A 57,671-nucleotide genomic window follows, 5' to 3' on the forward strand; every position below is an offset into this window, starting at 1 on the left:
TGGACTGGGTTTTTATAGATTAGATTGTCTGAGTTTTTCAGCAGACCCTAAGTAGAAAAGAGTGTAGAGAATTCTACCCCAAGCCGTGGTCTTGCTAGGTGGCTATTTATTCCTTTTCGGCTTTCTGGTAGGTTTTTGATAGTTGCTAAAAATATCCGTTACAATAACGATTTCTCTATCAACTTTGTAAATGATTTTGTAATGATATTCCTGCAAATAACGGTGCCCTTTCCCAATATATATCAGGTCGTCTTCTACTCTCCCTCTATTCGGATAGTTTTCAAGCGTTTCTGCTCTGTCAATAATTTTATTTACAATCTCAGTCGCTTTTTCGGAACTGGCTTCCCCTGAATAATGATCGTAAATCTCTTTCAAGCATATTTTCGCCCACTCTGAAAACCTAACCTCCATGGACTACCAATTCTTTAATTCTTCCCTGACCTGTTTTGACGTTTTTACACGGCCTTCTCTAATGTCCTTTTCAGACCTTTCCGCCCTGGATATTAGTTCCTCTTTTGTGATAGCTTTGCCATCGGGTTTATATCCAACAGGTGAAGTTATTTGGTCTGCTTTAATCAGCCCATGAATAAGCTTTAACACACGATCATCTGCATGTTGAATGTATTGGCTTATTTCTTCTCGTATTTTAACTGTGTCCATCGGTTTTTTCTTTTCGTTCCCTAAAGTTAACGATTCCGTATTACAATTTGATTTGTTCCAATGGATGATATTTAGGTATATGGCTTTTCCTGGGTGGTAATCATCAAAGTTCCACCCGATGTATTTAGTGATGTCTTCAGCTGTCATCAGAATAATATATCGCTTAGATTCGGTAGCATGGTTTTCATGTGTCCAAAATTGCATCCCCCCAGTTCTTTTATTAAATTTCGCATGATAGGCAAAAATTATCCTCAACCATTCCTTTCTGCTTTCCTGTGGGTTTTCAATTATCATTTTGAGCAATTTCTTGCTTGTAAATTTCTTGAAATAACGAACCTATCCTGATAATTTCGAATCATTTTGTTAAACAACTAAAGGGAGGTGGTTGATCTTGACGACATAACCAAAAAGATAAAGTCTCTTTTCCTTTCTACAATGAGCCAGATTTTCCAAGATAAAATATCTATAGATTTTTCTTGAAAATACATCTGCCCATCCCACCACTTGGAATGTGAAAAAATAGGGCATTTCATCTGTTTATATTTGTTTTCCAAAGGTCAAATGGAATCTCGCTACAATAATCATTTTTTGGTCTGACGATTTTGTCATGCTCGATTTCCTGATCTCTTATTTGATAAGCCTCTCCCATAACTAAAAATAGCCTATCCTTGAATGCATTACAAATAAATGCTGCCCGGGTAGCTGAATAAAGTGTCGTTGATTTGGATTGGGTCTCAAAATTTTGTCCATTTGATTACATAAAGGGGGTCTTCAGAAGCCATTGCAAATGGCATATAAAAGATTTCGACTTCAAAGTAAGTTAGGAATAAAAGTGTGTAGAGGATTCTACACCCAGCCCGGGGTATAAATCCCTGAATTTACTTGTGATACCTCCATTGACTGAATTGATAGCAACATTATCCACAACTGTGATCACAGTTATAGCAGCATTATCTCCATATTTAAACTTTTCGAAAGTTGGTAGCTGGAACTCGGCCCCATCTAAGTCAATTAACATAAACGGGTTATTGCCTGCAAACTGGTAAGGTGAGAAGTAGGGATAGTTATTTGCCAATGGATCGACACTCTAGAACCTCTTTAGGATTTTTTACCCCTACCACACTATTCCCTACATTGCCTACCAGTCAAAGAACGATTCATAAATGCCGTTGCATTAATGAATCAATTTATTGCTCAGATTTATTACCAAGATAATATTTGATAATATCATCAGGACTCGGAATATCATTTCTGAGATACCTACTATTAAAAACTATAACACTGGTTGGTTTAGATTTCTTCCCTAGACTTTTGCAATAGACTCCAAATCCAAATTTGGGGGAAGTAAATCCTTCATTATCTACTATTAATTCTTTATCCTCATTCGAAATTATTTCTTTTAATTCCAGGCAAGTTGAATTCAGAATATTCAATTCGTTAAAAAAAATTTCTCCTTTAAATATTTCAATACTTTCTATCTCATTACCACCAATATCTGAAAAGACAATATGAATATCATAAGTAGGCAAATATAAAGTTTTATTTTTTTTACCGAGAACATTTATACTTCCTTCTTTGGAATTAGGATACCTAGATAAAATTGATTGAATATTATCTTTTAGATTAAAATCACCAACAGAAAAATATGGAATTATCTTCATTGTTTATTTTTTTTTGGATTGTTCTCCCTCTAGGTGTATGCCATGGTCAGCTGGGTGAATTTGCAAAACACCCTTCTTTTATTATCAATTTGCAATTGGAATTGCATGGAATTACCAATGGTCTCGTCTCATGCTTATTCACAGCCACAGTAATCTAATTCATCAGATCAAATTTATTTTCCCCTTGCCCTCATTCTACATTAAAAAATATGGATTGTAGCCTCCCGGAAATAAAGGCTGATCCGGAAATTTATCCTGATCCCCTCAAATAGCCCCTGACTAAAAAAAACAAAACCCTAACCTATTGTAAATCAATAAGCTAGGGTTTTGTTCAGTAGAGAGTGGGGGATTCGAACCTATGTACTAGAAGAGACAAAATATTATCATAAATACCATATATACATATATATAGCAAAATTCTATCCCAGGTAAAGATAAGTTATGAACACATTTAATCAACTTTTTCGCCCCTGAATTCGCCCCTGAATTTTATTTTCATTAAGTTTAAAAATCATTAATAAACTAGAGCATGGAAGCATCTTTAAGATATGAGCTAAGAAGGGATTTAGAAAACAAAAAAGGGGAGCAACCACTTACGTTATTGATTCATTTGTCAAGTCAGCGGAAAAAAGTTGCCACCGGGATACGTCTTATACCAGAGCTTTGGTCCCTTGAAAAGCAGCAAATTTTAAACCTTACCACCAAACTAAAAACCCTTCTACAGAAAAAATACGGAGACAACCTTCCTAAAAAGCAAACCTTAATCCAATATCAAGATGATCTAATTGATCTAAAGAACAAAGTCAGGAAGATTGAGGAAGGATTTAGATCTAAGGGGATAGCCTATAGTGTTGAAATGCTGATTGAGAAAATCAAGGAAACTAAAGAGATAAAAATCAAAAAAGAAGATCCTACTAATTTGGTTTACGATTTTATCGACCGGTACATTCAAGAGCATGAACTCACACGAGTGAAGGGTAGTCTAGTTGTTTATAAATCGCTCAAACATCATTTGAAAAACTATGAAGTAAAAACCAGAAACAAAATTCGGTTTGAAAATATCGACTATACATTTATGCAATCCTTCCAAAACTTTTTGATCAAATGGGAAAAGGTCCATGAGACCACTGGAACTGTCAATACTTTAAACAACATTACAATTGCTAAGCAATTAAGTACGCTTAAAACCTTTCTGGGATATGCCAAAAGACTGGGTATAAAAGTTAATGATGGGTATAAGGATTTCGCAATAAAAAGAGATAAGCTTGAAGTAATCGCTTTAACCCAAGATGAATTAGACCAACTTTTTACTTTCAACCTGAGCTCAAACAAACGGTTAAGACAAGTACGTGATGTTTTCTGCTTTAGCTGTGTTACCGGCCTTAGGTTTTCAGATCTTCAACAATTAAAAAGAGAACATATCAAAGAAATAGAAATCAGGCTGACCGTTAAAAAAACCAAAGAACCTTTAATTGTCCCACTAAACAGTTACTCCAAAGCTATTTTGCATAAATACAAAGAACTTGTCTCTCCCCTACCCGTGATTTCCAATCAAAAATTCAATAAGTACGTCAAAGAACTCTGCAAATTGGTTGGTATCGATGATTCTATTGAAATAATCCGGTATAAAGGAGCCATTAAGCAATCAACTATTTACAAGAAACACGAAATTATCAGTGCACATACGGGTAGGAAAACCTTTGCAACTCTTTCTCTGGAAAAAGGAATCCCAGCAGAAACCGTGATGAAGATAACCGGACATTCAGATTATAAAAGCTTTCAACGCTATGTGAAAGTAACTGAAGAAAGAAAAAGAAACGAGATGCAGAAAGCCTGGGGTGCTCCTGTATGATATTTAAAAATCGACCTATGAAAAAGTTTGAACCCACTAGACCTTTATGGCAATACAAACTCAGAGAATACTTACTTCTTTTTGATAGTTATTCGGAAGAGGAAAGAATTCTTGCCTATCGTTATGGCTGGTACATTTTTTCCAACAATCGAAATCATTTTGAGGATTTTTCCCATTTTATTCAGCGCAGGAAATGGTTTATATACCTATCTTTGATTTACCCAATCCTGCTTACATTTCTAAGTCTTTTATTAGCCGTTTCAGTCCTGACAATTGACGTTACTTTAAAAGTACCCATTGCTATTATTTTCTCAGGGATAACAGCTGGAATTATCTACAATTTGATTGGCAATACACTTAAAAATATTAGGGAGACAGGGATATTTTTAAAATATGTTGATCCTGCCGAAAAGCTAGCCAATTTCCGTGAGTTTGAAAATCTTGATTATTTGGACAAGGAACGGGCAATCCAATTTTATGAAAATATGAGGGCAAAGCGCGATTATTCTATGATAGCTCCAGGTGAAAACGAGTTAGATAAAACGGAAAAATTACTGGCCCTTGATTTTTTATTGGGTGATCCTGGAAATCTAAACGAACTAATCAATAAACTGTGTCATCATTCAACATGTAAATTGACTAAGGAAGGTGTTTATCGGGTATTAGGGGAAATTCTATTAGCCTCTCCAGACAATATAAAAAAGGACATCACTAAAGGAGTAAAAGAAATCAGATCGGGAAAAAGCTTAGGTCAAAAAAGAATAGACCAGCTAACAAACGTCAAGGCCATCTTTAATCAATCAAAATTGGCATTGAAGGCCAATGAAATTGATAAACTCCTTGACACCGCCCAAACAGCAACACTGGATAAATCACAAGTGGATGCTTATTAATTCCCGATTAAATAATTTTATGCAACAGGTAATAATAAAGTACCATTCTAATTTTTAATCTCCAATAGGCTCTATTAATTCAACTCATTGATATTCTATGAATTGCATTTTACTTTTCAATCAGATTGTTTTTAGTTCAACCAGAATTTGATTAACTTAAAGTATCAAATTGAATTTAATCAGCTATGAAATTCCTCATCAAACTTTTTCTAGTTTCCTTTATTGGCATGGTAGCCATGTTTGGTGCTTTAGGCAGCGACAACAAATGGCCTGGACTGATAGTAGCCTTTGCTGTGTGGGCTTGGTTTATTTATTCCCTCTCCAAACCAAAAGAAACAGCTACTGATAGAAAAATCAGGGCACAAGAGCGAAAGATTGAGGAATTGCTGCGGAAATTGGAACAAAGGGGTTAGTGATCTCCCATTTGATGTTTTTTTTAAATTGGTACTTTAACAAAATTTTTCTCCAAAGATCTAAAGTCCCTACAGAAAATTAAAGTTCAATTTTTAAGCCCTCCATTTCCAACTCCTTAATATGCATGCCGGCTTCAATCAATTTCTCTGATTCTATGGACTGTAGGGCTTTTTGAATCAATTCGATAAGCCTCTTTCCCTTATCCAACCTTTCAAAGGGAAAGGGATCCAGATTTTGATCTATTAATTGATTGATCTTTCGGTCTGTTTGAGTTTGGTTGTTTTTCAATTGCATTACGATCAGGGAAATATCTTCCATTGTTTATTCTATTAATATTCTAGCGTTAATAAATTAAACATTAAAATTCGATTTTTTCATTTTTTTGCCAGCTACCGCTTAATGATAGCAACTGCTGTTTAAACATCACCTCCTACAAATACATCTACCTGCAGCTAGATTCCTTGAAATACAGTTAAAAATACCCATCACATTCCCAGATTTTCGATTTGCAAGATCTGAGGCTGAAAGGGTTGCTCATACAATCGTTTGCCTGTTGCTTTGTAAAGTGAATTTCCCAACGCGGCAAAAACTGGAGGGAATAATGGTTCGCCCAATCCAGTTGGGTCCTCTTTACTTTCCACGAAATGCACCTCAATTTTCTTTGGTGCCTCGCCGTGCCGGATCATGCGGTATTTGTCAAAATTGGTTTTCGTAGGCACGCCGTTTTCGAACGCCATCTCTCCGTAAAATGCGTTCCCTATGCCGTCAACAATGGCTCCCTCGCCCATGTTTGCTGCAGCGTCGGGATTGACTACTATTCCACAATCGACTGCAGCATAGACGCTTTCAACAACCGGTTTTCTGTCCTTGATACTAACATCTACCACCTCTGCAACATAGGAATTATGGCAGAAGTAAGCAGAAACACCCCTTGAAATACCATCGGGTACATTTGACCAGTCGGATTTATCTCTTACCAGTTCCAGTACTCCGGCATATCTCTTCGGATCATAATCGTTGTTTTCCCCCACGGGGTTGGCTTCGGCCCTCTTGAGTAATTCCAATCGGAATGCGATGGGATCTTTTCCCATTTCCTCTGCCAATTCATCTAGGAAGCTCTGCTCGGCCCCGGCGATAAAATTGGATCTGGGTGCCCGGAAAGCACCAATGGTAATGTTTGATTCTATCTGCCAGGTTTCGGCCAGGTAATTGTCTATGGCACCCGCAGGGAATCGGTTTGCGTGCAGCGGAGATTCCGGGATACCCCCGGCCTTTACATGCAATGCCAGCAAGTTATTGTTTTCGTCTAGAGCAGCCCTGTAGGTGGCTGAGTAAGTGGGTCGATAAACCCCAGCCGACATGTCATCCTCCCGGGTATAGACCATTTTTACAGGTGCCTGGATTTTTTGAGAAATCAATGCTGCTTCTACCATATGGTGACTGTAGGCCCGCCGACCAAAGCCTCCCCCCATCCGGGCAAGGTTGATCTGGATATTTTCTTTCGGAAGCTCCAGGCTGCTGGAAAGTGCGTTCATAATAAAATCTGGTGCCTGGGTTGGACCGTAAATGATGGCCCTATCCCCTTTCACCTCTGCGAAACAATTCATCGGCTCCATAGTGTTGTGGGCCAAAAAGGGAGCGGAATACGTTCGTTCAATTACTCTGGCCGCTTTTTTGAAAGCAGCTTCCGGATCTCCGTCTTTTCGCTGAACATTTCCGGGTTTGCGCTGGAATTCCGCCATCTTTTCCTTGTGCGTGGTGGAATTCTCCAATCCTCCGGGAACGCTAATATCTCTGGTTTGACCTCCCCTACCCGCCATGGGAAAAGTGCTTTCCGGAGCTTCTTCCCATTCAGCTTGGAGGCTTTTTTTGGCTTGCAAGACCTCCCAGGTAGAATTTCCCACAATGGCGATGATCTCCGGGAATGTAGTGGTATCAAAGAAGTTTCTACCATAATCATCCTTAAAAATTTTGACTTTAAAGGCATCCTGAATACCCGGCAGGGATGTCACTGAGCTTTTGTCAAAGGATGTGAGCTTCATGCCGAAGGCCGGCGGATGAACAATGGCGGCATATTTCATTCCCTCCACCTTATGATCCAGCGAAAACATCGGCTTTCCTGTTACAATTTTTTGCAAATCCACATTCTTTTTGGAATGGCCAATGATTTTGAAATCAGCATTATCCTTGAGTATGATGGATTCCGGCTCCGGTCCATCCAGCGTCCCTGCCAGGGAAGCCATCTCACCATAGCCAGCCTTTTTGCCACTGGCTTGATGTTCCACAGTACCCATATTCGTTGTTATTTCAGCCACAGGAACATTCCAGGATTGTGCAGCTGCATTTACTATCAACTGTCGGGCAGTGGCCCCGGCGGTGCGCAGGGGTGTCCAGGCTGCACGCACACTTTGCGAACCTCCCGTAAATTGTCTGTCAAAACGCTCCGGATAAAAATCCGCCTGCTCTACAAACACGTTTTTCCAGTCCACATCCAATTCCTCAGCCAGAATCATGGGGAGCGACGTTTTCACGTTTTGACCAAATTCAGGGTTCGGATTGAAAAGGGTGACTGCGCCATTTTCCCCAATTTTAATATAACTGTTGATTTCAAACCACTCATCTGGCATGGTCAATACTTCTTCGGGTGTCGGTTTGCATCCGGCCAGCCAACTAAAGCTCAACATCATTCCACCTCCTGCAAGGCCTGACACCTTTAAAAAGGATCTCCTATCTAATTTTTTATTTAGCAATGTCATATTTCAGTAGGTTATAGTGTTTGGGAAGCCGTTTTAATGGCTGCTTTTATCCGGGTATAGGTGCCGCAGCGACAGATGTTTCCATTCATTGCCGAAGTTATCTCTTCGTCCGTTGGCTTGGGGTTCTTCGCCAAAAGGGAGGCCGCAGACATGATTTGCCCGGACTGACAATACCCGCATTGTGGTACATCATGTTCTAGCCAGGCTTTCTGTACCGGATGATCCCCCTTTTCAGATAGGCCTTCGATGGTCACCACCTTTTTGTCTTCCACGGCACTGATCGGATAAGAGCAGGACCTTACCGCCTCTCCATCTACATCTACGGTGCAAGCGCCACATTGTGCTATGCCGCAGCCGAATTTGGTACCCACCAGGTCTAAGTGGTCCTTCAGTACCCATAACAGTGGGGTGTTGGGATCCACATCTACCTGAATTGATTTGCTATTGATATTTAAACTAAACTGTGCCATATGATTTGTATTTAATTCTAAATTAACAATTTACATTTTAATCTGCTTACAAAATTCAAACAATGCGCATTATTATAATAAATTTATGATTGATCAAAAGGACTTTTTTGCTCTGCTAGCTGTTCAATTGCCTGGAAAAAGGCTGATCGTAAAACCTGTTTCCTGTAGCTTTATAAAGCGCATTTGCCAATGCTGCGAAAACCGGCGGGTAGGCTGGTTCGCCAAGACCCGAGGGATCCTCTCCGTTTTCTACAAAATAGGTTTCGATCGATTTTGGTGCCTCTTTCATCCGGATTTGCCTGTATTGGTCGAAGTTGGATTTGCTGACTACCCCATTTTCAAAGGTCAGTTCTCCATACATGGCCGTACCGATGCCATCTATCACCGCTCCTTCGCAGAGGTTTTTGGCCGCATCAGGGTTTACTACAAGCCCGCAATCAATGGCATTGGTGACTTTATCGATTTGAACCTGCCCATCGACTATTTTCATCTCCAAGACCTGAGCAGCGTAGCTGTTATGGCAGAAATAGGCCGATACTCCTCTGGAAACTCCTGGTGTTGAATTTGCCCAGTTTGCTTTTTCCCTGACCAATTCTAAAACTTTTGCATACCGGTCCGGATCGTAATCATTTCCTTCACCTACCGGGTTTGCTTTTGCTTTTGCCAGCAGTTCTAATCGGAAATCAATGGGGTCTTTGCCCGCTTCCTCCGCAACTTCATCCAGAAACGATTGCTCTACGCAGGCCATGAAATTGGATCTTGGTGCACGGAAGGAACCTGTAGTGATATTGGAGGGCACTTCCCAGCCTTCGGCCAAATAATTATCCACAGCTCCTGCCGGAAACCTGTTTGCGTACAATGGGTTTTCTGGTAGACCACCTGCGTTGACATGAAAGGCAATCAATTGATTGTTTTCATTGAGGGCTGCCCGGTAAGTGGCCTGATAACGGGATCGATAAACGCCCCCGGTCATGTCGTCTTCCCTGGTGTAAACCAGCTTGACAGGAGCATTCATTTTCTGGGAAATCACCGCTGCTTCTATCAGCCAATGGGCATAGGACCTACGGCCATAACCTCCACCCAGTCGGGTCATTTCTATCTCAATATTTTCTACCGGAATGCCCAATCGGCTTGAAAGGGCATGCTCCGTCAATTCGGGTTTTTGCAATGGCCCGGCACAGGTCACTTTATCCCCTTCCACATGGGCGAAAAAATTCATAGGCTCCATGCAGTTGTGCGCCAAAAAAGGACCGGTATAGGTTCTCTCTATGACTTTAGCAGCAGTGGAGAAAACCGCTTCGGGATTCCCATCTTTCCGTTGGGTTTGGGGTTTTTGAGCGGCTTGCTTCATCGCCATTTCCTGGGCATCCGTATTTTCCAGGCCTTTTGGCACTACTCTGACAGCTTCACGACCAAACATGTCCCGCTGTTCCTCATAGCCTTCCTGAATTTCCCAGTCCGCTTTTATAGATTTCTTTGCCTGAAGTACCTGCCAGGTGCTGTCTCCGACGATTGCGATTAAGTCGGTGAACTGCACGGTGTCGAAGAAGGTCCTTTTGTAATCGTCCCGAAGGGATTTGAACTGAAAAATATCCCTAATGCCGGGCATGGACCGGGCCTGCGAATCGTCAAATGATTTGAGTCTATTACCAAAAGCCGGAGGATGAATAATCATCGCATACAGCATTCCCTCCTTTTTATAATCCATTCCGAAAAGGGGTTTTCCGGTGACGATTTTATTCAGGTCAACATTCTTTTTGGAGGTGCCGATGATCTTAAAATCCTGGCTTGCTTTTAAATCAACCTCTTCGGGAACCGGCAATGTAGCCGCCAGGCTGGCCATTTCTCCAAAATGTGCCTTTTTGTTACTTGATTGATGAAGGATAAATCCCGGTTCCGTGGTGATTTCTGAAACCGGAACGTTCCAGGTTTGCGCCGCAGCACGCATCAGCATTTGCCGGGCTGTAGCTCCTGCTGTGCGCAAGGGGGTCCAACCGGTTCGGATAGCCTGACTTCCTCCGATAAATTGCCTGGTGAAATTATCTGTATCCAAAGGGGCCTGTTCCACGATGACCTTGGTCCAATCGGCGTCCAACTCCTCAGCCAGAATCATCGGCATGGAAGTTTTAACATTTTGACCGCCTTCCGGATTGGGAGACATCAAAGTGATCAATCCATTATCACCTATACGGATATAGCCATTCATTCTAAACCAGTCCTCTGGCATTCCCAACGCCTCCTCTGATTTGGGTTTACATCCTGCCAGCCAATTAAAGCTCAGCATCATCCCTCCCCCGGCAAGTGCTGAGACTTTTAAAAATGACCTTCGATCGAGTTTGGTTGATTGGTTACTCATGGAAAATTAGATTTTATGCTAAATGAATGGTAAATATTCAGATACTCAATTTAATACATTTTTTTAAAGAGTCGTACGCAAATCAAATGGTTGAACTGGTAAAACGCTTCGACAAGAAGACCATCACTTTTGTTCTTATCTCTTCTACCTCAAACATGGGGCCGAAATCAGGTGCCTCTCTGGCGATAATCAATTCGCTCAGGATACCGGGTTAGAAGTTATTGATCCACTAAGGCAGATTCCTTCGAACGGACACCCAGCAATTCGAATTTTTCTATTTCGGATCGTATTTCGGTTAACTCACTGGTCGAAAAGGTTACTTTTAAAGCCCCAAGGTTTTCTTCCAGATGTTGAGGGCTAATGGTGCCAGGTATGGGGACAATATAGGATTTTTGAGCAAGTAGCCATGCCAAAGAAAACTGGGCCATGGTAATCCCCTTTTTCTGTGACCAATCCTGCACAATTCGCAAAAACGGCATGTTTTGTTCCAATCCTTCAGGTGAGAAGAAAGGCAACTGAGAACGTCTGTCCAGATTGTCAAATCGGCTATACGCATTGAATCTTCCCGTCAGAAAAGATCTCAATGTCGGTCCCCAAGGCACAAAACCCACTCCGAGCTCCTCGCAGGTGTCCAGAATCTGGTTTTCAGGAAATCGCTCTCCCAGCGAATACTGTGTTTGCAAGGCAGAAACAGGTAATTCTGCATGCGCTTTTCTCAAAGTATCCGGGGCTACTTCCGAAAGTCCCCAGTGTTTCGCTTTACCAGCAGCAATGATGTCCTTAAAAGCACCAGCGATTTCCTCGATTGGAACCTGTGGATCCCATCGGTGCAGGTAAAGCAGATCAATGGTTTCCACACGAAGTCTTTTCAAGCAACCATCGACCACCCCTTTGAGTGATTCAGGGCTGCTATTTCGCCCCATGCGCTGGCTGTTTTGAATCTCAAAACCGATTTTAGTTGCGATTTTGATTTGGCCTTTAAAAGGTTCTAAACCTTCTCCCACTACCTCCTCGCTTCCATATGGTCCATATACTTCCGCTGTATCAAAAAACGTAACACCGCGCTCCACTGCCTTGCGGAGATGGGCGATCATATCCTGTTTTGGAGGAGTAGGATTATAAGTGCCTGCCACCATACTCATGCAGCCTAATCCTATTCCAGAGACTTCTAATGCTCCAAGCTTTCGGGTTGGGAGTGTGGAGGCTGAGTCTAGTTGAACTTTGTCACCTGAGCCCATTGCCAAAGCAGGGGTCATTACGATTCCGGCTCCCGCCAATGCTGCACTTTTAAAAAACTCCCGTCGGTTGGATTTCAATTCTTTAGTCATGTTTTTCGATTTACTTTATATCTTTATTCTCCTGCTTTCAACAAGGAGATCTAAATCACGATTTTCTAATTTTTACGGCTTGTCGATTCTATATAATCTACCTGCATCAGTAATTGCATAAAGGGCATTGTCAAATCCTTGGGTGATATCTCTGAAGCGTTGGTTTTCTTCAACCAACAATCTTTCTTCTCCCACCACTTTATTGTCACTGTCGATTACCAGTCTAGCTATATGCATTCCGCTCAATCCTCCTGAGGTGGTAGCAATTCGCATCTGCCCAGCCTTTTGGGTGATTAACAACCTTCCATCGGGTAGATTTGTGATGCCCCAGGGAGCTGTCAAATCAGTTGAAATAACAATAGCTTCAATCGGCGTATCAGTAGTTACGCTTCCAATTCTTGTTTGTCCTTTAAAAGAGGGCTGAAAGATTGAATTCGGTGAATTCGTTTCCACCGGTGTTCCTACTTCTTGCTCCAAACCAGTATCTTGATCATCGAACAGGTCAGCAGCAGAACAACTCACATGGAGCCCCATACTCATGATGGAAAAGAGAAGAATAAATTTTGATGTTTGCATGTGGTTGTTGTTTAAGTTGTAATCCAGATTATAGAGATTTAAGCGACTTAAAAACAAACTCAATATTTCAGTTGAACTTGACTCTTAAATGCTTCAAATCACTTTTTTAAGGCGGGCTGAATCTTCCCTCCTTCAACTATTTAATGCTTCCAAATTTTCGAATCATACCATCTCCTTTAGTGATAACGTACAATTCTCCTTCGCTGTCCTGTGCCAATCGAATGTCCAAGCGACCTGCCCCTGCGATTGCACCCCGACCCGGAAGTCCCTCAGAACCACCGCCTCGCTTTCGGTAGGTTTCTTCTGATAGTTCTCTAAGATTAGTTTTTAGTTCAATTATCGGCGCAAAAGTTTGTGGGTCACCGTCCTCAGCGGCCAGCACGTCTTTTATTTTAGCATACCAAATATGCCCGGTAGTGATGTCTCCAAATACAATGGTTCCTTGCAAGGCTTTGTGGCGTGTGCCTGTATAAACAAAGCCATTCGCAATCGCATCACCTCCCCCTGGTGCATGAGGATATTTAATTACCGTATAGGTAGGTTTTACAATTCCTATAGTATCTGTATCAGAGAGTAGAATTGGTATTGTATCATCAGCGGGTATAGGACTCATCCCATTACCTTCGGACATAGCAAGGTTACCCTCCCGGAGGGGATATCCATAATTTGCTCCCTTCTTGATGATTGCCACGGTTTCCCAGCTAACCAAACCAATATTGAAGGCAAGTAATACAGGATCACTAGGCTGGTCAGGGTCAATATACCAGGTTAGGCGGTGTGGGTTTCTTAGGCCGTAGGCCCAGATCTCTTTTCGTGCACCTTCTACAGAAACAAACGGATTGTCGTTTGGAATTCTGTATTGACCGTTTTCGCTTATTGTACTAGTTGTTGTATGTTCATTCAGCATCGGGATAATACGAAGAACCTTCCCTTGATAAGTATCTAACCGTTGGGCATGCATCCGCATTGGGCCTGGTCGCTCTCCGGTACCAGCATCCCCAATTCCCAGGTACATGACACGCCAGTCGGCGTCGCCTGCTTTGGCCACAGGATTAAATGTGATTTCATTAAATGGATGAAATAACCCTGGCACAAAAAGTCTGAATACCTCACGTGCCGATCCCTCGAAAGTCGTGTTTCCAATCTCCTCATCCTTCCACTCCACAATGACCAACTCTCTGGCGAATCGTGTATCCTGGACTGTTTCAGGTTTCGCAATCGGCTCTGTAAGCTCATAACCTTCTAAATTAAGTCCGGATACTACGCCTGCCTTCGGCGTTGCACTTCCTTCTGTGTCAGCAACATTCTCCATATGGAGCGTATAAAATATTCCGTTCTGCTCATACTCCGGATCAAAGACAAAATTCAGCATACCTGCCGCATATCCAAACCCAGCTGTGAAATTTGGAAACAGACCAGCGAAATTTAGGTAGGTCGTCAACTCTTTTGTCTGCTTGTCCAGAATATATAGTGGGCCTGTTAAATCGTTTAGGAAAAAACGTTGTTTGTCTCCCGGTTCATCTATCATGATACTGCCTCTCGCCAATACCCCGGAAACACGATCAGTTGACATGTCTCCAGTGATAGGCATTTCGAAATAATCTTCAAGTTCAAGCGTGATCTCTGAAGTGTCCGTCGCAGTTGAAACTGGCGAATTAACGTCATTCGGAGATGAAGCCAGTGAACGGAGATAAGCGACGACATTTTCAATTTGGCTGTCGGAGAGTCTACCATTTAGCGAAGGCATCATCCCGGCAGGAATTCCTTCTTTGACCACCTTGAATATCTCTGCATCAGTCGAACCGTGATCCCAATCAGAATCAGTTAAGTCGGGAGGTTGTATCCCCCCACGTTCGGCGATAATGGAAATCTCAAAGCCTGCCTTTTTTGCCCCTTCACCAGCATCTCCATGACAGTTCGCACAATTGACATCGTAGAGACTTTTCCCCTCTGCCAATGATTCAGGCGACGTTTGCGGTTGAACAGGGAGGATAACTGTGGCGAATAGCGCTAGAGATGTTAATAATGATTTGTATACACTCATATCTAATTGACTTTATAGTTGGAAAAGTTTATGTAGTTATAGATTATGGATATTATGGCTTAAAAACCGAGTCTAGTTTGCAATCGGGTTCGGTTCTTAAATGCTTTTTCCAACACATCGAATCGTGCTTTTCTTGGATCGGGGGTGCTGGTCACGTTTCCGTCGAGCGTTATATTCAAAATCTCTGCTTGTTGAATGTCGTACTGCGGCCATTCTGGAAGGTTGTTGCCGTTAGGATTTCCGGTTTTGGCAAAATTGGCCCAATAGGTATTCATGATCCTTGCTAACTCCTTTTCCTCTTTTGTTGGTTCACCCTGGGCTCCCCATCTTGCATTGAGTGTATTAAAGACAAAAGAAGTTTCCGAACCATGCCCCGCTCCATAAGGAGATCCTTCTCTATTTGATGGCGGCACGTAACCAAATTGCCATACCTAAACAGGTTGGTTCTTTTCGACGAATGCTCTTCCTGACATCCGAGCTGGTTCGCCCCAACCCCAATCGGTCGTAAACTTGGTCAGGACTTCGTTGAATTCTTTGTTACCATCTGGATCGTAAGCAGCTTTGGCTTCTGCTTCCAATTCACCGAATTGTGAAAATAGCTCTTCCTTGGTTTGGCTTGCATTGATAAATCCCCCTCCGATTTCTGCACTTGAGCTTCCGATCATCAACGGAACTTTTGCCTGTCTTCCGGCTTGATAGGAGGTTTCGGCAGTTTCCACAACGAGTTCTCAATCCAGAATAGGTCCTGAATAAGTTCTGGCTCCCGTGCTGTCATTTTCCTGACCACCATCTAAAATTTCATCGACGCTCAATGCCCGAAGCTGATCCAATGCAACTTTACTAGTTCCTTGAATGCCGTATCTTTTTGCAAAGTTGATCCCGATGGTTTCTGCCGAAACTGGGTACAATTCATCAGCATTATTCTGATCGATTGGTCTACCTGTAAGGACACCATCACGGCCACCACCAGACTGACTTATTGCTTTGTGGAATAGGTTCTTTGCTGAAGGAATGCTTAAAAGAGAATGTACAGCAACTCCACCGGCAGAAAAACCAAAAATAGTTATATTATCAGGATCGCCACCAAATTCGGAAATGTTGTCCTGAATCCATTGTAATGCGGCTATCTGGTCCATGTAAGCATAACTCCCCTTCATTTCCTCAGGATGCTCTTCGCTCAAAGCTGGAAAAGCAAAATGACCCAACCGACCCAGCCTGTAATTGATGGTTGTTAAAATAACCCCTTGATTCGCAAAGGCATCACCCGTTGAACCAGGACCAGCTCCACTTCCTCCTGTAAATCCACCTCCGTGAAGCCACACCATCACCAGGAGTTTCGCTCCCTTTACTGCATCAGCTGGTTTCCAGATATTCAGGAAAAGACAATCTTCTGATGTTTTGGCTGTAGATCCCGGCCAGGTTCGTTGCGGACAATCGGCACAATATTCCGTGGCATTTCTCACCCCTTCCCAAGGTTTGACAGCCTGGGGAGGTCTCCAACGGAATTCACCGACTGGAGGCGCTGCAAAAGGAATTCCTTTGAAAGAGGTGACATCTCCCTCCGTCGATCCCCGGAGTGAACCAGAGCTTATTTTCAAGATGGGTTCCTGTGCATGTCCAGTAAAAACTATCAGGAAGAAGAAACTGATTAAAATAGACTTTTTCATAGTTAGTGGTACTTGGGTTTTTTTGGTTGTTGCTATTCTTCTAATTTTCTACTGGTCAGCCATTTGACCATATTGGGATCACGGTGATCAAAGAAGGAGCTCTCCTTTTGATCCAGCGTTTCGATCAGCTTCAGGTCTTCAACATTAAGCTCAAAATCGAAAACGTTGAAATTCTCTGCTATCCGTTCTTTTCTAACGGACTTTGGAATCGCTATCACTCCCCGTTGGGTCAGCCATCTGATGACAACTTGTGCAATGGTTTTCTGGTATTTTTGACCGATAGCGGCCAAAAGTTCATTGCTGAATAGTCCATTTTTCCCTTCTGCGAAAGGCCCCCAGGATTCGATTTGGATGTTGTTTTCAGTTAAAAATTGCTGGGTTTCCACTTGTTGGTGGAATGGATGCGTTTCGATCTGATTGATGGCCGGAACGATTTCATGGAATGCCATCAAATCTACCACACGGTCAGGCTGAAAATTACTGATGCCTATTGCCCGGATTTTTCCCTCCTTGTACAATTCTTCCATTGCTCGCCAGGATTCATGGACAGGTCCATACGGCTGATGGATCAGATAAAGATCCAGGTAATCCAATTGGAGCCTTTTCAGCGATTTCTCCACAGCAGCTTTGGTTTTGTCATATCCAGTGTCCTCAATCCAAAGCTTGGTGGTGATGAACAAATCCTCTCGGGCAACACCACATTCTTTGACCGCTCTCCCGACGGCCTCTTCATTTTTATATGAAGCAGCGGTATCGATCAATCTGTAGCCCACCTCGATCGCATCGATGACGCTCTTTTTGCATTCTTCCAGATTGGCGATTTGAAAAACCCCAAATCCTAGAATGGGCATTTTCACACCGTTGTTTAATGTTATTGTATCCATAATTTTCCTTTATTCATGTTTAAGAAGTTAAAAAATCCAAGCCCACATGGACCTGGAATTTTTTACTATTTAACCTATTCAATGCATATGTTTTTAGTTTTTGTTGAGCAATTTTCGGTATAGTGAAGGGTTCATGTTCAAGACTCTTTTGAAAAAGTTATTGAAATGGGGTACTTCAGTAAAACCCAAACAATAAGCTATTTCAGATACGCTCCAGTCAGTTTGTCCTAATAGGCGTTTAGCTTCAGCTACCTTTCTGTCTCTATTGATTATTGAAGTTGATTTATTTAATATTGCTTTAAGTGATCGATTGAGATGATTTACATGGATATTCAGCTTCTGGGCAAAATCTGATGCTGATCTCAACTTTAATGTATAATTCTGATCAGCAACTGGAAATTGATTTTCCAGTAATTCCATAAAATCTGTACTTATCCGATTTGCGGCAGAATTCGGTTCCTTTTCAATTTGTCTTTTTGGTCGTATCTCTACTGCTGTCTGAATCAAAGACTTGTTTTATTCCCTATTGCATTTAAAGCAATGTTAACTGAGAAGCTTAGAAGCCCAAACGACCCAGCCAAGCATCTACTTCTGTTTTTACTTCCTCTTCTTTTTCTCCCTCCATCACAAACAAAACTCCGTCTCGCTCGATCCCGCCTCTGGTGGAGTAACCTTCCAGAATAGTACTTTCAGGACAGAGCTCTTCAACCTTGTCAAAGCTACTTCCGATTCCATACCCCGCATTTGTATTGAAGGGAATTACCATTTTGCCACTGAGGTCATTTTCACTTAGAAATGTCTTCATCGGCGGCGGTAGTTGCATGCCCCAGGTAGGAAATCCGACAAACACTGTCCGATACTGAGATACGTCCACCTCGGTTTCTAACGGAGGAAGAATACCGGTCTCATTTTCTTTGGCTACCTGGGCAACGATGGCATCATAATCTTCCGGGTAAGGGGTTTCCAACTCCAGGCTTACAAGCGCTCCCCCCACTTTTTCCTGAATCATCTCTGCCACCGCTTTGGTGTTTTTGGTGCGTGAGAGATAGACAATGAGGATTTCGCCCAAGGATATTTCACCCGGATTATATAAGGCTTCCGATTGGGTTTGGCTGGAGCAACTTAAAGCACTGGTCAGGTAAATGAAAAGGAGAAATAATCTCATGGCTGTATCGTTTTTACCGGTCTGCGGGTTCCATTAATTTGGTGAAGGACAGGGAGCCCAATTTCCAGCCCTCTGCTTTTTTAATATATACTTCCGTGACTTCAAATGGATTAGTTACTTCATTGCCGCCCACTTCAGCGATCAAGGTGATGCGGTTCAGCAAAATGGCCGTGTTATCGATGATTTCCACAGAAACTTCGTGAATGTCTGCGTCTTTATACCAAATACCACCGCTACGGATGATGTCTACTTCACGCTCCTTCCCCCAGGAACCACCCATATGGACAAAAACCGCTTTATCGTCAAAGAGGTCCGCAAGCTTATCAGCGTCTTTCTCTGCCATCCACTGCCATTTGGTTTTAGAAATTTCGATGATTTCCTGTTGGGCGTTATCCTCTTGGGCAAAGAGAAATGGTGTAATCAGGAAGAGGAGAAGAAATCCTAGAAATGTTTTTTTCATGGTCATACTATTTTAGAATTAATGTTCGATCTCGTGGGTATCTCTAACGCTGCTGAAAGTGAAAACCAGCATTTTCCAGTCTTTTCCCTGCTTTTGGTAGACTTCAGTTACAGTAAATTCATTTTCCACATCACTGCCTCTTACGTGGGCTGTCAAGGTGATTCGATTCCAGACTACCGCTGTATTTCCAGAAATCTCAACGGCTGTATCATGTACTTCCGCATTTTTGTACCAGATACTTCCCGTTTCGATAATTTCCAGTTCACGGTCTGTTTTCCAGCTGCCACTCATGTGGACAAATTTCGCTTTGTCGTCGAAGAGTTCTTCCAGTTTCGATACGTCCTTATCGGCCATCCATTGCCATTTGTCCATGGAGAGCTTCTTGATTTCCTGCTCCGTAGACGTTTGTGAAAAAGAATAAGAAGCACTTAGTAGAATAAAGGTTAAAAGGAAAAGGTGCTTTTTCATGGTTCGTTATTATTAGTTGAGTTTTTACTTAATCTTTATTTGTCAAGGCCTTTTTGCTTGAGCCATTCGGACATCAAGTCGGCTATTTGTTTATTGTTTAGATCTGAGAACGGAAAGTGGGTATTTCCATTAATCCCTATTTCCGGAAGATGTACCAAGGTGACATCGCCTCCATTATTATTTACAGTCTCAGTCCAGCGTTTCGCCATTTGCAAGGCAGCTCTCCATTGTTCCTGACCCGGGTTTTCTACGGGTTCGGTAGGAATATAATCTCCATAATACATCACAATGGGGATTTGTGTCAGTTTTTTGAATTCATCAATCGGCACCCCTTTTGCTCCCAAGGTTCCACCTACATAATGGATTGGTTCCGGAACAATCCCTTCCGGAAAGACGAAATTGCTTCCCGGCTCATAGGAGATAATTCCTTTGATATGATCTGTTTTTAAAGCAGTAAGCCAACCTTGACCGCCACTATGGGAATGGGTAACCAAAATTCCATCTCCAACTTCATCAAAAAGGGCAGAAACAGCATCGGTATTTGCATTTAAATCAATAGGGCCTGTATCAGGCGTAATCTGTCGGAAAAACTGGTCCAAAGTCTCAGGTTTTTTGTCAAATTGAACTCCCGGATAAAATTCTGTTCCTATACCCAGTCGAAAAATCCCAAACCAAAGTTGATCATCCGGAGCTGCAGAAATGCTACCCGGTACGGTACTTCGTCCAGCTCTTCCCCGTCTTGGTTGGTCGATGAGGTAAATTGAATATTTTTTTCGAAGAAAAATATTTTGAAAACCCTCTCTACCATCGGGGGTTGATTCCCAGGTTTTGGAAAATTGTCCATAGCCATGCCAAAAGATCAAAGGAAGTTTTTTCGCTTTCATTGGAATTTGGTAAAAGACGTAAGCATGGTCTCCATGTAGCGTTTGACCTGAAGCACTTTGATTGCCAGGATTGAATGCTCCATGGGCAATAGGGTCAAATGTACCCGGAGCTGTGATTACTTTACCTCCCACGGCAAAGCTCCCCTGATCTTCAAGGACGATATGATCTTTCTGACATAGTGCAGTTAAGGACGTGCTAAGAAAAAAGGCGGTATATAAAATTTTGATTTTCAGCATCGATAGAGTCCTGTTTGGGTTTTTCTAAGCATTAATAAAATTTAGTAAATTGTTGATGATTTAAATTTTACATATGCTAAGAACCTTCTTATACATTACAAATAGACGAAATATTATCCTATGATTTTATGCAAATCTATAGACAGCAGGATTCTCTCACCCGAACGACAATTTTGATCAACGAATGAAATCAGTCAGTTTCATTTAACGATTTGCATTTACCACTTATTGGATAAAAATTGCCTTCTGTAGATCACAACTGTCTGTTGGATGATCCCTTTATTTTCGTGTTATTTAAAAGGCTAAATTTCCGCCATGAAAAATAATTTTATTTCCCGCCCGGTATTTTATGCATTGCATGTCCTTTTTTGGCTGTGTTACGGGGCGATATTGTATGCTTCCTTAAGCAATTGGATCAATTCCTCCAGTGAAATCTGGGGTGCGGTGATTTCTGATGTCCTGACATCTTCTTCCATTGCCTATTTGAATTATTACCTACTATTACCGAAACTGTATAAAAAAGGAAAGTATACCGGATATATTTTAGCTTCTATTGCCGTGGTAGTTACCATAGTGCTGTTGCGGGTTAACCTCCTCGGTATGACGCACCGTTCTGTTACCTATACCTACTTTATCAGATCGGTTCCGGCTTTTGGCTTTTACCTAATCACTACTGTTATCTGGTTTTTTGCCAATATGATTTCGGCGCAACGAAAAGAAATCGAACTTCGAAACAGTCAATTGGCCTCTGAACTGAAATTTCTGAAGCTTCAACTAAGCCCCCATTTCCTGTTCAATACCCTGAATAATATCTATTCGATGGCCTATTTCAAGGAGGACAACACCGCTCCTGCGATCATGAAGCTCTCTGAAATGATGCGCCATATGCTCTATGAGGATCAGGGGCGTTTTGTTTCCCTTGCCAAAGAAATTAAGTTTATGGAAAATTTCATTGAACTCTGGGGGTTAAAGTTGGATGAAAAACCAACGATTGAATTCAGCCATGAGGGCGTAAAAGACAGGCATAGCATCGCTCATCTTATATTTTTAGTTTTCCTTGAGAATGCCTTTAAACATGGCAATACCATGGACGGGCGGATTGCGATTAAACTTACCCTCGATAAAGAAGATATGCTACACTTTTACATCAGGAATGATGTACTAAAAGCACGTAAAACAGCTGAAGAAGAAAGTGGTGTCGGCCTTTCGAATGTAAAAAAGAGACTCAACCTGATTTATCCGGGAAAACACAAGCTGGTACTGGATCAAAATACCGGCTCCTTTGAAGTGAACTTAAAAATAGACCTGAAATGAACTACCAAATCCTTATCGTGGACGACGAGCCCCCGGCCAGGAAATTGCTATCGGACTACGTTTCCAAGGTTGGCCATTTAGAATTGGCTGGTGTTTGTAGCAATGGGGAAGAAGCGATGGATTTTCTAAAGAAAAATCCTGTAGATATTCTTTTGCTGGACATCCGTATGCCACTGATGACGGGAATAGATTTGCTCAATGAACTCCCGGATAAGCCCCTTACGATTTTTGTAACCGCCTATGAAGAATATGCGGTTAAAGGATATGAGCTGGATGTGATCGATTACCTGATGAAGCCGGTTTCTTTTGAGCGCTTTAAGAAAGCAATCGAAAAGGCAGTGGAATACCTTTCTGTACAAGTGTCTGCTGAAGACCTAATGGAAAAACCCGATTATTTTTTTATCAAAACCGACACCCGGATCGTTAAATTTTTTTACGCGGAAGTGCAGGCAATAGAGGCGCAGAGAGAATATATCAAGATCATCACCCCTACAAGAAAGATCTTGTCGCTACTGTCCCTTACCAGTATAGCCAATGCCTTGCCGGGTGAGTTTGTTCGGATTCACCGCTCCTTTATTATCAACATGCGGCATATTGACGAGGTCCAATCCAATGAAGTGTTGATAGGACAAGACCTGTATCCCATCAGCCGGAATTACAAGGAGGAATTTTTTAAAAAGCTGGGAGATAGAAAATTACTTTAGAGAATTCGAAAGCAAGAAAAAACAAATTCATCTATGTTAAAAAGATGCCGTACGAACAAATCAACTTCAAGAACAAAAAAAGCCCCGAAGGGCTTTTTATCAAGATTTCGATTTCCTAGACGTAACACCTTTCGAAGCAGCTACCTTTTTGCTGATATAGGCCGTGTGGGTTTTGCCGTATTGATCCGGTCCTTTCAGTGAAGCGACCTCAAATACCAGGTATTCTTTGCCGTCGTAGTCAACCATGTGGTCTTTGAGTATTTCATCTAGTGTTTCCTTGGAGATAGATACTCGAATGATATCTAAATCTTTAACTTGTGTTCCTTTTCCGATGTAAGTTTTTTCAAATTGCGACATGACTTTAACTGTTTAAGGTTTTAAATTTGATTATGCCTAAGAGTTCGGGGGCTGCCAGGGACACCCAAGCCAAGGGCCGTGCAAAAAAATTGTGGAAGGCTTCCTCTGGAAAGCCCTATTTTTTTGATCGGGCGAAGCCCACCCTTGGCGGGTGTACCGCTGCCCCCATCTTTGCATTTATCATAATTCACAACCGGGAACAGAATAGGACTTGGCATTGGAAAGGATACGATCAGAAGGAAACAAGGAAGGGTTCTTAGCAATAAAATCGTTTATCCAGTTAAAGAAGCAGTGGGAATTAAAGGAACTGGACGAACGGCTCTAAAGATCCTTAAATTTGAAGTCACCGGTGATGGTAAAATAGGAACACCAAATACAACTTTTTCAGATAAGCTGGGCAAAAAGTGCGAACAGGCCTAATTCATCTATTCCGAAACCCGATCCAGAATTCCAGGGTGATTGTTTCCAGGTTTGTTGACCTCATTGGATATTTCATATGCATCCATGGAATCGGCGGGATAAGCGTTCAATAAATTTAGCAGATCCTTGGGGTTTTGATGGGGATCCAACCACATTTTTTCTTCTTCCCTGGTCAAAATCACTGGCATTCTGTCATGGATTTTAACCAATAGTTTATTCGGTGCAGTAGTGATAATGGAGTAGGAATTATACGTTTCCCCTTCAGGATCTTTCCAACTTGACCAGAGCCCGGCGAAAAAAAAGACCTCCCTTTCGGGAAGGTAAATCCGGAATGGTTGCTTTTCCTTTCCCTCTTTTTTCCATTCAAAAAAACTGTCAGCCAGGACCAGGCATCTTTTGTTGTTTACCACAAGGGGTTTAAAAGAGGGTTTTTCAAGGAGGGTCTCCGACCGGGCATTGATCATTTTATACCCCACTTTTTTGTCTTTTGCCCAGTGTGGCACCAAACCGAAATGAAAGACATCTATTTCATCAGGCTTATCCGAAGTTACCACCGGAGCCAATTGGGAAGGAGCAATGTTGAAGGAAGGCTTCCAGTTTTTGGCCTTTTCGGATAATCCCAATTTCAATTGATCTTCAACTTTTTTAAGGTCTTGTTTTTCAGAGTATCTGCCGCACATGGTTTTCGTTTGTATGGTTAACATTAAATTTACAAATAAAATGGCTGGGGTTTTACCATGCCTTCCGGTATTTGGCTTAGGGATAGCAATGAAAATCCTTCTTTCGGGAGGGAAGTGCGGCGAAGAAAGATTGGAATGGAAACGAAGTGGTAACCCGACCCGTAGGGGAAGCCCCTAATTCGTTCTTTTTTATAATCAGCTAATCTGAAATGTTTATGCAGGCAAAACCATCTATTCCAAGACAGGATCCAAGATTTTCAGGTAGTTGTTTTTAGGCTTGTTAACCTCGGTTGATATTTCGTATGCTCCCATAGCATTGGCCGGATAAGGGTTCAACGATTTGAAAGATTATTGTGGTTTTGATCAAGGTTCAACCCTAATTTCCCTCGTTGCTGGCCAGCATCACCGAAATATCTAGACAGATTGACAGTTAATTTTTCACTATTTTTATGTCTCCGGATAGGGGGTCAGCTTAGTCCGGTATATCCACCCCAAAGGTTCCAGCGGTTTACCCCAGTCCTTTTCAGCTCCTCCAGCACATGGGGAAAAAATCCCTCCATATCAAGAAACCTTGAAGCGGAGGTATGGCCGGGTTCTGCCAGCAGGGCATTTAGCTCCTCGTCTTCCATTTTCAAGAGTTCGGAATGGGAAAACCCCTTAGTCTCGATCAGCTGCAGGTACTTCTTTACCGTATTACGGGCAATACCAAGGGTTTTGGAAATTGTCTGTAGGGCCATCCCGTGGTCACGATGGCGGATAATTTGTTTTAATTTACTCATGGTTATCGTCGTTCCGGCCATACTTTACAGTTAAAATGAACCGCAAAGCAAACGATAACTGAACAAATCCGATGGTCAGTTCTGCCGTTCTGTCTATGTTGACCACCGAGAAGTGGTGGTCAGCATGGCCGGAATGGCAGTGGCAACATCACCGGAAAAGATCCTCGGAAATCTTGAATATCCCCTAAAAAGCGGTGGTCAAGATTATCGGAATCTACACGTATTTTATAATATTTGCCTTTCAAAGAAAACCTTACTTGGATTGCCTTAGTAAATGATAATTATTATTTTACTAACAATGAATAAATTATTCAATCATGATATCGAAAACAAAACTTACTGACCTAGCTGAACTTTTAGAGAAAAACAGTTTTTCGAGTATTTTTTTTCAGGAAAGATCAGGAAATCAATTTGATAAATAGTGAAACAGGCGAATGGATTCCTTTTCCATTGGTATATGATACACTTTACACACAAACCAAGAACAAAATTAATTTTAATGCACTTTTCACGGAATTAATAGATATAAATACTTTACGAGTTTCAACACCAAATCAAATTCCCTTCTGCCAAACTGATGATATCGAGGATGTGAAAAACATTCTAACTGAAGATAAAAAATTTATACATCTAATGGATTTAGCGGACGAGTTTACTGATTTTATGGTTAACGATATTGGGGCAATTTTTACTCCATCAATGGTAAGCTCCTTAAAGGGCGTATTTAAGCCTTTTATTTATTCCCTATCTATAGAAGAACTTCGAAATGATTCATTTGATGAGCCAATTGAGTTTATGTCACCAAGAGGTTACCGAAATATTAAAGAAGCGTCTAAAATTCGAAAAAGTAAAACCTCCAATTTTGATGAAACTGAGGTAAAAATATTGAAAATGGCTGAAATAGAACTCAAATTCGAGGAGGTGAGACGGGAGATATGCAATTGGGCACCAAGCAGATTATCTTCTATTTACCTTATGGATGATACGGAATCTTCAGCTGGAAACTTGGAATACATGTTCAGAAATTCAACAAGGAGGTACCCAAAAGTGATTCTTTTTCGACATGCAGGTCTAGCAAGAGTAATTAAGGTTGATTATCGATGGTTTGAAAAATATGCTGAAGACAAAAACATTGAATACATCAAAAAATACTGGCAATCAAAACCATTTATACCGGGTAGTACAACTTGGGAATATTTATATGAAGGCGGATTATTCCCATTAGACGAAGAATTCGCCCCTTATAAATGATAAACTTGAAAATCTGTAGTCAGAAATAGCCCAGCACCTATCGAAGCTTTGGCTAAATAAACTTGAAAGGTGCTGGCTCTTTCTAAACTGAAATTAATCTTCAATTTTTAGCGCCACTTCTCGAAAACTGTCCAGCGCTGATTCAATATTCTCTATAATTTCCAGAGCCAAAATATCAGGATCTGGTAAATTTTCTAAATCAAGCATGTTTTCATCTCTCAACCAGAAGATATCTAAACTTGTCTTGTCTCTGGCAAGTATTTCATCATAAGTGTATTTACGCCATCTTCCTTCTGGATTTTGCTCGGACCAAGTTTCCTTTCGTTCGTTTCTATTTTTTGGATTGTAGCAGTCTACAAAGTCTTTCAAATTCTCAAATTTGAGTGGACTCTTTTTCAAGGTATGGCTGATGTTAGTTCGGTAATCATAAAACCAAACTTCTTTGGTCATGATGTCTTTTGAAGCAGGTTTTGCATCAAAAAAGAGGACGTTCGCCTTCACTCCATGGGCGTAAAAAATTCCAGTCGGTAAACGTAGGATAGTGTGCAATTCCGCTTTTTCCATCAGTTTCTTTCGTACTGTTTCGCCGACTCCTCCTTCAAATAACACATTGTCTGGTAAGACAACAGCGGCTTTTCCGGTTGTTTTAAGCATGGAAACAATATGCTGTAAGAAGTTCAGCTGCTTGTTAGTAGTAGTAACCCAGAAGTCATTCCGATTTATAAGCAAATCCTCTTTCTCCTCTTTACCTTCTGCATTAGTTATGGTAACACTACTTTTTTTACCAAAAGGAGGATTTGCCAGTACATAATCAAAAAGATCACTTGGCTTCTGCAATAAGGCATCTTCTCGTCTTATTGGAGGCTGTCCATTAATGTCTCCAATATTATGGAGGAATAGATTCATCAAAGCCATTCTAGCTGTTGAAGCTACAATCTCCCAACCTGCAAAAGTCTCTTCTTTTAAAAACCGTTTCTCATCTTTATCTAGCTTATATGCAGAGGTTAGGAAATCATAGGCTGATAAAAAGAAACCTCCTGTACCGCACGCAGGATCCGCAATTGTCTTTTTAGGTTCGGGGCGAACACACTCTACAATAGCTGTGATTAAATCTCTAGGCGTGAAATACTGACCCGCGCCACTTTTTGTGTCTTGGGCGTTTTTCTCCAGCAGTCCCTCGTACATGTCGCCTTTAATATCAGCGTCCATGCTAACCCATGATTCTTTATCAATCATTTTTACCAAGCGATCCAGCTTTGCTGGGTCTTGAATTTTATTCTGTGCTTTAGTAAAAATCTGTCCAAGCATTCCTGGCTCCTTCCCTAACTCGCGTAACAGCTCGACATAATGGGCTTCTAATTTACCGCCACTTCTAGATGAGATTCTATCCCAATTGTATTTTTCAGGAATTCCCGATTTTCTTTTTTGCGGCCCTTTTTCATACTCATCCGCCATTTTTAAGAATAGTAGAAAAGTAAGTTGCTCTAAGTAGTCAGAGTAACTTACCCCATCATCCCTAAGCGTATCGCAAAAAGACCAAATTTTTGCTATTAAATTATTTGTTGTCATATTCTTATATCTCTGTGATTATTTCCTCTTGCTCAAAATCAAAATGGATATAGGAGAAGGGAAGATTTATAAATTTTTTAATGTGGCTGAGGTAGGTCTTAACTTCCTCAGAAGGTGCAACGTGTGAAACTAATACAATGCCTTCGGCTTCATTTACATTCGGATAAAGACAATACTCCAATAATTGACCAATACCTTCTCTGATGGAAGTTCTTAAACTGTTATAGGTTTTGATTTCGTAAAAAATGTAGCCTGTATCGGTTTTTCGAGTCACGTCAATTCTTGATGCCCCATATGCTGTACACTCTCGTTTCACAATTGCCTTACCATACTTCTTTTGAAGGTATTTCAAGAATTTGGTTTGCAGAATATTGTGTTTTAACTCGAGTTCAATCTCTCTCTTTCTCCCGGTTCTTTTACTTTTTGTACCAAGGTCTGCTTCCTCACTTCCTGAGTCTTCAAATGAAAATCCAGTTTTTACTCCAACGTCAATTTTTTCATTAAGACCTGAAGGCAAATCCATCAGAGTATATCGATTGGAGGGGATTTCATTATCATCCAATACAGGAATTAGCTCGGCTGGAATTTCATTGAGTTGAGATGCTTTGAACTTCACATTGAACAACTGTTCCGCTCCTTCCTTAATCCAAGTGTCTAACTGCCCAGAATCAAGGTTCAGATTATATAGATCAGCTTTCATTTCATCATACCAACCTTCTTTCTTGTAGTGAGCTAATATCTTTTCTGATTCTTCTGGTAACAGGATTTCAACATCTTTCAGGTTGGTTACCCAAAAACTTTTGTTTGATTCCGCGTCTCTGGTGTAAAGTGTGAGGTCAAAAACCTGACCTTCATACTTTGAGCGAAATTTATGGATGGGTTCTAAAAAACCATATTTGTACCCGTTAATCACTTTGTCACCATCAAATAACCATTCTTCGTGACCAAACCCATGCTCATTCTCAAAGCTTGCATTGGTTGATTTACCTGTTAAACCAGATGGTTTTACCCACCCGTTGGTGTTCCAGGTGATGCGGGCAATTTTTGACTCCTTTGAAAGTAACTTTTTCAAGTGATTATGATGTGGTAAATATTTCTGAACGTAGGCTTTGCTTTCTGCAATGAGTCTATCCCAATTGTATTCATCCAGTTTGTCAAATGGAATTCTTGGCCATTCCCAACTGATTAGGTTTTTGTATTCTTCAAGCAATTTGATTTTATACTCCGGAAGTGCTTTTGTTGTCTCGAAATAGCCATCCAGCTTATAGCCGATAAATTCGTCAGATCCATTTACCTCCACATTAAAGAAAACATCTTTATCCTCACCGCTGTAAATTCTTGGCCAAAAATATGGTTTGATGCGGGCTACATGACCATTGAGCCAATTCCCATCTTGCCTTAGCCTGAACCCTTCCACCAAAATTTGCTCTGCCCAAAATTTGGCTTTAGCAATAATGGGATAGAGTTTTTGTCCGTAATATTGATGCGCTGTATTGGATTTTCTATAATCGGAATTAACGATGGAGCTATAAAATTCCAATTCTTCTTTTGTAAAGAAGTTATATCCACCTTCATAATACCGAAATTCAAAACCCAATTCATTTTCGACATAACCACGGTACGACTCATTAGATTGAAACTGTAATTGCTCTTGGGTGGCTAGTTCATAGGCTGTTCTTACCAGATGTTTAAAAGGATACTCCTTGCCATTTACGACCACATAGTATTGACTCCAAACAAGATTTTTGGGAATACCTTGTTCATCAATGATGATCGCAGCTTGCTCAATGTGGCTTTTATTTAATGCTTCGAGTTTCATCATTGATTAGATTAAAATTGCTGTTACAAAGCGTTCTAACCAATTAAATCCATCTAGTTTTGAATGCACTCGAATACAAGCCTTAACTGCTGCTGTATAGGGCCGGTCTGGATTTTTCACATAATCAGTTAGTCGTCTAAAACATGATGCAACGGCCATTCTCCTTGCTCTTTCATCTGGTGCTGAATCAATCAATTCTTTGATTTCAAGTAACTCTCTTTCACAATCGTTCCAAGCCATCAACCGCTCTTTGTTGAGTTGATCTAGATCCAAATGGTAGTAAAAAATTGATTGAAGAACTCTGTCATGCTCGTAATCATTTAATCCTGCACTAATTACTTCTCCATTGGAATCAAAGGTCAAAAGACTAACATCTTCCTGACAAAGCGGATCTAGTAAAATGGGAATCTCACAGTTCGTATTCTCTTCGTCATTGGCAATTCTACCAACATCAGAGCAATCCAAAGGAAAATAATCGCCTTTCCCATGTACTTCTTCACAATCACCCAATCTATCTCGTCTTCTTTTGTTGGCTAAACCACCTGAAAGCCTGTAATTACTCCATTCATAGGCTAGCCACCAATAACCATTTGCTTTTAAAACTCTTGATTTGCTTTTTGGGTCTGTGTAATCAATTTTTTCTTTAGCTGAACTTTTAGGTCGGAAATGATCTACTTCAAAATCACCGTTTCCTATTGGTGCTTCAGAATACCAACATTTGTTATTTGAAAGTCCGAGCATTGTGGGCTGAAGCTGATTCCATTCGGGATGATTTCGGATATATTCTTTTTTCTGTGGGATTGTCATCCCATTCATTGCATTAAGCTGGGCTTGCTTTATTGCTTCCCAACCATTAGCCTCAACAGCTTCTCTGAATCTATTTCTATCAATATACCTCATTCGCCCTTTTCCTCTTTTAATATTTCATCAAGGACTTCTTTGGCAATTTTGTCTAGTTCCTCTGCTTCCTCTTTGGTGTATTTCCTATTTGCAAACTCTTTGTAATTGCTGGTTAATTTCAGGTATTGATTGTATCTGCTATCAGCAGTCTCGTCTCCAAAACCAATTCTATCGAAATATTTTTTTAGTCTTTCAAATTGGTTTCTTTCATCCTCTTCCAGTTCACCATGTGAGATTTTTGCTTGAAGGAATCGCTTTTGATTCAGAAGGTCTTCAAGTTTTTTACTCATTAAAGAAGGAATGCCAAACAACTCACTGGTGAGAATCTTTGAAACACTCATTTCTCTTGGGCTCATATAAGGATTGAAAGCCTCCGTTTTCCCATCTTTGTCTTTCTTGAAAATTTGCACCTGATTTTTCTTCAGGTTCCCAATCACCAACGGATCATGCGAACAGAAAATAATTTGAGTATTTTCCTTTCTTTTTACCACTCGGTCTAAATAATCTAAGAACTTCCATTTCCACATGGGATTCAAATGGGTATCTGGCTCGTCTAAGAGGATTAAGGACTCTTCATCTTTAGTGAACTTTAGCAAGCCCAATACGGTGAGCAATTGCTTTTCACCTTCACTCAATTCAGCCATAGATAACTCACCATCCACGCCTTCTTTCTGAACCTTAATTTTTACATCATGCAGCATATCAGAAATGTGAATGCTCTCTAATGCATTGAATAGAACGATTTTGTTCTTGTACTTGTCTTCTACTAAATCTAAAAAGGTGGATTTATCTCTTAGATATAGATATAGCCTGTCTTGGGTTTCGTTCTTCTTGTAAGAAACTTCTACTCGAGCCTTATGCTGAATTGGTGCGTATGAAAAGAGCAATAGATCGTTAACGAATTTTTCAACCAGACCATCTGCACCCCATAAATGTGCGTTTTTGTCCTCTCGATTTTTAGCCCATTCAGGCTCTTTTAGCATAAATAGAGCTGAGCCAAAATCATTGATTTTTAATTCCTCTTTGAGAAACTTAATCGTTTCATCACCTTGGTCTTCCTTAAACAGATAAAAAGCAATTAGAGCAAAGTTTGCATGAATGTTCTGGGCAAGAAATATTCTTCGAATGGTATCAAATTCTTCAATTTTTGCTCCAGCTTTTATTATTTGTTCATAATAAATCTTTTGATGCGGAATATATAGGTCTGAAAGGCGATCGCTTATTCCTGAATAGTAGATGAAAATGTGTTTGGGCAGATAGTGCTCAATGTTTTTAGTAACCGTGGTGGTTTCCGGTTTTCCGTTTACCACAAAGGCATATTTGCCTTTTTCAAAGGTGATTTCAATGGCATTGCTTCGGCACTCATATTTGATGTAATAGTCAAAAGGTTGTTTAACTTTTCTGTTGTGATTATAGATCAAGTCTAAGTCCCTAAAAATAATGACCAATGCTTCTAAGAAATTGGATTTACCTGTGGCATTGAGACCAAGCAAAACGGTTTCCCAAGCATTTTCATCAATATCAATCTGAAAATCCTCCAGGTTCTTGAACCGTGTTTTGATATGTACTTTGTCTATTCTCATTTTGCCAGGCTTAATAATGATTCAGTGCCTTTTTTAACTTCCTTGATTTTAGACTGAATGTCTTTTAGCTCTTTATAAAAGTCCTCGATATTCTCCTTGTGTTTGCTCTTTTGCCAGACATCCTTGGCTAGCATAGGTTTATCAGAAGCTTTGAGTACTTCTTCAATGCTCAGTTCTTTACTCATCTTCTTAGTATTTTTAGGTTTTCTTTTCTTCTGTTGTTTCTGCTCTTCCAGATACTTTTTCTTTTCTGCCTGTATGCGCTTGAGCAGTTCTGAAGCAGGCTCATCATTCGGGTCTTGGGGCACCAATTTCCCTTCAAAGGCTTTCTTTAAGATGGATTGGTGAAGGGCTTCTGATTTTTGAAGACCTGATTCGATTGTTTTTTCAAGATTGTCAACAACTGAAAACTGTGATTCAAGTATCTGAATTATTAAGTTTTGTTCGTCAATAGATGGGATCGCTAAAGGAGTCTGTCGAATAGTTCCCATAGATAGCGAAGGTTGGGCCACAGCTTTTGCGGTAACCATCAGCATGTCTTTTCCCATTGGGGATTGGTAAAAGAACTCAAAATATTTGCTATCAATATTTCCATAAGGCCTTGCCATACCAATGTTTGGCCCTAAGAAAAAATTAGAATTCTTAGGTACGACAGCAACATTTCCTGTGCCTGCGCCTACAAAAACCACAAGTAATTCACCACCGCTTAACTGAGATCTTTTTAAATTTGAGACGGTCTCTGACTTGATACGAGAATAATCGGTTCTTTTAAAACCATTTGGACCAGCATTCTCAGCTTTGATTACTGACAAGTCTCCATCTTCATCATAGTTGACATATTTAGTATACTCAAAACCAGCAAGCTTAGTAATGAAGGTGACTAAACCTAGCTGAGTCCAATCCCATCCTTCAGGTAATTCCCATTTTTTACTTTCATGAACATCATTTGGTTTTTCGGGAACAATTGGTTTGCTCGGCCTTGAAGGTCTTTGTTCCTTCTTTCCGTCCTTTTCCCAAGCCTTTATGGCAGCTTTCCATTCTTTGAGTTCTTGTTCGTAGCGTTTTTGGCGTTCTTCTTTGATGCATTCCAGTAGTTTTTCTGCGGGTTCGGGATTGTTTTCATTGCGCCATTGTTCGGTAAGTTTGCCTTCAAAGGCATGTTTCAACAAAGCCTGCCGATAGACCTTCAATTGGTTCTGTGCCAATTTGAGATTGGCCACCCCATTGTCCAGCTCGCTGAAGAGTTCTTCGATTTTGGAAACGATGCGGTGTTGTTCGTTGAGGGGAGGGATAGGAAACTTTATTGTTGAAAGGTTTCCTCTCGAAATTCTTTTTCTGGTCGTACCAGTTTGGAGCCTTTCAATTTCTTTCCTGATAATTGGAGAGTTTATGAAATTTAAAAGGAGCTTATTACTTACACCATTTAGTTCTGTTCTTATGATCGCAACATCTACAACAGTAACATATTTATTTTCTTCTTTAAATGGGAAGATACATGCTCTACCAAGTGGATCTGGCATTCTTGCGACTAGAATATCTCCATTTTTAAGAAACGTACAATTTATTTCTAATGCCTTTTCTTTAGTCATGAATCTATCAGAACGATTTCTGAAGAATCCATCACCAACATCAGCTAATTGAATTAATCTAACTACACCATTAGGGTTTTGGTCTTTAGTTTCAACCCAGTCACCATCCTTGAAAACGCCATTTCTCCCATCAATAATTTCTTCAATTGTAGCCCAAAACCAGCCAATTGGCATGTCATATTCTTTTATATAATCGCTCATCTATGCTACCAATTCTTTATTCAGTTCATTAATAATTTCATCCATGCCGTCCCCAAATAGATTCCACATTTTCATCATGCCGCCTTTGGCATCAAAGGGGCTGTAGTCCAAATCGTCTTTTTCGATATGGAAAGAAGTGGCAATATGCTCTTTCATCATGCGCAACCAGTTCATTTGTTCTTCTGTGTATTTCAGCGTACCGGCCTGCTTGCGGAATACCCAATCCTGAAAGCGTTTGTCCACCACTTTATTGTAGGGGGTTAATTGCTCATCCAGCCCCATTACCCTGCGTATTAAACTTACCAGGGCAATCATTTCATTGAGTGGTTGACTTCTTTCCAAACCATCTATATGCTCATAAGCCTGCCAAATGCGAAGGGGTGCTAAGGTAGGTTTGTCGGCTTTGAGTTTTTCCAATAGCTCCTTCACCATTTTGTAGGTCAGCTCTTTGCGCTGATAGGGTTGAGAATAAAACCAACTTAAAGCCAGAATCTCGTCTTTGTGGGTTTCAATGTAGCTTTTGAAATCTGTCACCAGTTCAGCCGCTTTCTCTTGTGCTTGTGTATCCCAACCTGCAAACTCCAGTTCATCAATGTTCACTACATCAATAATCTGTTCCAGCGACTTACGCACATTGTCCACGTATTCTATCAACTCACCCGTAATCGCCAAGGTGGCTTGTTTGGCCAGTTCTTCCTGTGCTTCCTCTACCTGAGCAGGGGTTGGATGTCCAAATTTGGCCATGGCAAAATCCTGCACTTTGTCAGGGTCAAATACCCCCAATAAATCTTTGGTCATTTGATTGATGGATTTACCTTTTGCCAGCTCCTGAAACTTGGCTTTTTCGTCAGGGGTAATTTGCTTTTCAATTCGCCCTAATCTGCCTGCAAGCGAAGTAAACAAATCCTCATCCACATTGCCCATCATGGCGGCATACATCAGGTCTTTGAGTGCAACGCCACGTTTACGCTCCAACGGACGGCTGTCGGTTTTGGTGGTTTTCATCACGCCCACGGCATCCACAATCACAAAATGGTCTTTGGTGGCAATAGCCGAAGGCGTTACTTTCTTTAAATCCTCCAGCTTGATGGTTCGTGTACCACGTCCCTTCATCTGTTCAAAGTAGCCCTTGGATTTTACATTTCGCATAAAAATCAAACATTCCAAAGGCTTCACATCTGTACCAGTGGCAATCATGTCCACCGTTACTGCTATTCGTGGGTAATAATCATTTCTAAAAGAAGACAATACCGTTTTTGGGTTGTCATCCGTCTGATAGGTGATTTTCTTGCAAAAGCTATTGCCTTCGCCAAATTCTTCCCTTACAATGTTGATGATGTCATCCGCGTGGCTATCGGTCTTGGCAAAAATCAGCGTTTTGGGCACTTCCTTTCTGCCGGGAAATATTTCAGGCAATTTGTTTTTATAGGCCTTGATGACGTTTCTGATTTGGCTAGGATTGACAATGTCTTTGTCTAGTTGATTGGAAGTGTAAGCCACTTCTTCATCCAACTGTTCCCAGCGTTTGCGCCTGCTCAGCTTTTCCCGTTTATCAACAAACTCTTTGGCTTCAATTTTCGCCCCTTCCTTGGTGATTTTGGTTTCGATCAAATAGGTGTCATAGGTGACATTCACTCCATCAGCAACAGCATCTTCGTGGGTGTATTCACTCACCACATTTTCATTGAAGAAGCCGAAAGTCCGTTTGTCAGGTGTCGCTGTTAATCCAATCAAAAATGAATCAAAGTATTCTAGTACCTGTCGCCACAAATTGTAAATAGAACGGTGACATTCGTCTATCACGATAAAATCAAAAAACTCCACAGGAATTTTCTCATTGTAAACTACTGGAAGAGGCTCTTTAGGGAGCCAGCCTTTTTCATTAGGATTTTCCTCTTCCGCTTTTTCATCCAGGTCTTCGCCCTTTAAAATCGAGTATAACCGCTGAATAGTACTGATACAAACATGTGCATCAGGATTCACGAAAGAAGAAGTCAAACGCTGAACAGAATATAATTCAGTAAATGTCCTGTTCTCATTGGGTGGAATAAAAGCCATGAACTCCTGCTCAGCTTGTTCACCTAAATTTTTGGTATCAACCAGGAACAAAATGCGTTGTGCATTTCCATACTCCAAGAGGCGGTAAATAGATGAAATGGCCGTAAAGGTTTTTCCGGCACCAGTTGCCATTTGAATCAAAGCCCTCGGCCTATTTTCTTCAAATGAAACCTCCAGATTTTTAATAGCTGAGAATTGACAATCCCTGAGTGCCCCTTTGTCTAGCGTAGGAAAATTGAATAATCTTCCCCTGAGTGTTTTTTCATCTTTTAGCTGTTGCTTAATCGTCTCAGGTCGATGAAATGAAAAGATGTTTTTAGCCCTAGGTTTTGGATCTCTGGTATTGGTAAACCTTGTGATTACCCCAGTTGATTCATAAATAAAAGGAAGTGGCTCATTATTGAAGTACTTCAATTTACTTGCCGCATAAGCACCCGACTGATCTTCCACAACTGTAAGGTTTTGTCCTTCTTCCTCTTTCTTTGCTTCAATTACTCCAACAGGTGTTCTGTCAACAAATAGCACATAGTCTGCTGGTCCAGCTTCTGTTTGATATTCTTTTACGGCAATCCCTAGGGCAGCACTAAAATCAAGCTTTTTTTTATCCTGAATGACCCACCCAGCAAGACGCAACTTTTGGTCGATGCGGTCTCGAGCAATTTGTTCTGGGTTTTGGTTATCGTAGGATGTCATTAAAGTGTATATTTATCCAAAAGTATACTTAATAATTGTTTATTTTCACACCTCGAAAAACTAGTGTATTTTATTTGCTTAGAATCTCTCTTTAAATCTTATTTTTAATCCTTCTTCCCCTTCAACCCCAACCCCTCAAACAACTCCTTAAACATCTCCCCCGGATCCGTATTGATGGCCAAGGCAATAAGGTAAAGTTCGTCCGCCCGAAGCTTGGCAGAATCGTTGGAAGTCAGCTGGGTGAGGCGGGATTTGCTGATGCCTGTGCGCCTGGAAACTTCTGCTTTGTTTACTGTCCTTTTGGCCAAATACAAGCCCAATTCTGTCATGAAAGTATCGTTTTATAATACACTAATTTAGACAGTCGATACTTTTGTTGCTAAACTTTAAATAACTGTTTTGAAAATAGGTACTATTTCTATACTTTTGTTTAGAAAGTTGAAACAAATGTTTACAATATCAATATATGTTCCCCTCTAAGTCATTTAATTCGGTACTATTTGAGAGTTATGGAGAAAAAAGAATCATTTACCTGCCCCCATTGTGAACAAAAACTGCCTTTTCGGGTGATCCTAAAAGTAAAAAAGGACCATGTGTTTACATGTCCACTATGTAGGGAAGCCGTTGTACCACAAAAGACCAAATCCTTTACTTGGGGATATATTATCGGTCTTCTGTCATTTGCTCTACCCCAACAAATCGTTTTCTACCTTCATCAGGATAACGTTTTGGCATTCCTGATCGGGTTCTTACATGCAGTTACCGCATTTGGCCTGGTATCTCTTTACTTCTATTTCAACACAAAATTTTCGAAAGCCATTGCCAAAAGCTGTACTCCTATCCTATTGGTGATATTGAGTAAGTGGGTGATAGGTGTTTTTTGATATTTTATTAAGTGACACAATTTTCAAACTTCATTTAAGTATCTGAGAATTGCTTCCTTTGGTTTGGGCAAATTTGGCATCTTTCCATTCCTTTCCTTGTCACTTTTTTGCTGCAGTGCATGTCCCGAGCAGTGAAACGAATCGGGATCAAAAAAGTAACCAAAAAACCCCGCCGCTGTGCATATTTTGGCTAAATTCCTGGTGCCACCCGCACATAGGCAAACTCCTCGGGGTTTTTTAAATTACTTTACAAAAGATTCAAAATTTCATTCTAACCCCTCGTCAAACATGCCTCTGTCCTTCCCATCGCACTACCCGGAATTCTTAACGCCAAAACCTGCAATGCGGAAAATAAAAAATTCAAAGATCATTTTTTACCTTTTATTAAAGGTAGTTTAACTAGGAAGTGAGTGAAAAATTTCAAACAAAGTGAATGGAAATCCTTCTTATTAAACTCCCATTCACAATTTTACGGTAAAGACCTATAACAGGCCTTCATCCGCAAAACTCAGGTAAGTACCATCTGTAAAAATCAAATGATCCAGTATTGGCATTTCCAAACTGTTTCCAGCTTCGGTCAACCTTTTGGTTAATCTCTTGTCTGCTTCGGAAGGCCTAAGGTTTCCAGAAGGGTGGTTGTGTACCAGGATGATTCCTGAGGCCAGGTGGTCAAGTGCTTTTTTGAAAATTAGTTTGGGATCGGCCAGGGTAGCATTGGTACTTCCTGAGCTGATTTTATGGAGTTTGAGTACTTGATTGTTTCGGTTTAACAATACAATGTAAAAGTGTTCCACTACTTCGTCATAAAGGAAAGGTTTCATACAATTGTAAACATCCTGGGAACAATTGATCTTGATTTTTTTATCCGGCTGTTCAAACATCCTTCTTCTACCCAATTCAAATGAAGTTACCATAGCTGTGGCCTTAGCATATCCGATTCCTTCTATTTTCAACCATCTTTCCATGTCCCACTTGGCCAATTCCGATAGTTTATTATTTGCTAGGGCAAGAATCTTCCGAGCTTTGTCTACTTGAATATTCGCTATAGCAGCGATGATATGGAAGTCTGTCATGGCAGATTTCCCTTGGTTGTAAAGCATCTCTGTGGGTTCTGATAATAAATTAAAACGTTTCATAATGTGCTTACCGACTTTAAATCTCCTGGCGCTGGAGGGCTAAATGAATGATAAGCCCATGCCATGGGGAGTTTTTCACTAAGCACAAGGAGGAACGGAATAAAAAAATCTCTGTCGATCACCTCCTATTATGCCGTAGTTCCTTGGAACATTTCAGATAGTCAAACCGGATGCATGTGAAAAAATAGCCCATACCTTTGGTGAGTCATTGGTTTTGCCATTTTTTACCGATTTTCTAAAAAGTACTTTTACAGAAAGCTACTTTGCGTAGGGAATAAGAAAAAGAGCTATTGTAATCCGAATATTATTATTAAAAAATTCAAAATATCATCTTTTATTTTGTTTTCGGAATGTTTTATAGGGAAAAAGGTAAATGGATATTTGAAATTCAATTAGAAATGATATATTTAATCCGAAATTTTAATCGGTTTTTATGGGCGCAAAAGAAGGTTTGAATGGAAAGGATGATTTGGTTAGTGATAATCCTCAGAATTCCAGTGAAATTATTCCTTGGTGGATTTTGTATCTAATTTTAGGTCTTTCGATTTTTTTTCTATTTATATTTTATTTATCAACTTCCTCAATAAACTTAGTCGTCATTGAAGTTATTTTAGGTTTAAGTTCTTTTGTAGTGGGTATGCTATTGGGTTTTATTTTTGGTATACCTAAATCTTCTATATTCAATCAAAATGATCCTCCACCGATCTCTCCATATTCGAATCAAAGTGATGATTTATTAGAAAGTTCAAGCCTAAGATATCAGCCAAGCACAAACCTTGAGCAAATTTCAGATTGGTTAACTAAAATCATCATTGGTATTGGTCTAGTTGAATTTCGCGAAATTGTAGATTTGCTTTTGAGCATTGGTGAAATTGTAGATTCCAATATGAATCAGTCTGTATCCAATGTTGAGATTCTCACTATTAGTGTAATCTTGATTTTCTTAGTTTTAGGATTTATCTCAAGTTATCTATGGACAAGGATATATTATGGTGGAATTCAAATGAATGCCGATAAAGGGATAAATGATTCGCTATTGAGAATGACCAAGTCTATACAAAACCAGGACCAGAAGATTGCGAAACAAAAGAGCGAAGTTGAGGAATACCAAAAAATAACAGATTTATTAACAAAAGGGGATTTCGTTAAATCACGCAATTTTACATCAAAAAATGAAATAACTGTAAGGGGTGCTGTGGAAATTGAAAATGATGAGAAGGAATGGCCTGCTGAACTTCGTGAGAAGGTAGAAAAAATAAGGTTGATGGAATCAAAATGGGAAAGTGACCCAGGTTTTGACCTTTTTCCAGAAGCTACACCGGAAATTAATGGTAGAAGGTTAGTCCTAAAAACCATTTCACGTCCTAAAGACGACTCAAGTTCTGGTTTAATCATTTCCGCACAGGTTATTAATGTTACAGGCGGTAATCCATTAAGTGGGTTAATTACTTTTGTATTTCATCCAACCTATATAGATCGTGTCGTAAAAGTTCCTGTAAAAAACAAAAAGGCTGAATTGGGATTTTATTCAGTAGGTTCCTTTACCCTCGTTGCCATTGCTGACATGGGAAAAACTATACTTTCATTCAATCTGGCTAATTTACCAGATGCGCCTGATTGGTTTAAAAATCAATAATAATCATTTTGGAACAATTTTTTCCAAGACCTACTATGCCTTAAATAAATGCCTTTTGGATAGAAAAGTTAGAAAATAGCTATAATTAATACATTCAAAAATGAATTGACCACTCTACAGGCCAATCTAAGTTTATGAACCTGTTCGTTACTTACCACAAAAAATTTAAGAAAGAACGTGCGGGTCATTTTGATAAAAACTTGGACTCGGAAACGAAATTTGTCTATTTGAACTCTCTCGAATAATATTAGATAAAGGCAGGTCCTTTTCCTTTATTAAAAAAAAGACCTATAACAGGCCTTCATCCGCAAAACTAAGGTAAGAACCATCTGTAAAAATCAAATGATCCAGTACTGGCATTTCCAGATTTTTTCCAACTTCGGTCATCCTATTGGTTAGCCTTTTGTCTGCTTCGGAAGGTTTAAGGTTTCCGGAAGGATGATTGTGTACAAGGATGATTCCTGCGGCCAGATGGTCGAGTGCTTTTTTGAAAATTAGTTTGGGATCGGCCAGGGTAGCGTTGGTACTTCCTGAGCTGATTTTATGAAGTTTGAGTACTTGATTGTTTCGGTTTAGCAATACGATGTAAAAGTGTTCAACCACTTCGTCATAAAGGAAGGGTTTCATACAATTGTAAACATCCTGGGAACAATTGATCTTAATTTTTTTATCTGGTTGTTCATACATCCTTCTTCTACCCAATTCAAATGAAGTTACCATAGCCGTGGCCTTTGCATATCCTATCCCTTCTATTTTCAGCCATCTTTCCATGTCCCATTTGGCCAATTCAGATAGTTTATTGTTTGCCAGGGCAAGGATCTCCCGAGCTTTGTCTACATGAATATTCGCTATAGCAGCGATGATATGGTAGTCTGTCATGGCAGATTTCCCCTGATTATAAAGCATTTCTGTGGGTTCTGATAATAGATTAAAACGTTTCATAATGAGCTTACCGACTTTAAATCTCCTGGCGCTGGAGGGCTAAATGAATGATAAGCCCATTCCATGGGGAGTTTTTCACTATGCACAAGGAGGAACGGAATAATGCATCTCGGTAATACAGCTCCTATTATGCCGTAGTTCCTTGGAACATCTCAGACAGTCAAACCGGATGCATGTGAAAAAATAGCCCATAATTTTGGTGAGTCATTGATTCGCCAAGTTTTATGTATTATATTAATCTAAGGGTAGGATTAGATTTGAGACAAAAGGTACTGGTTGGGATTTAAAACGGACAAAAAACTCCCCTTTCATGAACGAAGGGATTGTGTGTAGTTTATTATTGTTTCTTTAATTAAATTTAGTTTTTCTTTATTCACTCCATATTCTACTTCATAGTCAAATTCTTTTCCACTAGTTATATCATTTTTTAATTCATCCAAATATTCATCGCCTTCAAAATTTATTACCACTTTAAGGGAGGCAATGATATTCTCTTTAGTAAAGTCTGTTGAATTCATATCCATCATTGCAATAAAGTGTTCAAGAGTATCCCCAACTTCGAATGAACTTTCTTCTCGATTTGATTCATTTAAATCAATCTTAAATGTTGGTACTTTTTGTCCAATTAAGTTCAAAATACAATCTAAAACTAACTCGGATTCAGAGGCTTTGGTTGTAATATAGGCATTTTGTTCATCAGAAAAAGGTAATCCAAATTTGCAATTAATATTTTCAAAAACTGCCTTTGCTACCAAAGCATTTTTCTTAATCCCCTTACCATTAAATGATGATGAAAACACCTTTTTTCTCTCAACTATTCTTTCAACATCTGGACAGAATATTATACTAATTGATTTCAATCCATCTTCAATTTGATGAAGTTCAATTTCAATAGAGGTTCTATTTTCACTATCCCACCAGTCCAAAGCATTTGAGGCATATTCATAAACAGCATCCTCAGCGCAGTCTATTCCAAATTTTAATAATAATTCTTTCATATCCATTTTCAAATAATAATTATAAGCGAGTGATTGCTATTCAAATTACACGCAATGCTAGGAAATATACAACTTCCATTTCAGATCTCTAAGGGTAAGGTCATTCGTTTTCTATTATTGTAGCCTCTCCATTTACGATTATGTCTTGTGTAGTATTGGGCTTTTGTTTCTTTTGCAACATCACCCACACAGATCTGACTTATACGAAGTTTCTGTTCCTAGGAACCAATATTTGCCGCCAGCTTCTTTCAGATTCGCAGTCACCCACGAGGTGGTTTCTGATAATAGATTAAAACGTTTCATAATGTACTTACTGTAGGCGTTGGAGGATAAATGAATGATGCGCGGGGGAAGTTTTCACTAAGCACAAGGAGGAACGGAATAAAGCATCCCAGTCACTCAGGTCCTATTATGCCGTAGTTCCTTAGAACATTTCAGATAATCAAACCGGATGCATGTGAAGAAATAGCCCATACCCTTGGTGAGTCATTGATTCGCTACATCTCCTAAAAACAAATTTTCTGTTGTATTTTAAATTATACAGATTGTCAACAACCTTAATAGAAGTAATTAATTTATCTACACTATAAAAATTATACCATTAATATATTTAACAAACATAAAAATGTGGAAAAATATAATTAAATTGTAGTTGGTATAATTTTTTATTTTAACTGTAATTTTTATTAAAACCAATCGGACGTTTTTTAAATTCGTGCCCCAGATTTTGCTCATTGTAGGGCTTCTAGGTATTGGTTGCTGGTGGGTGTTAAACCAGCGAAGGGGAATGAACAGCATTACCATTAAATCTCCTGTGATGGTAAAACAAATTTTTCAATTTTATAATGCCAACGCTCTATATACCCTTCACGATATCCTTACGTTACCCAAAGAGGAATGGAAAGAAGTTTCTGCTATCAACTTCGACAATAACAGCGGTTCTGGATGGGTTTATATAAAGGTAAAAAGTAAAACAACCCAACCCTTACTTATGGAGTTGCAGACTCCATTAATTGATAATTTAAAAATATGGCTAATTGACGATGCCGGTAAGATTCATGAGTTTCCGGCCACTGGATTCTCTCATTTGGCTAAAGTAAATTATAATCCGCTGAAGCACCTCTATTTTCTGACTGCGCTTCCTATAAAGAATAATCAAAACTTTGATGTGATTATCCAAGGGAATAATTTTGCAGGTTATCCTATGGAATATTTTGTAAAATTTTGGAATCAGCCAGAATTTATCCATTATTCAAACGAATCCATTTGGAGGTGGGCGATTTTTACTGGAATGATTTTAACAGTTCTTTTTGTCTCCCTGGCTGCCTATTTTATCCAACAAAAGCGCATCTATTTTTATTTTGCAGCCTATATTACTTGCTTTTCGTTATATGCTTTACTAATAGATGGATGGGGAATATACCTTGCACCATCGTTGTACAAGTATTACAACCCCATACAAAACCCACATCTTCTTAATCTGGGCATTTGTTTTTTCTTATTGTTTAGTCGAAAATTTCTGGTCATTCCCAGCCAATCGATGAAATGGTGGATTCGGATCAGCCCCTGGTGGTTTTTCGCTGGCCTTGGCGGTTGTGTTATGCTAACCAATTACGGCTACAGCAATTCCTATAACATTCTTTACAGTACTGGTTATTGGTTCGGAATACTCTTGATAATAGTTATCAGCGTTCTTTGGGCTAGTTATTTAGGAGACGCATTAAAGCGAAAATTCCAACCTGTCTGGCTTTTGTTGGTTTCTGAGGCATTAGTAATTGCGTTTTTCGTCGCCAATATTAACTCGGTCAATTTAAATGAAGCATATCTCCCTATTCCAGATATCCTACTTATAAGGATAGCACTTACAGCCCAAGTTCTGCTTATTGCGATTGGATGGATCTTTCATCAAAAGGAAATAAGGGACACTCAGGATAAACAAACCTTGCTGTATTTAGAGCAGCAAAAAGCTTTTTGGGATGCCGAGCGTGAATTGCAAGAATTAAAAATTTCCTCGTTACGTATAAGCAACGAACTCCATGGACAACGAGAACATCTTGCTAGAGACCTGCATGATGGCATAGGTTCTCAACTTACCCATATTATTTCAAGGTTAGACATCCTTTCTATAATAGCAGACAATTCACAGCAAAAACAACTTCAACAGTTACGTGATTTCACTAGGGATACCAACCAATATCTTCGGGAAACCATATGGATTTTAAATAAGAAAGAAGTTACTTGTTCCCAATTCGCATTGAGGCTGCATGGTTTTCTACAGAACCTATGGGAAGATGAGAAATATCCCCAGTTAAAATGGCACTGTTCAAATCCATCTGAAAATATCATCCTTTCACCAGAAGTAGCCGTGCACCTGATGCGACTAACTCAGGAAGCAATTGCGAATATAATTAAACATGCTCAGGCCGATGAAATAGTAGTTGAATTGAGAATTAATCCACCTCAACTAAAACTGATGATTAAAGACAATGGCATCGGTTTCGATTCAGAGAAATCCTCATATGGATTCGGACTTGAGAATATGCGCCAGAGGGCTGCAGAAATGGGGGGCGGTATGGATTTAAAATCCGGAAATTCAGGAACAGAAATACAGGTTATCATACCTGTAACCACTTAATAATTACGCCATTTGACGTATTGACAGCTATTATCTTATACTTTATATTTGATAATATCAATTTATCTCTACCCCTTCAAAAAAATGATAAAGATCGGACTCGTTGAAGACAATGCCCAGCTTGGCCAGGATATCCGGGACAAGTTGGCAATGGGAGAAGGTCTGACTTTATTATGGGAAGAGCGCAATGGAATACTAGCCTTGAACGCATTGGATAGAGAACCCTTACCTGATGTGGTGTTAATGGATGTATCGATGCCGGAAATGGATGGGATAGAAGCTACAAGATTAGCCAAACAAAAATATCCTGATTTGAAGATTCTGATGCTGACGGTAATGGATGATGAAAAGAAGCTCTTTGAAGCCCTAAGGGTTGGCGCGTCTGGCTATTTGCTCAAAGAGGTAAAACCGCATCTACTGATTAATGCGATTGACGATGTATTGGAAGGCGGCCTTCCCCTTTCTCCTTCATTGGCAAGCATGGCATTGAATTATTTAAAAGGGAAACCGAAAACCCAAGAAAGTTTATCTCCTGGAATGGAAAAATTAAGTAAAAGGGAGCAGGAGGTGTTGCAATGGCTTAAGAAAGGGATGTCGGTGCGGCAGATTGGAGAACAGTTATTTATTTCTGATAAGACGGTTAGGAAGCATTTAGAACATATATATGAAAAGTTGCAGGTTCATTCGGGGAAGGAGGCGATTGTTAAGGAAATGGGGAGGTAATAAAGTTCCCTTTGGTATTCTATAGTCAAAATAATATTATTGAATTAGGCACTTAGTAAATAAATACTTTATAAGGATATGGCGGCTTTGCCACCATTCTTTGGACTAAATTCTCGAAGATGTCTTCGCCCATTTTGTGGCGGTTGAACCTATAAGTGTACTCGTTAATGTATGGTTGCAAGTTCACAACAGAATGATGTGTGCCCCTTAGCCAGGCTTTGAACATCATGATCACGCGGTGCATCTGCTTAAAGTTCTCCCCTTTCTTCCCGGATTTTTCACGGGTCATTTTTGGGAAATGTGTCTCCATGCCTTTATAACCACTCCAATAGTCGGTTTTGACCTCTGCATTACTGCTGATGTGATCCCTCATAAAACCTCCCAGGTTAACCTTAGAAGCGGTTTCTACTACTCTACCATACCATCGCGCAACTCCTTTCGCACCCCTCTCTATGCCCACAACCATGATTTTCTTTTTGCCCTCGTTCCTTCCCAATGCTTTGTCGTCTTGTCCGCCGACATAGGTCTCGTCCACTTCAACCTTACCAACCATGGGGAAATTTTGACTACTTTCCATTGCCTTCATGACCTTCTGTTTGAAAAGCCAGCAGGTTTTTTGGCGCAGTTCAAGCTTTCGGCTCAATTCGCAGCTGCTGATTCCGTTTTTACTGGTGGAAACATCATAAACAATGTAAAAGGCTTTTAGAATGGGAAACTTTATCTGATGGAAAAGGGTACCCGCTGTGGGGGATTCAAGTCTGCGACATTTTGTGCATTGTCTGTCGAACTCTTTAATGCCTTTACAATAATGGGTATGCCCGCATTTTTTACAAATAAAGCCGTTCTTCCACTTCATCTCTGCCAAATATTTGTAACATTCTCTGTCAGTGGGGTACATCTTTTGAAATTCAAATATGGAGAGACCCTTATACCTTTTTTCCATAATATCCTTGTTTAAAGTAAATATACGGGTATTTTTGATATTTATGAAACGCCTAATTCAATAATATTAATAGAAATACATGAAATTAACTGTTAAGGGATAAATTTAAGAAAAAATTTAAATTAATATAACACAAGAAATATCATAAATTAGTAGATTAACTAAAAATTAAAATGTAGATGGAAGAAGAAAATTTTGAAAAAACTAAATATTGGGTAGAGCTTGCAAAATGGTTTATTGTAAGTGTTGCCTTTGTTTTAGTTTCTATGATTATTGATTGGAAATTTAAAAGCAGAGATAAAAGCTTAGATGAGGTAAAGTTTTATTCAGATAAATATTTAACTGAATTAATTATCTTAAATGATAATGTAGGTCCTCGATATAAGCTAGCACAATTTTTCAAATGTGTAACTGTAGATAATGATCAAAGGGAAGGATGGGTGAGATATTTCGAAGAAGTAAAAATTGATTTTGATAATCTAAATAAAAAAGACTCTCTATATAAAATTGACCAAATAAAAATTCTTGAAAATGATAGTTCACAATGGGATGAGAAACAAAAATTACAGTTTAAGCTTCTTCAAAATAGAATTAACAAAGTTGACATTGCTTTAAATTCCGAATTAAAATTACCCAATCAATCTCCTTCTAAATTTTATATTATAATTAGTGGTGACAATACATTAGAAGAGGCTGAATATGAAAGAATTAAATTTAATAATTATGAAACTAAGATTATTTTAAGAAATGGTGCCTACCGAACTGTAATAGAATTTGATAGTATTGAAAGTGCCAATAAAAGTCTAAATAACATTAAATCAATGAAATCTGACGCATATTTAGTAGATGCTACAAAATGGTGTCCTAACCTGTTACCACAAGAAAACCATTTTGTATGTAATTGAAAAATAACGATCGATTGAATTCAACGGAATTTTAAATTAAATGAATTATTTTTCAACCTGAAGTTAACTAGCGAAGGGAAGGCGCTTATGAAATCTTTCAACCTTCTGTTTTACCCAAATAGCAGTCTGCAAATGCAAAGCGGAGACTCTTTTTACAGTTCCCAACCTTACGGATATAAAATGAGTCTACGGAAAGCGGGAACATTTTGCCAGTGACCTTCAAGATTGCATTGGTTCACAGGTTTCCTTTTTTATTTCCAGGTTGGACATGTTGTCGTTTCCGGAATCGGCTATAAAGAACCAACTTCTCCGGCTAAAGGATTTTACCTGGGAAACCAAACAAAATCTTCGGGGAAAAATCTGGATCTTAGACCAGGAAGAAGTAACCTATTCAGAATTTGCTTTGCGAATACTCAGAGTTTACTTAATCTGGGGGAGGACCAAGGATATCCCAAGCCTAACTTGACCTTTACTAAGGTAACCGACAATCCGATTCTTTCCCCAAAGGATACTATTCACCTCTTTCGAATAACACAGGAGGCAATTGCCAACATCATCAAACATGGCGAAGCCTCCGAGGTAAATACAAATCTGGAATTTAACCCAACAAAAGTTATTCTGACTATTCGGGATAACGGAAAAGGTTTTAATCTGCATCATGCATCGAATGAATTCATGTTGGAAAATATGCGCAAACGTGCCGTTGAAATGGGAGGCGATTTGAATTTGGAGTCAGGTAATTGCGGAACCAACATGGAAGTAAGCATTTCTTTAGTGGCATTAAAATTACGCCATTTGACGTATTGACAGTTGTTATTACACAACCTATCTTTGATTTAAACATTTTATTTCTTCCCAATCAATAATGATAAAAACCGGACTCGTTGAGGATAATCCCCAGCCTGGACAGGATACCCGGGATAAGTTGGAAATGGGGGAAGGAGTGACTGTAATTTGGTACTTAAGCACTGGAGGAATGTGAGTTGCCGGATTTGGTGTTAATAGGTGTTTCCATGCCCGAGAAGGACGGTATTGAGGTAATGATGCTGGCAAAGGAAAAACATCCAGGTCTTAAAATTCTGATGCTAATCGTGATAGATGATGAGAAAAAACCATTTGAAGCTTTAAAGGCAGGAGCATCCGGCTACCTACTTAAAGAAATAAAATCTCATTTCCTGACCAATGCCATTGACGATGTGCTGGAAGGTGGACTGCCGCTTTCACCATTACTGGCAGGCATGGCTTTAAAGTATTTGAAAGGTGAATCAAAAATTCAGGATGTTTTCTCCCGGAACGAAAAAATTAAGCAAAAAGGAACAAGAAGTACTCCAATGGCTAAAAAAGGGAATGTCCGTGCGGCAGATTGTCGATTATTTGTGTATATCTGATAAAGCCGTTAGGAAACATTTAGAGTATATTTATGTGAAGTTGCAGGTGCATTCGGGGAAGGAGGCGATTGTGAAGGGGAATGGAAAGGAGATACTTTGAAAAATCGCCTTTATTTATGAATGTTTTAACCTATAAATACGAATGCACTCCACAAGAATCTAAATCAGATTCATTCAGCGGCACGTTTGCAAAATAAGCAACGGCATTGAATAACAGAAATACTTGGGAAATTATAATTTTTTCCCTGGTTATCAAAAAATTAAGGAAACGGCAGGTGACGGTAATGAGTTCAAGTTAGCCAGTAGTTACCTTCCATTAAAGAGATACAGTAAAGCTTTGTTCTTCGTATCAAGGTTTTGTTTTATATGTAGCGGAAGAATGACTTAAGGGTGGCAAAACTGTAATTCCTTGTCGCATTAGAGCAGTGCCTGCCCTCCTATTGGAAGGCAAGAAAAGGCGGAGCCAAACTACTTAAAATGCTTTCAAGCGTAACCCTTTTTGCTTCCCTACCTTTTCTGTCTTTCATAAAGGTAGGACGAAGGTATCCCTGTTAGCCAAAATAATATGTTATAAGTAATATTAATGATGCAATTAAAGGATGAAAAAAACAAAACCTAATAAAAATATAAGTTCGGATTCTAACGAAGAGAATGAAAATCTTAATAAAATAGAATTCGAAAATCTAAAATGGACAACTGACGAAGAGAGAGAAGCCTCTATTAACAAATTATACAGATTTGCAGAACAGAAGGCTGAAGAAGCGAAGAGTTGGTATTTGGAGAGTAAGGATTCAAAATCAAAGTGGTCTAGAAGTCTCCGTTTTACTGCAATAATATTAGCAACGTTGGGTGGGATTGCCCCTGTCCTCTTATCTATAGGCGCTCTAAGTATTGACACAAGCGAGACAAAACAATGGGTTAATAGTTTCGCAGCTATAATCGGACAACTTGGTTATCTTTTTCTTGCATTAGCAGCAAGCTGCATTGCCACTGATAAATTTTTTGGCTTTTCAAGTGGTTGGATGCGCTATATGAAGACTGCACAAATTTTGATGAAACAACTTTCGGAATTCCGATTAGATTGGACTATGATGATTGCTAACTTAGGCGGAAAATCACCTACAAATGAACAAACTCAATTGATAATCCAAAAACTAAAGGAATTTATTTCAGCTGTAGACTCTCAGGTTGAACAGGAAACATTAGCGTGGATATCAGAATTTCAGACGAGTTTATCGGATATCGAACGTACTGTTAAAAGTCAACAAGAGGCAACAAAGCATGGGGCAATTGATGTTACAGTCACTAATGGAATGGAAACAGAAAAGGGATTTACTGTCACATTAGATGGAATGAATGTATCTACAATTAAAGGGACTAAACATCAAATTGGATACGTGTCACCTGGTCCACACAAAATTTTGATAAGGGGAATAATTAAAGGAGAAGAGCTTGAAGCGTCTGAAATTGTTAATGTTCCCGCAGGAGAAATTGCCAAGGTAACAATTGCACTTCCTGTGAAAGAAGCTCAGCCATAATACGAATGGGAGGCTTCACGATTGGATAATAGCGAAATCTTTGGACGATAAATAATTGTTATTTCTATCAACCAACCCATTTCATTTACGGCTAAGAAAGTAAAAGCCGGGACAAACTCCCTGGGTCTGAAAAACTGGAATTTGAAGGAACTGTAAAAACCTATGCGATTTTTGTGGAAAGTCAATTCATTACTACTCTCAACAATCAAAGAAAAAATTATGATTTAACTTTTGATTGAGATCCGGTAAAAATTTAGCCAAGATAGGTAGGTAATGTTAAAATTAAGGTCGAAAGTTTAGTCCGATTAGACCCAAGGTCCAGGATTGCCCAATTGTGATTAAGAAAAGACAGACAGAACACGAAACTTTCTTTTTAAGACGCAGAGAGCCGACGGCAGGAAATAGAACTTAAAACCTTTCGAATGGAGTATGAGCTTTGGGGGCAGAGTAAACTTTTGCCCCATGAACTTCATGACGGAATTGGTTCCCAGCTTACCCATATAATTTCTACGTTGGACATCCTGTGGTTTCCGGAATCAGCTCCATAGAACCAACTTCTCCGGTTAAGGGATTTTACCCGGGACACCAACCAAAACCTTCGGGAAACACTATGGATTTTAAATTGGGAAGAAATTACCTGTTCAGAATTTTCCCTACAACTGCACAGTTTTCTGCTAAATCTATGGGAAGACTAGGATTATCCCAAATTGACTATCCCAATTTACATGGAATTGTTCCAACCTATCTGAAACGGCTATCCTCTTTAGTCAGTGGCGGCCATGCACCTGTTGCGGTTAACCCAGGACGCCATTGCCAATGTAGTCAAGCATGCATAAGCAAAGGAGATACATATTGAACTGGGAATAAATCCACCCAAGCTTAGCTTGACAATAAAGGACGATGTATCGGGATTCGATCTGGAGCGGTCTTGTGGTGGTTTTGGACTGGAATATATGCGAAGGAGAGCTGTCGAAATGGGGGGCGATGGATTTAAAATCCGGAAATTTTGGAACACAGATACAGGTTATTATTCCCGTATCTACTTAAAAATACGCCATTTGCCGTATTGATAACTGTTTTCAAGAACAATATATTTGTTTATTCAATTTAAACTTTTCTGCCCTGAATGATATAGGTCGGACTCGTCGAAGACAATGCCCAGCTTGGCCAGGATATCCGGGACAAGTTGGCAATGGGGGAGGGTTTGACTTTGCTATGGGAAGAACGGAATGGAATACTAGCCTTTGAACTCATTGGATAGAGAACCCTTACCTGATGTGGTGGCAATGGATGTATCGATGCCCGAAATGGATGGCAAGCAAAAGTTAATTAACTTCTATATCACACTAAATAACTATATGGCTACAATATCTTTTACTGATTCAAAACTTTTGAACGCACAAGGTGCGGTCTCTGTTACACTTCGAATCACCATCGGCTATATGCAGGCCGGTGGATCCTACGTCTATCTAAGGCAACCAAATCAAAGTGCAACAGATATATTGCCATCCCCCAATGGTGATTACCTTCTTAGTGTGACAACTGGAACCATTATCGTATGTACGACAACCGTTCAAGATATTAATTTGGCGACAAATAAAACTTCTGTTATTCATGATTTTGTTCCAGGATTTCCGAGCCAGTTCATATTCGATCAGAACGTGAATAACCATAGCGATAAAGTTGTTTATTCTATCACCTATTTTGTGTCGTAAATATGAGGCAAATATATATCACTCTTTATATCTTTCTTATCGCTGCAAACGCAATGGCTCAGGATGAGAAAAGAACGGTCCCGTCGATAGATAATATCCGAACACCTAATTCACCAGCATTTACAGTGCTCGGTGTTCAGCCTACCAGTATAGAAAGACCGAGTACCCCTGCAGATCTCACATTGGCACTAGATAATGCGACTGAGGGCTTCACAAGTTTTCCGAAAAATTTCGCGATTGAAGTATCGCCTTATTGGATGGGCAAAGCAGCACGGTCAACTACGTGGAGGGAAGATGTGGATCGCAGTCTGGAAGAGTCATTAATGAGGACACTATCTTTGTCTTTTGCCACGACAAGTAAAACTATTGATGAAAAAGAGATGCGGGGCCTTTCCTATGGAGTTAGATGCTTTTTATTTTCTGGGAAAATGGCTAAAAAGTCAGTCGAGTCTATTGAAAGCATTGAGAAAGACCTTTCAAATTATTCGAAAGCATTTCAACAAGCAAATGCCGAAGAACTCCGTCAACTGGAGAACGTCATGCAGAGTGAAATGATTGAAGCTTTAGAGGACGAAACTAAGCAACAGAAGATCCTCGCGGAGTATAATAGACGGAGAAGCGAATTGAACCAAGAAAATGTGCGTCGAATTAATGAATTGGAAGCGACAGTAGACGAGGATGCAGTGCAGCAATTTGCGCCCCAGCGGGAGGGATTTATGCTGGAGTTAGCCTATGCCGGTGCTCATCAAAATTCCGAAACGGACAATGATCTGCAAAAGCGCGCGCAGGCTTTTTGGGTGACACCATCCTTTACAATGAACAATGTCACATTACTTGGGGTTTTCAGGACACAAAAGGATTCTCTTGATCAAAGATCTCAGGAGTACGGGTTACGATTGTTATATGGAGAGAGCAGATTTACGGTTTCCATCGAATACCTAAATGGTAAATACATGGAAGAAGAAAATGTGGCTGGAATTAAATTGGAAAATCGAGAACGACTTTCCGTTCTGGTTGAATATGCCGTTGATGAACATATATCGATGTATCTCGCTTTTGGAGAAGACAATCAAAATATCAGTACTGGCGGCTCCATTTTTAGTAATTTAGGGATTCGCTACAACATTTTTAAGAAGGAGGGTCGTTTTAAATTATAAGGGTGTTTTCAATTGTAAAATATCTATTAATAAATTGTATATGTAGGGCCTGCTGAAAAACTCAAGTAACCCAACTTTCTCAAACCAGTCCAGATTGTAACCTGGGCTGGTTTTTTGGTATTAGGTATTCCAGAATGAGTTCAAAACTTGCAATAAGTGTGTTTTTAGACACCCCCCATGCTGAAAAACTTAGCCATAGGTGTGCCTCCCCGGCCAATTTGACCAGGTTTAGCACTAATATTATGGAGGCGATCCACGACTGACTGGTGGTTTTTAGTCTGGCTCTGATTCTGTTCATTCCGTAAGCATTCTTCGCCTGCCCAAGCTTGTTTTCAATCGGGTTCCTCTCTCCTGGTCTTACGTGTTTCTCCACTGCCTGCGCAATGGGCCTGCCCAATGGTTTGGCTGCGAGTTTTATCCCTTTTTCTTTCAGCCACTTTCTGTTTTCCCGGCTACAATATAGTTTGTCTGCCAGAACCTTTGCAGGGTAAAAGCCGAACCTTTTCCGGTAATTTTCCACATAATCCTTACGGTGAGTTCCTTCGTTGAAAGCGTCCCAGGATACCGTGTCCAAAAAGGAATACCCTTCTATTAAACTCAGGTGGATCCTGGCTCCAAATTCGGTCTTTGCCCTGGACTTTCCCCTTACGATAGGACGTACGTGGGCTTCGTGGATACTTACAATCCTGTCGGCTACTTGATGGCTTCTGCTTTCAAACATCCTGAGCTGTTGATGGTAAAGCGTCTGGATGATCCAGTACTTCAGCTGAAGCTTATGCTCAAGGGAGAAAATCTCAAAGCCGTTTAGCTGTTTTTCAATCGTTTTAAAGTTCCTTCTAAGATATTGAAACTGTGATTTTACCCGTTTACGGATTGTCTTATTTGATGGGTTTTTATTTTGGGCCAACTTCAGGTAGGCTTTTCGGGCATTTTGCCGGTAGGTTCTTGGTTTCTTTCCCTCCTTTTTCCTCTGGTGAAGCCCATCTATGATCTCTTCTGTGATCTCACGGGCTTTGCTCAGCAGATGGTGATCGGTAGGATAAGCGATATCCTGGGTACAGACTGTCGCATCTTAGATGACATTGCCTCTGTTTTCAGGATCTCCGTCGGCAGGGTCATCATCGCTATTTTTCTTTCTGGTATTCTTTTCCTCTTTTTTGGCTGGCCTTTCCATAGAAAACTCGTGGATCATTTCATTCATATCCCCAAGGAATTGATGACCTAGCCCCTTTCTGATATCTACAAACAAAGAAGGATCAAAGGGTGGCTCTTTGATATAGGAACTGTAGCCAAGAAAATACTGCATAACTTGTCCCGCAATGCGGGATATATGTTTTCGGTAATTTGGAAAACTGTCTCACGGTCGTCAAGATTGAGAATATTTTTAATGATCACAGTACCGATCAGTACATGTGGATTAAGGCCGGGTCGTCCACTTGATTTTGGCGGATTACTTTTATTGAATATTCCAACAAGGTGATCCTAAGTTAACTGCGCAGTAAGAAAAACCCACTGGTTTTTCGGATAGAGGTGTTTATAAAAAGGAGTCTCAAACCCGGAAAAAGAAAGCTTATTTGGACTTAAATACTTGCTGCGTGGTTCGCACCTATTGGAGTTCTTTTTCATAATACCTTGCACTTGAACAACGTAAAAATCAGAAAAGATCTCCTAAATACTCATAATTTTAGCGATTTTATAATTTATCAGAAGACCATGCCTATTCTAAATAAGTAGGTAATTCAACGTAATTCTATCCATTTATTATTCGCTTTAAAACCTCACCACCTCACTCAAAGTCTCCGAGACCTCCCCTACCGGCCTAGCAACATATTGATAGGTCTGAACTTCGGCATTGTCTCCAAAAACCCTGATAGTAGCACTTAAATCCTCAAAGTCTTCATCAGGAATATCTCCGGTGTGGACTACGTTAAAAATAAAGCCAAAGGTATGAACGGGCTCTTCTGATTCCACGATAAGTTCGGAAAAGGTGGCAGAGGTGGAAAGGTTAAAGGTATTGGCTTGATCAATGACTTGGGTCCATTCCAGGTCTCCAGGCTGAATGATGGTTGCACTGACAAAACCGCTTTGGCCTTGGTAGAGGGAGTGGACGCCGAAATTAATGAGGTACTGTTCCACACTTCCTTCAAAAGCAATTTCTATTCGGGCTGTTTTTTCAATTAAGGGTGCCTCATCAGGCTCATTGTTGCAAGAGATTGCTAAAAAAATGAAGGCATAAAAAATGAGGGTCTTTAATCTTCGCATAACAGTAGGTTAATTTGGTTATTCTTATTCAAAACATTAAAAGGATGTTTATTGCATATTTAAAATTTTAACGGTATTTAAATTAAAATAATATTGTATTTGAATATTTAAAAATAATAAAACATATAAAAATTATCAATATTTTTATCAAAAGGTTTACAAGTACTTACCGTTTGTCTCTGCCCTATCTGCCTGCAATGATTTCTTAATGAAAACTCCCCTACTGGCATACAAAATTCCTTCCCTTTAAAGGATGCAACTACCCTATTGTCTTCAATCTTAAAAAGGCAATCCTCCCCTTTCAACCAATGTTGAACCTTACAGTCCCTAACCCGACCTAATAGGGAATGACCAAATACAGTATAAATTTTTACTCCTTTTGGGAAATGTTCAACTCCTTTTAGAAGTAGTCTTTTATCCATTTTAGCTCCTATGGCCAGAAATGCAGAATAGGCGAAATTCAAACACCCCATTTTTCTTTGTACCAGGTAAATCAAAGGCATAAATGCATCAGATATATACAGTGCCCTGATGTTTTCAGGCTCAGCTGGTGAGAAATAAAGGACTCCCCTGGAGGACAATTTATGATTAAGCACAGCAATAACTTCATGATCCACTACATCTCCATGTTCGTTAAGGTAATCTGCAATCAACCTGCCTTTTTCATCTTCCCGCAAAACTTCCGAAAACAGCTGCTGTACTTCCCTACTCACCCCAAGGCTTTCCAAAAGCTCAAATTTTTCTCTGTCGGTGTTCATCGTCTTCTGATTTCATATTAGGATTCCTACCTTCTTCTGTATCTATGGAGTTAAAGCGTTTTACTTCATCACCACTCCTATTTTGATATTTAGCGGGTTGGGTTCCAACTTTTGACATTTCCTCTCGGACATTGTTCCTATCCCTCAAGGCATCCTTATCATTAGGGTTAATAGCAATTCTTCTCTCAATTTGCTTCTGTACCTTTTGTAGTGCATCCTGATAACCTTTTGAATAGGATTGTTCCTCACCACTTTTCCGACCTAACATCCTCCCTATTCCGGTAAACAATAAATAGGATAAGCCTCCATCCAATAGGACAGACAATACCAAGCCATTCCGGTTGGAGCGTATGCCTTTTCGATCGGTTGTGGAGAACTGAAACTGAGTACCATCGGGCAATTCTACCATTTCCCCTTCCTTGTATTTCCTTTTTTGCTCTGCTGTCAATTTTTTGTTATTAACAGCTTCAGGTGCCTTCACCGCCCTGGGGTCATAGCTCATAAACTGCTTGGTACCTTTATCATATGCAATGATTTCCGTCCTAACATTTCCGTTTTTGTCTACATAGTTTTTACGAATATTGGCAATCTCTGCCTTGATAAGTCGCTCTTTCTCCTCTGTAGAGAGTTGTGGGTGGGAATTGGGGGACTTGTACACCGGATCTATTCTTAAAGAAGGATGGCCATCATCTCCTCTTACTATGGAGAGCCTGGCCGGAAGGTTATCTATTTGTATATCTTTTCCTTTCAGGTTTTTAAGGGCTACTACATCCGTCATTTTACCTTCCTGCAAGGCTTTTACCTGTTCTTTAGGAATGGTAAATTTTCCATCTTTATAAATCCCAAATATTTTCAGGTCTTTCATAGGTAATGTTTTTTCCTTGATCATCTTCCAAATTTTAAAGTGGTTTCCAATTCTTGTTTTTGTACTTTAACTTCCGGCTGGTGGGACAATTCTGATACCGGCTCAGTATCCGATGCGGAGCTTTTCGAAGCAATCTGCTTCAATTCTTTTTTTCTATCGAAGGTCATTAGGTAATCCATGATCTTTTGTGAATCTGAAGCTGCCTGATGGATTTCAAAGGGTTTCTCGGTAAGGATTTTAATCCAGCTGTCCACATAGGCCAGGTGTTGTCTAGGATCATGACCAATCTGCAGCTCGGATCCCAACATCATACTGGCGATTTCAGCTCTTAGTTCCTCTCTTGCGTATTCCTGTGTACCAAAGCTGTTCATAATACTACGATCCAACCGGTCCTTGTGCCCTGTCCAATGACCCAACTCATGTAGAAGGGTGGCATAATACCTGTCGGAAGACTTGAACTGTGTCTTTTCGGGCATTCTGATATTATCCCCCAG

General features: G+C 39.9%; 57 protein-coding genes (1 of these 57 running past the window's edge). 16 read left to right on the forward strand and 41 right to left on the reverse strand.

Annotated features, from left to right (window positions below; all coding sequences use genetic code 11):
- Positions 1–102: 102 nt before the first annotated feature.
- The 4 genes from AAC073_RS12535 to AAC073_RS12550 form a co-directional block, all read right to left on the reverse strand.
- Positions 103–411: a type II toxin-antitoxin system RelE/ParE family toxin gene (locus tag AAC073_RS12535; protein ID WP_339924182.1), complete on the reverse strand. Its 309-nt coding sequence runs from the start codon at positions 409–411 to the stop codon at positions 103–105.
- Between the two features lie 3 nt (positions 412–414).
- The gene (locus tag AAC073_RS12540) at positions 415–954 is read right to left on the reverse strand and encodes a hypothetical protein (RefSeq protein WP_339924183.1); all 540 of its coding nucleotides are present in this window, start codon (positions 952–954) and stop codon (positions 415–417) included.
- 526 nt (positions 955–1,480) lie between these two features.
- Positions 1,481–1,678: a hypothetical protein gene (locus AAC073_RS12545; RefSeq protein ID WP_339924184.1), complete on the reverse strand. Its 198-nt coding sequence runs from the start codon at positions 1,676–1,678 to the stop codon at positions 1,481–1,483.
- 169 nt (positions 1,679–1,847) lie between these two features.
- Complete coding sequence (locus AAC073_RS12550) at positions 1,848–2,321, reverse strand: hypothetical protein (protein ID WP_339924185.1); 474 nt, start codon at positions 2,319–2,321, stop codon at positions 1,848–1,850.
- Between the two features lie 529 nt (positions 2,322–2,850).
- Here AAC073_RS12550 and AAC073_RS12555 point away from each other — a divergent pair.
- The 3 genes from AAC073_RS12555 (at position 2,851) to AAC073_RS12565 (ending at position 5,479) form a co-directional block, all read left to right on the forward strand.
- Positions 2,851–4,173 (forward strand): site-specific integrase, encoded by a 1,323-nt coding sequence (locus tag AAC073_RS12555; RefSeq protein ID WP_339924186.1) that lies wholly within the window; start codon positions 2,851–2,853, stop codon positions 4,171–4,173.
- 17 nt (positions 4,174–4,190) lie between these two features.
- Positions 4,191–5,066 carry a hypothetical protein gene (locus tag AAC073_RS12560; protein ID WP_339924187.1) on the forward strand — a complete coding sequence of 292 codons (876 nt, stop codon included), beginning with the start codon at positions 4,191–4,193 and terminating at the stop codon, positions 5,064–5,066.
- A gap of 185 nt (positions 5,067–5,251) precedes the next feature.
- On the forward strand, positions 5,252–5,479 hold the full coding sequence (locus AAC073_RS12565) for a hypothetical protein (protein WP_339924188.1): 228 nt from the start codon (positions 5,252–5,254) through the stop codon (positions 5,477–5,479).
- Between the two features lie 79 nt (positions 5,480–5,558).
- On the opposite strand, the gene AAC073_RS12570 is transcribed toward AAC073_RS12565, so the two are convergent.
- The 16 genes from AAC073_RS12570 to AAC073_RS12645 form a co-directional block, all read right to left on the reverse strand.
- A complete protein-coding gene (locus AAC073_RS12570) occupies positions 5,559–5,798 on the reverse strand; it encodes a hypothetical protein (protein WP_339924189.1) in 240 nt (79 codons plus the stop codon).
- A gap of 167 nt (positions 5,799–5,965) precedes the next feature.
- The gene (locus tag AAC073_RS12575) at positions 5,966–8,236 is read right to left on the reverse strand and encodes a molybdopterin cofactor-binding domain-containing protein (protein WP_339924190.1); all 2,271 of its coding nucleotides are present in this window, start codon (positions 8,234–8,236) and stop codon (positions 5,966–5,968) included.
- 11 nt (positions 8,237–8,247) lie between these two features.
- Positions 8,248–8,706: a (2Fe-2S)-binding protein gene (locus tag AAC073_RS12580; protein WP_339924191.1), complete on the reverse strand. Its 459-nt coding sequence runs from the start codon at positions 8,704–8,706 to the stop codon at positions 8,248–8,250.
- Between the two features lie 115 nt (positions 8,707–8,821).
- Complete coding sequence (locus tag AAC073_RS12585; RefSeq protein WP_339924192.1) at positions 8,822–11,062, reverse strand: molybdopterin cofactor-binding domain-containing protein; 2,241 nt, start codon at positions 11,060–11,062, stop codon at positions 8,822–8,824.
- A 218-nt stretch (positions 11,063–11,280) separates the two neighbouring features.
- A complete protein-coding gene (locus AAC073_RS12590; protein WP_339674731.1) occupies positions 11,281–12,390 on the reverse strand; it encodes an aldo/keto reductase in 1,110 nt (369 codons plus the stop codon).
- Positions 12,391–12,462: 72 nt separating this feature from the next.
- Entirely contained in the window at positions 12,463–12,966 is a 504-nt protein-coding gene (locus AAC073_RS12595) for a PQQ-dependent sugar dehydrogenase (protein ID WP_339674734.1), read from the reverse strand.
- A gap of 136 nt (positions 12,967–13,102) precedes the next feature.
- A complete protein-coding gene (locus AAC073_RS12600; RefSeq protein ID WP_339924193.1) occupies positions 13,103–15,010 on the reverse strand; it encodes a PQQ-dependent sugar dehydrogenase in 1,908 nt (635 codons plus the stop codon).
- Between the two features lie 59 nt (positions 15,011–15,069).
- Entirely contained in the window at positions 15,070–15,423 is a 354-nt protein-coding gene (locus AAC073_RS12605) for a carboxylesterase family protein (protein ID WP_339924194.1), read from the reverse strand.
- 18 nt (positions 15,424–15,441) lie between these two features.
- Entirely contained in the window at positions 15,442–15,729 is a 288-nt protein-coding gene (locus AAC073_RS12610; protein WP_339924195.1) for a hypothetical protein, read from the reverse strand.
- 9 nt (positions 15,730–15,738) lie between these two features.
- Positions 15,739–16,677, reverse strand: coding sequence for a carboxylesterase family protein (locus AAC073_RS12615; RefSeq protein ID WP_339924196.1), 939 nt, complete (start codon positions 16,675–16,677; stop codon positions 15,739–15,741).
- Positions 16,678–16,709: 32 nt separating this feature from the next.
- Complete coding sequence (locus tag AAC073_RS12620) at positions 16,710–17,561, reverse strand: aldo/keto reductase (protein ID WP_339924197.1); 852 nt, start codon at positions 17,559–17,561, stop codon at positions 16,710–16,712.
- A 93-nt stretch (positions 17,562–17,654) separates the two neighbouring features.
- Positions 17,655–18,068: a helix-turn-helix transcriptional regulator gene (locus AAC073_RS12625; protein ID WP_339924198.1), complete on the reverse strand. Its 414-nt coding sequence runs from the start codon at positions 18,066–18,068 to the stop codon at positions 17,655–17,657.
- 49 nt (positions 18,069–18,117) lie between these two features.
- The gene (locus AAC073_RS12630) at positions 18,118–18,726 is read right to left on the reverse strand and encodes a flavodoxin (protein WP_339924199.1); all 609 of its coding nucleotides are present in this window, start codon (positions 18,724–18,726) and stop codon (positions 18,118–18,120) included.
- A gap of 13 nt (positions 18,727–18,739) precedes the next feature.
- Entirely contained in the window at positions 18,740–19,186 is a 447-nt protein-coding gene (locus AAC073_RS12635; protein WP_339924200.1) for a nuclear transport factor 2 family protein, read from the reverse strand.
- Between the two features lie 18 nt (positions 19,187–19,204).
- Positions 19,205–19,654 (reverse strand): nuclear transport factor 2 family protein, encoded by a 450-nt coding sequence (locus tag AAC073_RS12640; RefSeq protein ID WP_339924201.1) that lies wholly within the window; start codon positions 19,652–19,654, stop codon positions 19,205–19,207.
- A gap of 35 nt (positions 19,655–19,689) precedes the next feature.
- Positions 19,690–20,775 carry an alpha/beta fold hydrolase gene (locus tag AAC073_RS12645; protein ID WP_339924202.1) on the reverse strand — a complete coding sequence of 362 codons (1,086 nt, stop codon included), beginning with the start codon at positions 20,773–20,775 and terminating at the stop codon, positions 19,690–19,692.
- Between the two features lie 315 nt (positions 20,776–21,090).
- Here AAC073_RS12645 and AAC073_RS12650 point away from each other — a divergent pair, with 315 nt between their 5' ends.
- A complete protein-coding gene (locus AAC073_RS12650; protein ID WP_339674752.1) occupies positions 21,091–22,089 on the forward strand; it encodes a sensor histidine kinase in 999 nt (332 codons plus the stop codon).
- A complete protein-coding gene (locus AAC073_RS12655) occupies positions 22,086–22,793 on the forward strand; it encodes a LytTR family DNA-binding domain-containing protein (RefSeq protein ID WP_339674753.1) in 708 nt (235 codons plus the stop codon). The genes AAC073_RS12650 and AAC073_RS12655 overlap by 4 nt, the downstream gene beginning before the upstream one ends.
- 99 nt (positions 22,794–22,892) lie before the next feature.
- On the opposite strand, the gene AAC073_RS12660 is transcribed toward AAC073_RS12655, so the two are convergent.
- The 3 genes from AAC073_RS12660 to AAC073_RS12670 all read right to left on the reverse strand — a co-directional run bounded on the left by AAC073_RS12660 (position 22,893) and on the right by AAC073_RS12670 (position 25,050).
- The gene (locus AAC073_RS12660; protein ID WP_339924203.1) at positions 22,893–23,150 is read right to left on the reverse strand and encodes a hypothetical protein; all 258 of its coding nucleotides are present in this window, start codon (positions 23,148–23,150) and stop codon (positions 22,893–22,895) included.
- Between the two features lie 425 nt (positions 23,151–23,575).
- On the reverse strand, positions 23,576–24,274 hold the full coding sequence (locus AAC073_RS12665) for an SOS response-associated peptidase (RefSeq protein WP_339924204.1): 699 nt from the start codon (positions 24,272–24,274) through the stop codon (positions 23,576–23,578).
- Between the two features lie 443 nt (positions 24,275–24,717).
- Complete coding sequence (locus AAC073_RS12670) at positions 24,718–25,050, reverse strand: hypothetical protein (protein ID WP_339924205.1); 333 nt, start codon at positions 25,048–25,050, stop codon at positions 24,718–24,720.
- 390 nt (positions 25,051–25,440) lie between these two features.
- On the opposite strand from AAC073_RS12670, the gene AAC073_RS12675 reads away from it, so the two are divergent.
- A complete protein-coding gene (locus tag AAC073_RS12675) occupies positions 25,441–26,280 on the forward strand; it encodes a hypothetical protein (RefSeq protein ID WP_339924206.1) in 840 nt (279 codons plus the stop codon).
- A 93-nt stretch (positions 26,281–26,373) separates the two neighbouring features.
- Here AAC073_RS12675 and AAC073_RS12680 read toward each other — a convergent pair whose 3' ends face one another.
- The 7 genes from AAC073_RS12680 to AAC073_RS12710 all read right to left on the reverse strand — a co-directional run bounded on the left by AAC073_RS12680 (position 26,374) and on the right by AAC073_RS12710 (position 37,021).
- On the reverse strand, positions 26,374–27,849 hold the full coding sequence (locus AAC073_RS12680) for a class I SAM-dependent DNA methyltransferase (RefSeq protein WP_339924207.1): 1,476 nt from the start codon (positions 27,847–27,849) through the stop codon (positions 26,374–26,376).
- Between the two features lie 4 nt (positions 27,850–27,853).
- On the reverse strand, positions 27,854–29,671 hold the full coding sequence (locus tag AAC073_RS12685) for a hypothetical protein (protein WP_339924208.1): 1,818 nt from the start codon (positions 29,669–29,671) through the stop codon (positions 27,854–27,856).
- A gap of 3 nt (positions 29,672–29,674) precedes the next feature.
- Positions 29,675–30,568 carry a hypothetical protein gene (locus tag AAC073_RS12690; RefSeq protein WP_339924209.1) on the reverse strand — a complete coding sequence of 298 codons (894 nt, stop codon included), beginning with the start codon at positions 30,566–30,568 and terminating at the stop codon, positions 29,675–29,677.
- Positions 30,565–32,151, reverse strand: coding sequence for an AAA family ATPase (locus AAC073_RS12695; protein WP_339924210.1), 1,587 nt, complete (start codon positions 32,149–32,151; stop codon positions 30,565–30,567). The genes AAC073_RS12690 and AAC073_RS12695 overlap by 4 nt, the downstream gene beginning before the upstream one ends.
- Positions 32,148–33,941 (reverse strand): restriction endonuclease subunit S, encoded by a 1,794-nt coding sequence (locus tag AAC073_RS12700; protein WP_339924211.1) that lies wholly within the window; start codon positions 33,939–33,941, stop codon positions 32,148–32,150. Before AAC073_RS12700 ends, AAC073_RS12695 begins: the two co-directional genes overlap by 4 nt.
- Positions 33,942–36,692, reverse strand: a complete 2,751-nt coding sequence (locus AAC073_RS12705) for a type I restriction-modification enzyme R subunit C-terminal domain-containing protein (protein WP_339924212.1) — start codon at positions 36,690–36,692, stop codon at positions 33,942–33,944. It abuts the gene before it with no gap.
- 104 nt (positions 36,693–36,796) lie between these two features.
- On the reverse strand, positions 36,797–37,021 hold the full coding sequence (locus AAC073_RS12710; RefSeq protein WP_339924213.1) for a helix-turn-helix transcriptional regulator: 225 nt from the start codon (positions 37,019–37,021) through the stop codon (positions 36,797–36,799).
- Positions 37,022–37,201: 180 nt separating this feature from the next.
- On the opposite strand from AAC073_RS12710, the gene AAC073_RS12715 reads away from it, so the two are divergent.
- The gene (locus tag AAC073_RS12715; RefSeq protein ID WP_339924214.1) at positions 37,202–37,576 is read left to right on the forward strand and encodes a hypothetical protein; all 375 of its coding nucleotides are present in this window, start codon (positions 37,202–37,204) and stop codon (positions 37,574–37,576) included.
- A gap of 482 nt (positions 37,577–38,058) precedes the next feature.
- Here the strand turns inward: AAC073_RS12715 and radC (AAC073_RS12720) are convergent, their stop codons facing one another.
- Positions 38,059–38,712: a DNA repair protein RadC gene (gene radC, locus AAC073_RS12720; RefSeq protein WP_339924215.1), complete on the reverse strand. Its 654-nt coding sequence runs from the start codon at positions 38,710–38,712 to the stop codon at positions 38,059–38,061.
- Between the two features lie 433 nt (positions 38,713–39,145).
- Between radC (AAC073_RS12720) and AAC073_RS12725 the strand changes: the two genes are divergently transcribed.
- On the forward strand, positions 39,146–40,348 hold the full coding sequence (locus AAC073_RS12725) for a pYEATS domain-containing protein (protein ID WP_339924216.1): 1,203 nt from the start codon (positions 39,146–39,148) through the stop codon (positions 40,346–40,348).
- A 288-nt stretch (positions 40,349–40,636) separates the two neighbouring features.
- Here the strand turns inward: AAC073_RS12725 and radC (AAC073_RS12730) are convergent, their stop codons facing one another.
- Entirely contained in the window at positions 40,637–41,290 is a 654-nt protein-coding gene (gene radC / locus AAC073_RS12730) for a DNA repair protein RadC (protein ID WP_339924217.1), read from the reverse strand.
- A 308-nt stretch (positions 41,291–41,598) separates the two neighbouring features.
- A complete protein-coding gene (locus AAC073_RS12735) occupies positions 41,599–42,288 on the reverse strand; it encodes a hypothetical protein (RefSeq protein ID WP_339924218.1) in 690 nt (229 codons plus the stop codon).
- A 787-nt stretch (positions 42,289–43,075) separates the two neighbouring features.
- Between AAC073_RS12735 and AAC073_RS12740 the strand changes: the two genes are divergently transcribed.
- Positions 43,076–44,923: a sensor histidine kinase gene (locus tag AAC073_RS12740; protein WP_339924219.1), complete on the forward strand. Its 1,848-nt coding sequence runs from the start codon at positions 43,076–43,078 to the stop codon at positions 44,921–44,923.
- Positions 44,924–45,007: 84 nt separating this feature from the next.
- The gene (locus tag AAC073_RS12745; protein WP_339924220.1) at positions 45,008–45,646 is read left to right on the forward strand and encodes a response regulator transcription factor; all 639 of its coding nucleotides are present in this window, start codon (positions 45,008–45,010) and stop codon (positions 45,644–45,646) included.
- 52 nt (positions 45,647–45,698) lie between these two features.
- Here AAC073_RS12745 and AAC073_RS12750 read toward each other — a convergent pair whose 3' ends face one another.
- Entirely contained in the window at positions 45,699–46,589 is an 891-nt protein-coding gene (locus AAC073_RS12750) for an IS1595 family transposase (RefSeq protein ID WP_339924221.1), read from the reverse strand.
- A gap of 179 nt (positions 46,590–46,768) precedes the next feature.
- On the opposite strand from AAC073_RS12750, the gene AAC073_RS12755 reads away from it, so the two are divergent.
- The 6 genes from AAC073_RS12755 (at position 46,769) to AAC073_RS12780 (ending at position 53,292) form a co-directional block, all read left to right on the forward strand.
- Complete coding sequence (locus AAC073_RS12755; RefSeq protein WP_339924222.1) at positions 46,769–47,494, forward strand: hypothetical protein; 726 nt, start codon at positions 46,769–46,771, stop codon at positions 47,492–47,494.
- A 225-nt stretch (positions 47,495–47,719) separates the two neighbouring features.
- On the forward strand, positions 47,720–48,301 hold the full coding sequence (locus AAC073_RS12760) for an ATP-binding protein (protein ID WP_339924223.1): 582 nt from the start codon (positions 47,720–47,722) through the stop codon (positions 48,299–48,301).
- Between the two features lie 188 nt (positions 48,302–48,489).
- Positions 48,490–48,882, forward strand: coding sequence for a response regulator (locus AAC073_RS12765; RefSeq protein WP_339924224.1), 393 nt, complete (start codon positions 48,490–48,492; stop codon positions 48,880–48,882).
- Positions 48,883–49,481: 599 nt separating this feature from the next.
- A complete protein-coding gene (locus tag AAC073_RS12770; protein ID WP_339924225.1) occupies positions 49,482–50,420 on the forward strand; it encodes an SLATT domain-containing protein in 939 nt (312 codons plus the stop codon).
- Between the two features lie 1,253 nt (positions 50,421–51,673).
- On the forward strand, positions 51,674–52,135 hold the full coding sequence (locus AAC073_RS12775) for a hypothetical protein (RefSeq protein WP_339924226.1): 462 nt from the start codon (positions 51,674–51,676) through the stop codon (positions 52,133–52,135).
- Between the two features lie 323 nt (positions 52,136–52,458).
- Positions 52,459–53,292 carry a hypothetical protein gene (locus AAC073_RS12780; protein ID WP_339924227.1) on the forward strand — a complete coding sequence of 278 codons (834 nt, stop codon included), beginning with the start codon at positions 52,459–52,461 and terminating at the stop codon, positions 53,290–53,292.
- A gap of 79 nt (positions 53,293–53,371) precedes the next feature.
- On the opposite strand, the gene AAC073_RS12785 is transcribed toward AAC073_RS12780, so the two are convergent.
- The 7 genes from AAC073_RS12785 to AAC073_RS12815 all read right to left on the reverse strand — a co-directional run.
- Positions 53,372–54,199 carry a transposase gene (locus AAC073_RS12785; RefSeq protein WP_339924228.1) on the reverse strand — a complete coding sequence of 276 codons (828 nt, stop codon included), beginning with the start codon at positions 54,197–54,199 and terminating at the stop codon, positions 53,372–53,374.
- A 165-nt stretch (positions 54,200–54,364) separates the two neighbouring features.
- Positions 54,365–54,598 carry a hypothetical protein gene (locus tag AAC073_RS12790; protein WP_339924346.1) on the reverse strand — a complete coding sequence of 78 codons (234 nt, stop codon included), beginning with the start codon at positions 54,596–54,598 and terminating at the stop codon, positions 54,365–54,367.
- Positions 54,532–54,687: a hypothetical protein gene (locus AAC073_RS12795; RefSeq protein ID WP_339924229.1), complete on the reverse strand. Its 156-nt coding sequence runs from the start codon at positions 54,685–54,687 to the stop codon at positions 54,532–54,534. Before AAC073_RS12795 ends, AAC073_RS12790 begins: the two co-directional genes overlap by 67 nt.
- Before the next feature lie 375 nt (positions 54,688–55,062).
- Complete coding sequence (locus tag AAC073_RS12800) at positions 55,063–55,554, reverse strand: hypothetical protein (protein WP_339924230.1); 492 nt, start codon at positions 55,552–55,554, stop codon at positions 55,063–55,065.
- A gap of 107 nt (positions 55,555–55,661) precedes the next feature.
- Positions 55,662–56,312: a hypothetical protein gene (locus tag AAC073_RS12805; RefSeq protein ID WP_339924231.1), complete on the reverse strand. Its 651-nt coding sequence runs from the start codon at positions 56,310–56,312 to the stop codon at positions 55,662–55,664.
- Positions 56,287–57,201 carry a DUF4099 domain-containing protein gene (locus AAC073_RS12810; RefSeq protein ID WP_339924232.1) on the reverse strand — a complete coding sequence of 305 codons (915 nt, stop codon included), beginning with the start codon at positions 57,199–57,201 and terminating at the stop codon, positions 56,287–56,289. The genes AAC073_RS12805 and AAC073_RS12810 overlap by 26 nt, the downstream gene beginning before the upstream one ends.
- On the reverse strand, positions 57,198–57,671 hold the 3' end of the coding sequence (locus tag AAC073_RS12815; RefSeq protein ID WP_339924233.1) for a zincin-like metallopeptidase domain-containing protein. 552 nt of this gene lie beyond the right edge of the window; the window shows 474 of its 1,026 coding nt (coding positions 553–1,026); its start codon lies beyond the right edge, outside the window — the gene reads right to left on this strand; its stop codon occupies positions 57,198–57,200. Before AAC073_RS12815 ends, AAC073_RS12810 begins: the two co-directional genes overlap by 4 nt.

Source organism: uncultured Cyclobacterium sp. (genome assembly GCF_963977555.1).
Lineage (GTDB): Bacteria > Bacteroidota > Bacteroidia > Cytophagales > Cyclobacteriaceae > Cyclobacterium.

Excerpts from the sequence above, each read along its gene's own strand:
- AAC073_RS12535 (WP_339924182.1), bottom strand. The coding sequence starts at position 411 with ATGGAGGTTAGGTTTTCAGAGTGGGCGAAAATATGCTTGAAAGAGATT.
- AAC073_RS12540 (WP_339924183.1), bottom strand. The coding sequence starts at position 954 with ATGATAATTGAAAACCCACAGGAAAGCAGAAAGGAATGGTTGAGGATA.
- AAC073_RS12545 (WP_339924184.1), bottom strand. The coding sequence starts at position 1,678 with ATGTTAATTGACTTAGATGGGGCCGAGTTCCAGCTACCAACTTTCGAA.
- AAC073_RS12550 (WP_339924185.1), bottom strand. The coding sequence starts at position 2,321 with ATGAAGATAATTCCATATTTTTCTGTTGGTGATTTTAATCTAAAAGAT.
- AAC073_RS12555 (WP_339924186.1), top strand. The coding sequence starts at position 2,851 with ATGGAAGCATCTTTAAGATATGAGCTAAGAAGGGATTTAGAAAACAAA.
- AAC073_RS12560 (WP_339924187.1), top strand. The coding sequence starts at position 4,191 with ATGAAAAAGTTTGAACCCACTAGACCTTTATGGCAATACAAACTCAGA.
- AAC073_RS12565 (WP_339924188.1), top strand. The coding sequence starts at position 5,252 with ATGAAATTCCTCATCAAACTTTTTCTAGTTTCCTTTATTGGCATGGTA.
- AAC073_RS12570 (WP_339924189.1), bottom strand. The coding sequence starts at position 5,798 with ATGGAAGATATTTCCCTGATCGTAATGCAATTGAAAAACAACCAAACT.
- AAC073_RS12575 (WP_339924190.1), bottom strand. The coding sequence starts at position 8,236 with ATGACATTGCTAAATAAAAAATTAGATAGGAGATCCTTTTTAAAGGTG.
- AAC073_RS12580 (WP_339924191.1), bottom strand. The coding sequence starts at position 8,706 with ATGGCACAGTTTAGTTTAAATATCAATAGCAAATCAATTCAGGTAGAT.
- AAC073_RS12585 (WP_339924192.1), bottom strand. The coding sequence starts at position 11,062 with ATGAGTAACCAATCAACCAAACTCGATCGAAGGTCATTTTTAAAAGTC.
- AAC073_RS12590 (WP_339674731.1), bottom strand. The coding sequence starts at position 12,390 with ATGACTAAAGAATTGAAATCCAACCGACGGGAGTTTTTTAAAAGTGCA.
- AAC073_RS12595 (WP_339674734.1), bottom strand. The coding sequence starts at position 12,966 with ATGCAAACATCAAAATTTATTCTTCTCTTTTCCATCATGAGTATGGGG.
- AAC073_RS12600 (WP_339924193.1), bottom strand. The coding sequence starts at position 15,010 with ATGAGTGTATACAAATCATTATTAACATCTCTAGCGCTATTCGCCACA.
- AAC073_RS12615 (WP_339924196.1), bottom strand. The coding sequence starts at position 16,677 with ATGAAAAAGTCTATTTTAATCAGTTTCTTCTTCCTGATAGTTTTTACT.
- AAC073_RS12620 (WP_339924197.1), bottom strand. The coding sequence starts at position 17,561 with ATGGATACAATAACATTAAACAACGGTGTGAAAATGCCCATTCTAGGA.
- AAC073_RS12630 (WP_339924199.1), bottom strand. The coding sequence starts at position 18,726 with ATGAGATTATTTCTCCTTTTCATTTACCTGACCAGTGCTTTAAGTTGC.
- AAC073_RS12635 (WP_339924200.1), bottom strand. The coding sequence starts at position 19,186 with ATGAAAAAAACATTTCTAGGATTTCTTCTCCTCTTCCTGATTACACCA.
- AAC073_RS12640 (WP_339924201.1), bottom strand. The coding sequence starts at position 19,654 with ATGAAAAAGCACCTTTTCCTTTTAACCTTTATTCTACTAAGTGCTTCT.
- AAC073_RS12645 (WP_339924202.1), bottom strand. The coding sequence starts at position 20,775 with ATGCTGAAAATCAAAATTTTATATACCGCCTTTTTTCTTAGCACGTCC.
- AAC073_RS12650 (WP_339674752.1), top strand. The coding sequence starts at position 21,091 with ATGAAAAATAATTTTATTTCCCGCCCGGTATTTTATGCATTGCATGTC.
- AAC073_RS12655 (WP_339674753.1), top strand. The coding sequence starts at position 22,086 with ATGAACTACCAAATCCTTATCGTGGACGACGAGCCCCCGGCCAGGAAA.
- AAC073_RS12660 (WP_339924203.1), bottom strand. The coding sequence starts at position 23,150 with ATGTCGCAATTTGAAAAAACTTACATCGGAAAAGGAACACAAGTTAAA.
- AAC073_RS12665 (WP_339924204.1), bottom strand. The coding sequence starts at position 24,274 with ATGTTAACCATACAAACGAAAACCATGTGCGGCAGATACTCTGAAAAA.
- AAC073_RS12670 (WP_339924205.1), bottom strand. The coding sequence starts at position 25,050 with ATGGCCGGAACGACGATAACCATGAGTAAATTAAAACAAATTATCCGC.
- AAC073_RS12680 (WP_339924207.1), bottom strand. The coding sequence starts at position 27,849 with ATGACAACAAATAATTTAATAGCAAAAATTTGGTCTTTTTGCGATACG.
- AAC073_RS12685 (WP_339924208.1), bottom strand. The coding sequence starts at position 29,671 with ATGATGAAACTCGAAGCATTAAATAAAAGCCACATTGAGCAAGCTGCG.
- AAC073_RS12690 (WP_339924209.1), bottom strand. The coding sequence starts at position 30,568 with ATGAGGTATATTGATAGAAATAGATTCAGAGAAGCTGTTGAGGCTAAT.
- AAC073_RS12695 (WP_339924210.1), bottom strand. The coding sequence starts at position 32,151 with ATGAGAATAGACAAAGTACATATCAAAACACGGTTCAAGAACCTGGAG.
- AAC073_RS12700 (WP_339924211.1), bottom strand. The coding sequence starts at position 33,941 with ATGAGCGATTATATAAAAGAATATGACATGCCAATTGGCTGGTTTTGG.
- AAC073_RS12705 (WP_339924212.1), bottom strand. The coding sequence starts at position 36,692 with ATGACATCCTACGATAACCAAAACCCAGAACAAATTGCTCGAGACCGC.
- AAC073_RS12710 (WP_339924213.1), bottom strand. The coding sequence starts at position 37,021 with ATGACAGAATTGGGCTTGTATTTGGCCAAAAGGACAGTAAACAAAGCA.
- AAC073_RS12715 (WP_339924214.1), top strand. The coding sequence starts at position 37,202 with ATGGAGAAAAAAGAATCATTTACCTGCCCCCATTGTGAACAAAAACTG.
- radC (WP_339924215.1), bottom strand. The coding sequence starts at position 38,712 with ATGAAACGTTTTAATTTATTATCAGAACCCACAGAGATGCTTTACAAC.
- AAC073_RS12725 (WP_339924216.1), top strand. The coding sequence starts at position 39,146 with ATGGGCGCAAAAGAAGGTTTGAATGGAAAGGATGATTTGGTTAGTGAT.
- radC (WP_339924217.1), bottom strand. The coding sequence starts at position 41,290 with ATGAAACGTTTTAATCTATTATCAGAACCCACAGAAATGCTTTATAAT.
- AAC073_RS12735 (WP_339924218.1), bottom strand. The coding sequence starts at position 42,288 with ATGAAAGAATTATTATTAAAATTTGGAATAGACTGCGCTGAGGATGCT.
- AAC073_RS12740 (WP_339924219.1), top strand. The coding sequence starts at position 43,076 with ATGAACAGCATTACCATTAAATCTCCTGTGATGGTAAAACAAATTTTT.
- AAC073_RS12745 (WP_339924220.1), top strand. The coding sequence starts at position 45,008 with ATGATAAAGATCGGACTCGTTGAAGACAATGCCCAGCTTGGCCAGGAT.
- AAC073_RS12750 (WP_339924221.1), bottom strand. The coding sequence starts at position 46,589 with ATGGAAAAAAGGTATAAGGGTCTCTCCATATTTGAATTTCAAAAGATG.
- AAC073_RS12755 (WP_339924222.1), top strand. The coding sequence starts at position 46,769 with ATGGAAGAAGAAAATTTTGAAAAAACTAAATATTGGGTAGAGCTTGCA.
- AAC073_RS12770 (WP_339924225.1), top strand. The coding sequence starts at position 49,482 with ATGAAAAAAACAAAACCTAATAAAAATATAAGTTCGGATTCTAACGAA.
- AAC073_RS12780 (WP_339924227.1), top strand. The coding sequence starts at position 52,459 with ATGAGGACACTATCTTTGTCTTTTGCCACGACAAGTAAAACTATTGAT.
- AAC073_RS12790 (WP_339924346.1), bottom strand. The coding sequence starts at position 54,598 with ATGCAGTATTTTCTTGGCTACAGTTCCTATATCAAAGAGCCACCCTTT.
- AAC073_RS12800 (WP_339924230.1), bottom strand. The coding sequence starts at position 55,554 with ATGCGAAGATTAAAGACCCTCATTTTTTATGCCTTCATTTTTTTAGCA.
- AAC073_RS12805 (WP_339924231.1), bottom strand. The coding sequence starts at position 56,312 with ATGAACACCGACAGAGAAAAATTTGAGCTTTTGGAAAGCCTTGGGGTG.
- AAC073_RS12810 (WP_339924232.1), bottom strand. The coding sequence starts at position 57,201 with ATGATCAAGGAAAAAACATTACCTATGAAAGACCTGAAAATATTTGGG.